The following is a 53,167-nucleotide window of genomic DNA, read 5'->3' on the forward strand; positions in this document are numbered from 1 at the left end:
ATATTAAAATTATTTTGTCATAAATTTAATCGGCAGACCCGCTTATTGAGAGCCTGAAGTTCCCTGTTTATCATGGTAAATGGAAAAAGTTACCAATAATAAAAGGTTCTCTCCGGGTGCAGGCAGATCAGTACGGAAAAAAATGTGAATAATTATTATTGATTGTGAATAAAAATTCTGATGCGGTGTATTGTTAACGTGTTGACGAAAACAGCGTTTTCATACTATAATATACCTTAATTTAGTTACTGCATAAAAGATATATTGCAGGAGAGGCGGGAGCTTATGAAGCGTATGTCGTGTGAAAACGGAGAAGCTGGTATTTACATAATTGACCAGGATTACAAGATTGTATATCTCAATGATATGGCAAAATTATATTATCCGGATTTACAGGTAGGAATGTACTGCTATCAGGGAACAGAAGATGAATCGGATCCCTGTAAGGACTGCCCGTGGATTGATGAGAACAGCGGCCATGTGATTCGTTATCATGCTGCCACTCAGACATGGATGGCGGTGTCCTCCGGAATGATTGACTGGCCGGGCAGTGAAAACTGCAGGCTTATTATGTCCAGGCCTGTGGATGAAAAAAATAAAAATATGTTCTACCATCTTACAGAGACGACGGTATATGATGGGCTGATTGAACTTAATTTTTTATCGAATACTTATAAAGTTCTTTTTCATGAAAATGATAAATTGGATTTATCCCCTGAGGAAGGACGGCTGGACCAGATTCTGACAGAAGCATTGAATTTCATGGTCCACCCGGATGAAAAGCAGAGCTTCGAGGAATTTTGGGATTTATCCACAATGGCCGGCCGCTTAAAGGAGGCCGGTAGGGTATTAAAGGGAGAGTTCCGCAGAAAGATGCCGGGTGACGGATATTGCTGGATTAACCTGATACTGGTTCTCTTCCGCTGCCGGGATGATATGGATACCATTATCATGTGTTATATCCAGGATATCGATGAGAGAAAGAAAAAGGATGAGGAAGAGGAAAAGCGGCTCAGGGTGATCAGAGAAGAGACTGATTCCATGACCGGTCTTTACCGCTACGGACCATTCTTTGAAAAGGCTGACCAGCTCTTAAAAAAACCCGGATCCACCGGATTTTTTATGGTTGCAATCGATATTGAACATTTTAAACTGTTTAATGAGTGGTATGGAGAAGAGGAAGGGGACCGGTTTTTAATAAGAATCGGGGATTACTTAAAAGAGATTGAGAAATTTTACTCCTCTGTCGCCGGTTATATGGGGGGAGATGATTTTGTTATCCTCATTCCGGAAGATTTATCCGTGCTGGAGGAACTGGAGGATGTAATTAACATATATGCCAAGCAGTATGGCGGCAATGCAGGATTTATGCCTGCTTTTGGCGTGTACCGGGTGGAGGATTTAAGCCTTCCGGTCAGCATGATGTATGACAGAGCTGCCATAGCCCTTAATTCCGTAAAGGGCAATTATACAAAGCGTGTGGGCTGGTACGATCCCGGTATGAAACGGAAGATGGAAAGCGACCAGGTTCTTCTTTCTGAGATTCAGAGAGCACTTGAGAGAAAGGAGTTCATATTCTATGCCCAGCCCCAGTGCAACATGCTGACCGGCAGGATTATAGGTCTGGAATCCTTAGTCAGATGGCAGCACCCGCAAAAAGGTATCATATCTCCCGGAGAATTCATTCCGCTGCTGGAGCAGAACGGTTTTATTACATATCTTGATGTGTATGTCTGGGAACTGGTATGCAGACAGTTAAACACCTGGATCAAAGCAGGGCGGCGTCCCATCCCTATTTCCGTCAATATGTCTCGCATGGATATTTATGCTATTGACGTGGTTGAGAAGTTTAAACAGCTGGTAAGCCGCTATGAGATTGATCCCAAGTATTTGGAAATCGAGATAACGGAAAGTGCATATGCGGAAGACTACGATCTGATCCGGAAGGTTGTGGAGGATCTTAGAAGGGCGGGTTTTCCTGTATTTATGGATGACTTCGGAAGCGGGTATTCATCCCTTAATATGTTAAAGGATGTGAACGTGGATGTAATCAAGATCGACACCAAATTCCTTGATATGAACGAGAACAGCAAGGGCAGAGGCATGGGAATCTTAGAAACCATTGTCCGCATGGCCAGAGTGATGCAGTTAAAGGTCATAGCAGAGGGTGTGGAAGAAAAAGAACAGGTAGATTTTTTGATTAATATCGGCTGCATTTACGGACAGGGCTTTTACTATCATGAACCTCTCCCTGTTGATGTGCTGGAAAAGCTGCTGGAAGAAGACAACAATTTAGATTACAGAGGAATCCAGGCACGCCAGCTAAAGCAGCTGAAACTGGAAGATCTGTTTAATGAAAATATTATCAGTGAAGCCATGCTTAATAATATGCTTGGTGCCATTGCACTCTATGAGATCTTTGAGGACAGCTGTGAGATTCTCCGGGTGAATGAGGAGTATTACCGTGTAACCGGAGACAATCCCATCGACATGGAAGAACGGAAACGGTATGTGTTAAACAAGGTTTACAGAGAGGATATGGACTGGGTTCTTAATATCTTTGAAGAGGCATACAACAACCCGCTGCAGGGCGCGGAAGGGACGTTTAGGCGTTACCGCAACAGCGGAGAACTGATGTGGGTGCATCTTCGCGTCTTCTTTTTGAGGGAACAGGATGACCACCGCCTTTACTATGGTGCGGTAAGGGATGCGACAGAACAGATGGAGCAGAGGCAGAAGCTCAAAGACTCCCAGAAGATGCTGAGAGATGTATTAAAGATTGCAGGCAGGAATATTTCGTTTAATAATATTGCAGAAGAGAATCAATGGGCAGCAAGCGCCATTTTTGCCCAGATGGCACCGGGAGGCCTGATCGGAGTCTACTGCGATAAGGGACTTCCACTGTATTTTGCCAATAATGAGATGCTTCGCATTTTAAATTATGATTCCTACGAGGAATTTACCAGAGAAGTTGACGGTCTGGCACAAAACATTCTTCATCCGGAAGATTTAAATATGATACAGGGGCATTCGCTGCGCTTTATGGCCCCTGGCATGGAATTTACCTTCCGCCACCGAATGAGAAAGAAGGATGGAACCTGGCTGTGGATGGTGGCAAAAGGCCGGGTGGTACAGGCAGAGGACGGCCGGTTTGCAATTGTAAGCGCCTGTATGGATATTACCGATACGGTACTGGCACAGAAGAGACTTCAGGAAGCCAACAGGACCCTGCGGTTTAAGAATGACGAGCTGGAGTTTTTAAGTTCCGGAATGCTGGGCGGATATTACCGCTGCAGAAAAACGGAAGATATGGAGTTTTTGTATACAAGTCCCCGTTTCCTTGAAATTCTTGGATACAGCAGCGATGAGCTGATTGAGCTGTTCCAGAATCGGCTTTTAAATATGATACACCCGGGTGATAGGGAAAAAATCAGGCTTATGACTGGACCTTAAGTCCGGATGAGAGTTTAAAGGGAGTGGAATACCGTATCCTGACACGCAACGGTTACAAATGGATTCTCTGCCACTCCAGGCTGTCTGTAAAATCAGGGCACAGTTTCCTTTATGGAGTTATGCTGGATATTGAAGAGCTGGGCGAGCTGTACAGCCAGGTGGAAGAATGCAGAACTCCCATGCTGCCGGAGGGGGTACGCTTGTTCCAGAACCGTGAGGCTGCAGTGGGAAGAATGCAGAATTATTTATCACGCCACAGATTTTTAACCTCAGGTCTGATTTTGTTTTCATTCAGCAGTGAAAATGCATCAGCCGGTATGAAATATGCCAGACAGTCATTTCTTGAACAGGCACTGTTTATGAAACGGTTTTTCAGAGAAGATGACATTATGTGTCTGGATGGTGAGTATGAAATTCTGATTTTGTGCCGGAACATCAAAGAAGAGGATATTAAAATAAAATGCAGGCGCATTTTAAAGGAACTAAGATACCAGATGATGAGCCAGGCGTCAAAAGCTCTGCTTCCTGTCCGGACAGGGATGACTGTTATAAGGGTGCAGGATGATGACTTTAATGAATGCTACGGCAGAGTGAGAGCTTCCCTGTTAAATACAGCCCTCAGTACAGATCAGGAATTGTAAATTAAGAATGGAACTCTTTTTTCATATGTGTTATAATCCACGTAAACCATTTCAGGATAAAGGAAGGAATAATGATATGATAGCAGACAAGATGAGACCCCTTGTAGAAAACAATTCCGCCATCCGCGCCATGTTTGAAGAAGGAAAAAAGATGGCTGCCGAATATGGTGCCGAAAACGTCTATGATTTCAGCCTTGGAAATCCCAATGTACCCGCACCGGAATCAGTGAAACAGGCAATCATTGATATTATGAACGAGGAAGAATCAACCATGGTTCATGGATATATGAGCAACGCAGGTTTTGATGATGTGAGGGAAGGGATTGCAGCCTCCATCAACCGGCGGTTCGGGACTCATTTTCATGGGGGCAATCTTCTTATGACGGTGGGTGCAGCCAGCGGCCTGAATGTAATTTTAAAAACCATTCTGGATCCTGGGGATGAGGTGATCGTGTTTGCACCCTATTTTATGGAATACGGTTCTTACGTGCGCAATTACGACGGTGTACTTACGGTTATTCCCCCCAATACAGAAAATTTTCAGCCTGGTCTCCTGGAATTTGAACGAAGCATAACGAAAAGGACCAAGGCTGTGATCATAAATACGCCCAATAATCCCACAGGGGTGGTATATTCTTCTGAAACCTTAAGGCAGATCGGAGCCATTCTGGAACGGAAGGAGAACGAGTATGGAACTTCCATACTCCTGATTTCAGATGAGCCCTACCGGGAACTTGCCTATGACGGGGTTCAAGTTCCTTATGTGACGCTGTTTTATAAGAATACGGTTGTCTGCTATTCTTACAGTAAATCCTTATCTCTTCCAGGAGAGAGAATCGGGTATCTGGTGATTCCGGATGAAGTGGAGGATTCAAAGGCTGTGATTGCCGCGGCTGCCATCTCAAACCGTGTACTTGGCTGTGTCAATGCACCGTCTCTGATGCAGAGAGTGATTCTGCGCTGCGTGGATGAAAAAGTAAACTTGTCTGCTTATAATAAAAACCGTGAACTTCTTTACAGCAGTTTAAAAGAATACGGCTATCAGTGTATTAAACCGGAAGGAGCATTTTATCTGTTTATAAAGACTCCGGAGGATGATAAGAAGTTCTGTGAATACTGTAAAAAGCACCGGGTTCTTTTGGTACAGGGAAGTGCTTTTGCATGTCCTGGTTATGCGCGTATCGCCTATTGTGTTTCTTATGAGCAGATTGAACGTTCGCTGCCGGCATTTAAAAGGATTGCACAGGAATATGGACTTAAAGCCGTTAAGGAGGACTTAAGATGAGAGCGTGGCAGGCCAATATCCGGACGGTGACACCTTATGTTCCAGGTGAACAGCCAAAGGGAGAGCATTTAGTGAAACTGAATACCAATGAAAACCCCTATCCGCCTTCTCCGTTTGTAAAAAATGCGATGGATGAGATGGATTATGATAAGTTCCGCAAATATCCGGATCCTGCATCCGCAGTTCTGACGAAGGCACTATGTGAATATTATCGGATGGAGGAAGATGAGATATTTGTGGGAGTCGGTTCCGATGATGTTATCGCCATGTCATTTCTGACATTTTTTAATTCTCAGAAACCAGTCTTATTTCCTGAAGTGTCTTACTCGTTTTATAAGGTATGGGCGGAGTTATTTCGCATTCCTTATGAAACACCTGCCCTTGATGAGAACTTTCTGATTCATACGGAAGATTATTACAGAGAAAATGGGGGAATCATATTTCCGAACCCCAATGCTCCCACAGGTGTATTTATGCCGCTAAGTGAAGTGGAAGACATCATTGCACATAATCAGGATTCCGTTGTGATTGTGGATGAAGCTTACATTGATTTCGGCGGTGAAAGTGCTGCCGGGCTGATTAAAAAATACGAAAATCTTCTGGTAGTGCAGACCTTCAGCAAATCCCGGTCTATGGCAGGAATGAGGATCGGCTATGCCATGGGAAACAAAGATCTGATACGGGCTTTAAATGATGTGAAATATTCCTATAATTCCTACACCATGAACATGCCCTCCCAGATACTGGGAGCGGAAGCAGTGAAGGATGACAGTTATTTTAAAGAAACCATAGAAAAAATTATAACTACAAGAGAGAAAGCGAAGAAACGTCTCAGTGAACTGGGATTTACGTTCCCGGATTCCATGGCGAATTTTATTTTTGCCAGCCACAGGGAGAAAAAAGCCGAGGATATTTATCTGGCACTGAGAGAAAAGCAGATTTTCGTTCGTTACTTTAAACAGCCAGGGCTTGATAATCATTTAAGGATCACCATTGGGACGGATGAAGAGATGGAAAAGCTTTACGATTTCCTGGAGAAATTTCTTTCATCATAGTATTTATCACTTGGGCTTTTGGGGGTATCATAAAGGCAGGAGATAAGCATGGAATATGTAAAAAAATATGGCAGAATCATTTTAAATATTATAATCCCTATCGTGTTCTTTTATTTCATCTGTGTCTGGGGACCGAGAATACTGAATTTTTTTCTTCCTTTTGTAATCGGCTGGGTGATTTCGGTAATTGCCAATCCGCTGGTGCGTCTGCTGGAGAAAAGGCTGAAGCTTGTGAGGAAGCACAGTTCCGTGCTGATTGTAGTAGCAGTACTGGGTCTGATTATTGCGGTTTTTTATTTTCTCATATCCAAACTGGTTACCGAAGCAGCGGGATTTGTGGAAGATATCCCTCTTTACTATGAAACGGCCTGGGTAGAGGTTCAAAAGATGCTCTTAACGGCAGAAAACGTCCTGCGTTTTCTCCCTGAGGGGGTTCAGGATTCCGTGAATGTATTTGTAACACATATTGGAGAATATTTAAATGTCATGGTACAGAAAATCGCATCTCCCACCTTTATGGCAGCGGGAAATGTGGTAAAGAGTATCCCTGCAGCATTGGTTTACATCGTTGTAACCATATTTTCTTCCTATATATTTATTGTGGACCGGGATAAGATTCTTACATTTGTAAAACGGTATATGCCTAAGGGGTTTGCGGGATATTATAATTATCTCAAAAAAGATGTAAAACATCTGGTGGGAGGTTATTTCCTGGCCCAGTTTAAAATTATGTTTATTATCGCCGGTGTTCTGGCAGCAGGCTTTCTGGTTTTGGGAGTGAAGTATGCACTTTTGCTTGCGGTTCTTATTGCAGTGCTCGATTTCCTTCCCATACTTGGAACCGGAACCATACTGATACCGTGGGCATTGCTGCGGATCGTTTCTGGAGAGTACGCCTTTGGAGTCGGTCTGATTGTGATCTATGTACTGACACTGGTATTAAGACAGATCATTCAGCCGAAGATCGTAGGCGACACCATGGGGCTGGACCCGTTAATGACATTATTATTTTTATATCTGGGCTTTAAAATAAGCGGGATCGCCGGTATGATACTTGCTGTTCCCGTAGGCATGCTGATCATCAATATTTATAAATTCGGTGCATTTGACCGGTTCTTATACAGCGTGAAAACCTTAATTCATGATGTGGATGCGTTCCGGAAAGAGAAAGATTAAACAGATTAAAAGCAGTAATTGGAGGATACAATGAAAAAAAACATAAGATTGAGGATTGCCGCGTGTCTGGTTGCCTGTCTTATGGCTTCTGAGGCATTTGCGACCCCATTAAATGGTTTTTCGGCAGAAGCCTGGAAACTGGAAAACGGACAATATATTGATGCGGCCGGTAATCCCATTACAGGAGTTTTGGAAAAGGGAATCACAGTAACCAAATACCAGAACAGACAGAATGAGGCAAACGGCGGTATTGACTGGAAAAAGGTAGCGCAGGACGGGGTTTCTTTTGCCATGGTGCGGATTGGCTATTTAAATGATATGGACCCGTATTTTTCCGAAAATATGAAGCATGCTTCGGAAAACGGGATCAAGACCGGCGTGTTCTTTTATACACAGGCTCTTGATACGCAGACTGCAGTGGAAGAGGCGAAGTACGTGCTTCGTCAGGTAAAGGATTACCGGATCTCCTACCCAATCGCTTATGATGTGGAATCCCAGTATCTTCTGGATAATAAACTTTCCAGACAGCAGATTACGGATAACATCAATGCATTCTGCAAAACCATTTCAGATGCAGGCTACCGTCCCATTGTATACGCAAACAACAAATGGCTGTCACTTCATATTGATATGAGCCAGGTTCCTTATGATGTATGGTATGCCAGATACGGAACCGTCAATGACTACCAGAACAGGACGATCTGGCAGTGTACGGATAAAGGAAGGGTGGATGGAATCGAAGGAGATGTTACCATTGAATTGTCCTTTGCAGATTATGGCTCTCTAATTCCGGCAGATGGATTTAAAACTATTGACGGAGAACGGTACTACATGAAAAACCATGAAAAACAGACCGGCTGGATTCAGACAGACGGAAAATGGTATTATCTTGATTCAAACGGCATTATGGTTCATGATAAAACCATGGTAATAGACAATGTCTCTTATACATTCGATTCCCATGGAGAGATAACAAATCAGACAAGATAACGGAGTTACAGGTGAAAACAGAGAACGATTTAAATTCAGATCATATAAAAGGGCTGGTATGGAGACTTGCGGTTCCCTCCATGCTGGCTCAGTTTGTCAGTGTTTTATATAGTATTGTAGACCGCATGTATATCGGAAATATCCCTAACATCGGGGAAGTCGCCCTGGCAGGAGTTGGAATCTGTGGTCCGGTTGTAACCTTGATTTCTTCTGTTGCTTTTTTAGTGGGCGCAGGCGGATCACCGCTTATGAGCATTCGTCTTGGAGAAAAAAACCAGAGAGCTGCCAGACAGATTCTCGCCAACTGCTTTTTGCTCTTACTCTTTTTTTCACTCTTCATAACGGCTGTTTCTTTTCTGCTTAAGGACCGTCTTCTGGTGTGGTTTGGTGCGGGAAAGACAGTATTTCCTTACGCAGATCAATATCTTTCCATCTATCTCACCGGGACGGTGTTCGCTTTGTTTTCAACAGGATTAAATCCCTTTATTGTATGTCAGGGGTATGCCAGGACAGCGATGAAATCCGTTGTTTTTGGTGCTGTAAGCAATATTATCCTGGACCCTGTGTTTATTTTTGTGTTTGGCATGGGGGTAAGAGGGGCCGCAATTGCAACCGTGATATCCCAGATGATATCCTGTATTTATGTTCTCCGGTTCCTTTTCGGCACCACTCCGCCCATTCAGATAACCTTTCAGGGCTATGACCTGGAGGTTGTAAAAAGAATTCTGGCATTAGGCCTTTCCCCTTTTCTTATTATTGCATTTGACAATGTACTCATCATATCCCTCAATACGGTAATTATGCATTACGGCAGGGAAGGAAACGGAGAGAAGCTTCTTACCTGTATGACCATTGTTCAGAGCTTTATGCTGATGGTAACCATGCCCCTGGGCGGAATTACAACAGGAACCCAGACTATCCTTGGTTTTAATTTAGGGGCCGGAAGGCCGGAAAGGATCAGACAGGCTGAACGGTATATCGCGTCTCTTGCAGTTGGTTTTACCACTGTGATGTTCATTCTCGCACATACGGTTCCCCAGCTCTTTGTACATATTTTCACAAGAGACCAGTCCTATGTTGATTTAACTGTCAGCGGAATAAAGGTCTATACCATGGGAATTATACCACTGGCGCTTCAGTACGTGATTGTAGACGGATTTACCGGTCTGGGAGCTGCAAAGGCGGCAATCTCTCTTTCCATGTTCAGAAAAACAATTTTCCTGATTGGAGCAGTAACGCTGCCTGCATGGTTTGGCGTCAATTATATTTTTTATACGGAGCCTATATCGGATTTCATCAGTGTAACAGTATCCATGATGGTTTTTACCACATTATTTGGACGAATTATTAATAACAGGGCAAAAGTTATTGACGTATGACCAAAATGATTCTATTATATCCTTAATAGTAAATGAAAAAACAGGAGGTCATACCATGAAGATTGCGGTTACATATGACAGAGGAAATGTATTTCAGCATTTTGGACAAACCACACAGTTTAAAATCTATGAGGTGGAAGATAAAAATGTGGTATCACAGGAGATTACAGATACCAACGGAGACGGTCATGGCGCACTGGCTGGCTTTTTAACAAGGCTTGGTGTAAAGACTCTGATCTGCGGTGGAATTGGTGCAGGAGCGAGAAATGCTTTGTCTGATGCAGGCATCCGGCTATATCCGGGAGTGGAAGGAAATGCAGATGAGGCAGTGAGTTCTCTGCTGTCAGGAAATCTTAAATTTGATCCGGATACTCTTTGCGATCATCATCATGAAGGAAGTGAAGAACACGAATGTGGTCATCATGGAGAATCCTGCGGACATTAATTTTATAATTAAAAAAGACAGATAAGGTGCATCCGCATCAGCCGTAAAAGGTCTGAACGGATGCATTTTGTATGATCAGGAACCGGTGGACTGATAGTGTTTCAGCCCGAAATTCCATAAAAGGAATGCAGGAACCAGAAAGAGGGCACAGCAAACCGGAAGCAGGCTGAACCAGGCGTTGTCTGATTTGCCTGTGAGATATAACAGGGGATAATACTGGAATAAGGCAAAGGGGACCAGGCAGGTGCAGATAAAAAGCACATTCTTCCCATAAATGCCTATGGGATATTTCCCGTATTCCCTGGCGCCGTCTGTGAATACATTCATAAATTCCAGCCCCTCCAAAGTAAAAAAGCATAAGCATGCGAAAATTAAGTAGATGGCAGCAAAGATGCAGATTCCTCCAAGAATCATGAGCCCTACAAGGAGGCAGCGAAGGGGTGACCAGGCTATGGAACTGGAGGATATTCCATAAACCAGCATGACAACAGCCTGAAGAAGACGTCCGAAGCGGGTTAAGTCGATCTTGCTGCACAGAACCAGAAACAGACTGTTTTCCGGGCGGAGGAGAATACGGTCAAATTCTCCGTTTCCAATGATGGTCTCAAAGGTATCCAGACTCCGGAATAGGGTTTCTGCCAGTGTAAAGGCCATCAGAGTAATGGAAAAGCAGAGCAGTACCTCACTGTAAGAAAAGCCCTTTACCTGATGGAAACGGGTCATCATAAAGTAAACTCCTAAAAAGATATTGAAGGAGATTAAAAACTGACCTGTTATTGTCATGAAAAATGAAACTTTGTGCTGCATCATGCTTTTTAAATGCATAAGAAAAAAATTTACGTAAAGTCTGATTAAATTCATGAAGTACTCCTTTCAGCCTCCCTGTATGATAACCCGTTTTAGTGCCCGTTTTTCCAGCAGACGTCCGATGAACACAAATGCAAACAGCCAGAAGACCTGTTTTATTATGCTGCTATACAGATCAGGTCCTGTTAAATCGCCGCCAAAGATCCGAAAAGGAACGTTCTGTGCAGAGGCGAAGGGCAGAAATTCTACGATTTTCCGTACATGTCCGGGAAGAAAGGGAATGGGTATGACAGCTCCGCTTAAAAATTCTGCTAAAGAGGTAATGACTGCTTTAATACCCTGTGAAGAAACGGTGTAAAACACGGACATATAAACAATCATGTTGAAAGCCACGATGAGAAGCAGCCCCAGTGTCATGGACAAAAGAGTGAGTACCCAGGTAGTAATATCTCCCGGCAGAGTGAGCCCGTAGGGAGATGGAAGAAAACAGGAGACAATCAGGATCGGCATGCAGCGCAACACCGCTTTTGAAAGGCGGACTGCCAGCCCCCTTACAAACCACATATTATAAAGGCGGACCGGCCTGCATAATTCATAGGCCACATCTCCGGTTGCGATGGAGTTAAAAAGCTCCGATTCCCAGAACCAGACCATATATAGTGCCAGAAATGCCTGCTGGAGCCACACATAAGTGGAAAGTGCTTCAAAGGTCATGGGGAAGCTTTCGGGAGACGCTTCATAGAAGGCCTTAAATAACAGGATTTCCATGGCTCCCCAAACAAACTGTGTCACCATGCCGGACAGAGCGGCGGTTCGGTACTGAAGTCCCCTGATAAACCGGATGCGGAAAAAAGACCAGTATTTTTTCATCTTGTCCCCTCCTAAATATGAAATTCCCGGTATAGGGATGCAACAATCTCATCTAAGGTGGCACATGGGGGTTCACAGCGGGATTTTAAATCTGAGAGAGTTCCGTCCAGAAGCAGCCGGCCTTTCCCGATCAGCAAAACCCTGTCTGCAAGGGCATCAATGTCCTGCATGTCGTGAGTGGTAAGAAGTACTGTGGTTTTGTGGATCCGGTTTAACTTTCTGATAAAATCCCGGACTGCAAGCTTGGAAACGGCATCAAGTCCGATAGTAGGTTCATCAAGAAAGAGGATCTTTGGGGTATGGAGAAGAGAGGCTGCAAGTTCGCAGCGCATGCGCTGACCGAGAGAAAGCTGTCTTGCCGGAGTCTTTATGATTTCTTCTAAAGCAAGAAGCCCGGTGAGCTCTTCCAGGGTAATTAAGTATTGGTGTTCTGGGATGCCGTAGATGTCGCGGAGCAGTTCAAAGGAATCAATAACAGGAACGTCCCACCACAGCTGGGTACGCTGTCCGAATACAACGCCGATGTCCTTTACATGTTCCTTCCGGTCCTTCCATGGAATCCGGCCGTTAATCCGGCAGGTTCCGTTATCCGGAGTCAGGATTCCGCTTAAAATTTTGATGGTGGAGCTTTTTCCGGCACCGTTTGGGCCAATATAGCCTACCATCTCTCCGTCTCCAATGCAAAAGGAGATGTCTGAAAGAGCATGGACCGTGTCGGTCTCCTTGTGAAAAAGCGCCTTTACCGCATTGGAAAATCCGGCACTTCTTCTTGCGACTTTAAAAGTCTTGTTCATGTGTTCCACTTGAATCATATAAATTCCTCCTGGCAGTAATATTTGTGAACGTATCATTCCGGCAGCGGGCAGCTCCTGCCCTGGTGGGGAAGAGATCTGTCATAACTGGTCAGAACGTCCTAATATCTTTCCAAGCGGTCAGTGCAGGCGAAATTGCCAGCACAGCTCTCCGGAATTCTTTCCGGGGACTCTACCGTGGTTTCAATATTCTCTTTTCCTGAATTTGAGATGTGAGTTTAGATATGGAAAAGGAATTATAGTCTATCACCGCAGGAAATAGCTGTCAATACTTTGGCAAAAAGTACTTGACAAAATAAATAAAAATGATAGTATAAACATATGAACAGATATTCATATAATAACATAAAGGAGGTTCCAGATGGCAGAAGAAGAAAAAAGAGTCATTCAGGACGGTGAGATAGACCAGTGTGATTTTATCTGCGTTCATGAGAATGTTGTGAATCAGGTTTTAAAAGTAATGCCGAAAGACCAGCAGCTGATGGATCTTGCAGATTTCTTTAAAATATTCGGAGACCCGACAAGAGTGAGAATTCTCTATGTACTCAGCCAGTCACAGATGTGTGTCTGTGATATAGCCAATCTGCTGCAGATGGGGCAGTCGGCTATTTCCCACCAGCTTCGTGTGTTAAAGCAGATGCGTCTGGTAAAATTCAGACGGGAAGGAAAGACGGTTTTCTATTCCCTGGCAGACGGTCATATTGAAACAATCCTGGCTCAGGGAATGGAGCATATCAGCGAATAAGATATTCGTAATAAAATATAGCAAAAAGGAGAAGATGAAACATGAAAAAGATAATTAAATTAGAGGGCCTTTGCTGTGCAAACTGTGCGGCTAAAATCGAAGAAGAGGTAAAAAAATTAAGTGGTGTTGAAAATGCCTCCTTAAGCTTTATGACTCAGAGATTAACCATGGAAGTGGAAGAAGAAAGAGTGGATGAGATCATGGAAGCAGCCAGAAAAACAGCGTATAAGATTGAGCCGGAAGCAGAATTCAAAGTACTTCGGTAAGCAAAAAGGAGCAGTTATGACTAAAAAACAGAAAATTATGGGAATCAGGCTCATAATCAGTGCCGTATTCTTTGCTCTTGCCATGGCAGCTGAGGGGAGAATTTTCTGGTACTGGATCTTATTTATTATTTCCTATCTGGCAGCAGGCTACGATATTCCGTTAAGGGCGGTCAGAAATATAAGAAACGGCCAGTTTTTTGATGAAAACTTTCTGATGTCTGTGGCAACCTTTGGTGCAATCGGAATCGGGGCCCTGGAAGAAGCTGTGGGCGTTATGCTGTTTTACCAGATCGGCGAACTGTTTAACGATTATGCAGTGAACCGGTCAAGAAAATCCATAACAGATCTTATGGACATTAATCCGGAGTATGCCAATCTTCTTCGTGACGGAACCGAAGAGAAGGTCGATCCCTATGAAGTCGCTGTTGATGACATCATTGTAGTAAAGCCGGGAGAGAAGGTTCCCCTTGACGGTATTGTGGTTAAGGGCAGCAGCAGTCTTGATACCAAAGCACTGACCGGTGAATCCATGCCTGTAGAAATAAAAGAACAGGATTCCGTTATAAGCGGTTCCATTAATTTAAACGGGGTACTGGAGGTAAGAGTTACCAGGCTTTTTGATGACTCCACCGTTGCCAAAATCCTGGAACTGGTGGAGAATGCCAGTTCCAGGAAGGCAAGGGCAGAAAATTTCATCACCAGGTTTGCAAGAATCTATACTCCGGTAGTTGTAGTGCTTGCTGTTTTGCTTGCCGTGGTTCCGCCCCTTTTTAACGGTGACTGGGGAACATGGATTTACCGCGCCTGCAGCTTTTTAGTTGTCTCCTGTCCCTGTGCACTGGTTATATCGGTTCCGTTAAGCTTTTTCGGAGGGCTTGGAGCGGCCTCCGGCCAGGGAATTCTTTTAAAGGGCAGCAACTACCTGGAAGCTATGGCAGACCTTGATACGGTGGTATTTGATAAAACAGGAACTCTCACAACCGGAAAATTTCAGGTTACCAGCGTGGATCCTCTGGAAGGAACGAAGGAAGAACTTTTGGAGCTGGCTGCGTATGGAGAATTCCATTCCAATCATCCCATTGCCTGCTCTGTAAAAGAAGCTTATGGAAAACCACTGGATCAGTCAAAGGTGGGTACAGCAAAAGAACTTGCAGGATTTGGAGTAAAAACAACCGTTTATACACAGAATAAGGAACGAGAGCTTTATATCGGTAATGCCAGACTCATGCAGAAGCAGTCAATTGCAGTTAACGCTGCAGATTCGGCGGCAGGAACAACGCTTTATATAGCAGATAAAAACACTTATCTTGGTTCTGTAACCATATCAGATACCATCAGGGAAGACGTACCAAAAGCATTAAAGGGCTTAAGGGCAGCAGGAGTGAAAAAGCTTGTGATGCTTACCGGCGATAAACCGGAGGTTGGAAAACTGGTGGGAGAAACGCTTGGACTTGATGAGGTTCACGGAGGTCTCCTTCCCGGCGATAAAGTGGGAAAAGTGGAAGAACTGCTGGCAAAGAAGCATAAGGATGCAGCTCTGGCGTTTGTGGGAGACGGAATCAATGATGCTCCCGTTCTCGCCCGCGCAGATGTGGGAATTGCCATGGGTCAGATCGGTTCCGACGCAGCCGTTGAAGCGGCTGACGTGGTAATCATGACCGACGAGCTGACAAAGCTGGTTGATACGATTCTGATTGCCAGAAAAACAGTGGCCATTGTGAAGCAGAATATTATCTTTGCCATAGGCGTAAAGGTGTTGATTTTAATCCTGTCGGCTGCAGGAATTGCCACCATGTGGGCAGCTGTTTTCGGTGATGTGGGGGTATCCGTACTGGCTATCTTAAATGCGGTCCGGGCTCTCCGGTATCAGAGCAGGAATGAAAAAACACATTGACAAAATTTTTTCCAGCTGTTATATTTTACACATATGACGGGGTGGTGCGAAGATGGTCCATTGTAGTGAGGCTGTGTTTGCCCACCCTTTTTTCTGGTATTATTTTCTATAGGAACTTCGTTCCCCATAGAGCAGAGACGCTCCGCAAGGATCGCATAAGTGGCGGAGAGTCCCGATAAATCCGGGGCTCTTTATTCAATCATGAGAAAAGGAGAGTGTTTTATGAGCAAGTATAGCAAAGAAGATATTTTCCGCATTGTGGAAGAAGAAGATGTGGAATTTATCCGTCTTCAGTTTACGGATATATTCGGCATGCTGAAAAATGTGGCAATCACAAAGAATATGCTGGGAAAAGCACTGGAAAACCGTTGTATGTTTGATGGTTCTTCCATAGAGGGCTTTGTTAGAAGTGAAGAATCTGATATGTATCTCTATCCGGATCTGGATACCTTTGAGATATTCCCATGGCGTCCCCAGCAGGGGAAAGTTGCAAGACTGATGTGCGATGTACACTGTCCGGACCAGACTCCTTTTGAAGGAGATCCCAGGTTCGTAATGAAGAAGGTACTGAAAAAAGCCAGTGACATGGGCTTTGTTTTTCATGCAGGTCCGGAATGCGAATTCTTTCTCTTCCATATGGATGAGGAGGGACGTCCTACCACGGATACCCACGAAATGGCCGGTTATTTTGATGTGGCTCCCATTGACCAGGCGGAGAATGTCCGCAGAGACATGATACTCACGCTGGAAGAGATGGGCTTTATGATTGAGGCCTCCCATCACGAGATCGCACCGGGACAGCATGAGATTGATTTTCAGTATGCAGAAGGCATGGTGACGGCTGATAACATTATGACATTTAAGATGGCAGTCAAGGCCATTGCAAAGCGCCATGGACTTCATGCCACCTTTATGCCAAAGCCGAAAGCAGGTGTCAATGGTTCCGGCATGCACATTAATATGTCTCTTTCTGATTTAACAGGTAAGAATATGTTTGAAGATAAAGGGGATGAGCTGGGGTTAAGCCAGACCGCATATCAGTTTATGGCGGGCATTCTCCATCACATGAAGGGAATGACGATTTTAACCAATCCGCTGGTTAATTCCTATAAACGTCTTGTTCCCGGTTACGATGCTCCGGTTTACGTGGCATGGTCTGCCCGTTCAAACCGCAGCTCTCTCATTAAGATTCCATGCGCAAGAGGGGAAAGTACGCGGATCGAGCTGCGCAGCCCGGATTCTGCAGTCAATCCCTATCTGGCCCTTGCAGCCTGTCTGGCAGCAGGTCTTGACGGCATAGAAAAGAAGATGACTCCGCCGGAAAGCGTGGACTGCAACGGTTATTCCATGTCTGTAGAGGAGATGGCTGCAAAGGGAATTGAGCAGCTGCCTGAGACACTGGGAGAGGCCATTGAAGCGTTCCGTAAGGATGAGTTTATGAAGGAAGTGCTGGGTGAGCACATTTACACCAAATACCTGGAAGCAAAGGAAGCCGAATGGCGTGTGTTCCGTGCGCAGGTAACGGACTGGGAAGTGGAAGAATACTTATACAAGTATTGATCGATGTAAGTTCCCTGATACTGTTATCTGGAGGTGAGAGTGTTTGACCAATGTGATTGTGGCATTTTCAAAGGCAGAGGATGCGAAAAATATAAAGAATATTCTTATGAAAAACGGCTTTACGGTCTCGGCAGTCTGCACCTCCGGTGCTCAGGCAGTGAACAGTGCTGATGAACTGGGCAGCGGAATCGTGGTATGCGGCTGCAGATTTGCAGATATGGTGTATCAGGAGATTTATGAATGTCTTCCCAAGGGGATGCTGATGCTGCTTGTGGCATCTCCCAGTCAGTGGAGCGGCAGAGCGCCGGATGATGTGGTCTGTCTTGGACTGCCCTTAAAGGTTCAGGATCTTTTAAGCACGTTAGAGATGATGATGGAATCTCTGGCAAAAAGGCGGAAGAAATTAAAGAGCCAGCCAAAGGAGAGAAGCGGAGAAGAACAGGAACTGATTAAGCAGGCCAAGGAACTTTTAATGGAACGAAACCATATGACAGAAGCAGAAGCACACCGTTACATTCAAAAGTGCAGCATGGACAGCGGAACCAATATGGTGGAGACTGCCCAGATGATCATGAGCCTTATTAATATTTAACAGTGGGGGATTAAGATGAAATTTACTAAAATGCAGGGAATCGGAAACGATTATGTATATATTAACTGCTTTGAAGAATCGGTTGAGAATCCGGCAGAGCTTTCAAAATTAGTCAGTGACCGGCATTTCGGAATCGGATCGGACGGTTTGATTTTGATCTGTCCGTCCGAGGCAGCAGACTGCCGTATGCGCATGTTTAACGCTGACGGTTCAGAGAGCCCTATGTGCGGCAATGGAATCCGATGCGTGGGAAAATATGTGTTTGATCATCATCTGGTAGAAAAGACTGAGTTTGATGTGGAAACCGGTGCGGGAATCAAGCATTTAAAAGTGACGGAGGAAAACGGAAAGGCAGTTCTTTTAACGGTAGATATGGGAATCCCGGAAGTGACCAGCCAGGTTTTGGAACCAATCTGTGTGAATGGCACGGATTATGAATTTATAGGAATTTCCATGGGAAATCCCCATGCAGTTTACTATATGGATGACATTGACAGCCTGGATTTAGAGTCTGTGGGACCTGGATTTGAGAATCATGAGCGTTTTCCAGAGCGAACCAATTCTGAATTTATTCAGGTTATGAGTCCGGAACACATCCGCATGCGGGTGTGGGAGAGAGGAAGCGGGGAGACATGGGCGTGCGGGACCGGAGCTACAGCCAGTGCTGTCGCTTCCGCGCTTTGCGGACGCACCGGCAATACCGTTATAGTATCCTTAAAAGGCGGAAACTTGACCATTCACTGGGACAGAGAGGGGAGCGGTCATGTGTTTATGACAGGTCCTGCTGTGGAAGTGTTTGAGGGAGAGTTCGACATAAATAATCTTTAAAATACAGGAGGAACCTATGGTTAAGATCAATGAAAACTATTTAAAATTACCCGGAAGCTATCTGTTTTCCACCATTGCAAAAAAGGTAAATGCTTATATAGAGGCAAATCCAGGTAAAAAGGTGATTCGCCTTGGAATCGGCGACGTAACACAGCCCATTGCTCCGGCAATTATTGAGGAACTTCACGGAGCCGTGAATGAGATGGGAGCGGCTGAAACATTTCATGGATATGCACCGGATCTTGGATACGGTTTTTTAAGAGAACTGATTGCAGGTGAAGATTACATTGCAAGAGGCTGCCAGATATCGGCAGATGAGATTTTTGTATCTGACGGAGCAAAGAGCGACTGCGGAAATATTCAGGAGATATTTGACCAGAACTGTAAAATTGCAGTTTGTGACCCTGTTTATCCGGTTTATGTAGATTCCAACGTTATGGCTGGAAGAACCGGTGAATATGATGAAAAAACAGGTAAGTGGAGCAACGTCATTTACATGCCCTGCACGGCGGAGAATCATTTTGTACCCCAGCTTCCAGAGGAGACCCCGGATCTTATTTACTTATGCGTTCCAAACAATCCCACAGGAACCACTCTCAACAGAGACCAGTTGAAGGTATGGGTGGATTATGCCAATGAAACAGGAGCAGTCATTCTTTATGACGCTGCCTATGAAGCTTATATTGCCCAGGATGATGTACCTCATACCATCTATGAGATAGAGGGAGCAAAGACCTGTGCCATTGAACTCCGCTCATTTTCAAAGAATGCCGGTTTTACCGGTGTGCGCCTTGGTTTTACCGTAATCCCCAAATCTCTGGAGCGGGGAGGGGTTATGCTTCATTCCTTATGGGCAAGACGCCACGGAACCAAGTTTAATGGCGCTCCCTATATTATTCAGAAAGCGGGAACAGCGGTTTATTCCAAAGAGGGTAAGGCTCAGTTAAAAGAGCAGGTTGCCTATTACATGAGAAATGCAAAGGTAATCTATGACGGTCTGAAAGAAGCGGGCTGTGAAGTTTACGGAGGTGTCAATGCTCCTTATATCTGGTTAAAGGTGCCGGAAGGAATGACCTCCTGGGACTTCTTTGACCGGCTTTTGGAGGAAGCCAGTGTTGTTGGAACACCTGGAAGCGGATTCGGTCCAAGCGGGGAAGGGTACTTCCGCCTTACTGCGTTCGGAACCTATGAAAATACGGTGGAAGCCATTGAACGGATGAAAAAGATGCCGTCCTTAATAAAATAAACGTTGACAAGTATTTAATAATTGGTTATGATATTGATAAGAAAAGATTAATAAGGTTTAAGCTTAATTTGTTAGAACAAAAGCGTTCAGTACTTTGGTGGTACTGGCGCTTTTTTTAATTCAAGGAGGAAGATATGGACGATATTGATAAGAAAATAGTGCAGACACTGCAGAAGAACGCCCGGGCATCTTTAAAGAACATAGCAGAAAATACCTTTTTGTCTTCGCCTGCTGTTTCCTCCAGAATTGAAAAGCTGGAGCGGGAAAAAATTATTACAGGGTATCATGCATCAGTGGATCCCATGAAGCTGGGATATCATATCATTGCGTTTGTGAATCTGGATGTGTCGCCGGTGGATAAAATTCAGTTCTATTCCTACATGGAATCCATACCCAATGTATTGGAATGCAATTGCGTGACTGGGGATTATTCCATGCTGATTAAGGTGGCATTTCAAAGCACCATGGAACTGGATATTTTCATCGGACAGCTCCAGAAGTACGGAAAGACCAGTACCCAGATTGTCTTCTCCACTCCGGTTGGACCAAGGGGCGTGGATGTTATGGCGGAATTAGGAGAAATTGATTAAATCATGGTCTGAAATATGGTACGGAGAACACTTCTTTTACATACTTTATAGAATAGAGGTATGTGAAAGGAGTTTTTCTTTTGGCTGAGAGAAAGATCGTGGTAATAGATGCCGGTCACGGCGGTGCGGACCCGGGTGCATCCTATATTGAGCGGCAGGAAAAAGATGATAACTTAAAACTTGCGCTTGCTGTCGGGAAGATCCTTGCAGACAACGGAGTTGATGTCAGGTATACAAGAACTGACGATACCTATAATACACCCCTGGAAAAAGCCATGATGGCCAATGATGCGGAAGCGGATTTATTTGTCTCCATTCACCGCAATGCCATGCCGGTTCCTGGAACGGGATCCGGAGTTGAGACCGTTGTTTTTGAAAACAAAGGCGTCCAGGGAATGCTTGCAAAGAATATCGGAGAAGCCCTTGGTGCTGTTGGATTTACTAATTTAGGAACGGTGGAACGCCCCGGGCTGGTAGTGCTGAGAAGAACAAAGCTTCCCTCTGTCTTAGTGGAGGTTGGATTTATAGATAATGAAGCAGATAATTATCTTTTTGACGATTACTTTGAGGAGATTGCCCAGGCCATTGCCAGTGGTATTTTAAATACCATACAGCAGCAGGAAGAGACCCAGATCCAGTATTATCAGGTACAGACCGGTGCTTTCCGGGTGCGTTCTCTGGCAGAAAATCAGGCTGATATATTAAAATCCCAGGGATTTCCTGCATTTGTAGTTTATGAAGACGGATTATACAAGGTTCGTGTAGGCGCATTCCGGAATATGGACAATGCGGTTAAGATGGAGCAGGCTCTCAGGCAGCTGGGGCACAGCACATTTATGGTGAAACGCCCGGCTGTATATTAAGCCTGGAAGGGCGGCCGGAAGGAGTGAAAAAGAAGCATATCTTCCGGCCGTCTCTTTTTCTTTGACTTGACAAGATGCTTCTTTTTGTCGTATGGTCTTAATCAGAATGAGCACAGAGGAGAGAATTATGATTAAGGCAGTGATCTTTGATATGGATGGCGTTATTATTGACAGCGAGGGAGTGTATCTGCAATATCAGCTGGAGTTTGCAAAAAAGAAAAATCCAAATGTAAAGCCGGAGGATTTGTATCCAATGGTAGGAGCAACGAAACAGGAATGCTGGGAGGTAGTGGAACGGGCTGTTTCCAATGGACAAACCTGGGAAGAATTAAGAACAGAATTCCGCCTGAGGGATATTTATGGTGAGATTGATTACCGCAGCATTTACCGCCCGGAGGTGACCGATACATTAAAGCAGCTAAAACATGCAGGTTTCCGTCTGGCGCTGGCATCCTCCACCCATTTGGAACTGGTGGAACGGGTACTTAAGGAAAATGGAATCCGGGAATATTTTGAGGCAGTGGTGAGCGGAGAGCAGTTTAAAAAGAGCAAACCCGATCCGGAGATCTATTTATATACCGTCTCTCAGCTTCAGTTAAAGCCTGAAGAATGTCTGGCTGTGGAGGATTCCACCATTGGAATAACAGCTGCCCACAGGGCAGGGCTTAAGATTGCGGCAGTGATTGATACAAGGTATGGATTTGACCAGAGTCTTGCGGATTATAAGCTTAATCAGGTAAAAGATGTATTAGAAGCGGTTAAAGGGGCATAGGATTGGATATACGGATTAATGCAGGAGGAATTGCTTGAAGTATATCGGTGAGCTTTTAAAAGGTGTGATTATTGGTGTGGCAAATATACTGCCGGGCATCAGCGGTGGGGTACTGGCCATCACCATGGGTGTCTATGATAAGATCATCCATGCAGTAAACCGGCTTTTTAAGGAGCCGGTGAAAAGTATAAGGCTTCTCCTTCCCTACGGAATCGGTGCGGTTGCAGGAATCATTTTTTTGTCACTGGCGTTTGAATATCTGTTCCATACATATCCCCTTCAGACGAAGCTGTCATTTCTTGGTTTAATTGGAGGAGGCCTTCCTGCTCTTTCCCGCAAAGCTTTTTCGGGAAAAAAAAATGACTTATGGAAGGGGATTATAACGGCCGGCATCACCTGTGGTGTTGTGATTTCAATAACATATTGGGCAGAGACGGTGATCGCTTCCGGCCATAGCGGAGAGGGCTTTGCCATGGCATCAGGAGCGGAATATTTATCGTCAGGGAAATACTGGGGGGTGACTCTATTTGCAGTGGGGCTTCTGGCAGCAGCTACCATGATTGTACCGGGAGTAAGCGGTTCAATGATAATGATGATGCTGGGTTTTTATGAATCTGTTTTACAGACGAACAATGCCTGCATCAGAGCGGCCTGTGCTCTGGATTTTCACAGTCTTATGAAAAATGGGATGGTATTGTTTCCATATTTTTTCGGCATGCTTACAGGTGTTCTTTTATTTGCCAGGGTGGTGGAGCGCCTTTTGACTCTTTATGAACACCAGATGTACCGGGTGATCATTGGCCTGGTGGTTTCTTCACCCTTTGTAATTTTATGGGATGTGCCATGGAATACAGTGGAGATTTATGAACTTCTGGGAGGGATTGCACTGGCGCTCTTAGGTTACGTCGCTGCAGATCTGCTGGGAGGAGAGGGGTAAGTGATTTTCTGAAATAAAAAAGAGAGGGATATTGCGTCGGATACAGTTTTTTTGTATCTGAAGCAATATCCCTTTTTATAAAGGCTAAGAATATTCGGCAATCCTTGTGATGCCAACATAAATGTGGGAGATCTTATACCAGGTTGCAAAATCAATGACTCCTGTGACCGGAAGCTTGAAGATGGACTGAAACTGGCGGACTGCCTCAGCCGTATTTTCTCCGTAGATACCATCTGCTGTAATGCGGGGAATCCTGGTATAAACTCCGGCTATGGTATCCAGCTGTTCCTGGACCTGGCGGACCTTATCACCGGAAGCGCCTATAGACAAATTATATCCCGGAAATGAGGAGGGAACACCGGAAACCTGCTCTGCAGTATTGATGTACATGTTGCTTCCATAATAGTTACGAAGGATTTCAATGGCTGTATAGCCCTGCTGTCCTAATGTGTTACTCCCCCATTGTGACATCCAGTTTGGACAGGTCACCCGGTTTCCGTCGCAGTACTGGGTTAAGATTGGCTGTTTGATTCCTGGCCGGGATAAGTAGCTGTTAAAGATTTCATCAACAATCTGGGATATACTTTCATAAATATTTCTGCCGTAGATCCATTTATGGTCAAAGGCGGTGGAGGAAGTGATGGTAAAGTTATAACCCTGATTCCGGTACCATTCCGTATAAACACGGTTCAATGTAAAACTCATAATTGCCAGAACATTGGCAATAATTGTTTCTCTTGGCCAGGTAGCATAAATTTCACTGGAAGCGACATTTTTAATATAATCGCCATAAGGGACATAATAATTAGTTGCTGTCGGATCGGTAGGTACGCCGTCGTGAACGATAATCGTCTGGGGAACGACAACCCTGCTTAGTACGATTTCGCCGGTTTCTGCAACTGGCTTTACCTCAGCCTCTGCAATCTTTGGAGGATAATCGCCGTATAGAGTATGATCGGGAATGGTAATCGGAACATCGGGAGTTGTCTCGTCTATGACAGGCGTCATCCGGACTGGCTGAATCGCCTCCGTGTCTGCCAGGATCTGTGTTCCGGAGATGGCCACGGGTTCGAAGCCCTGTGCAGTGATAAAAAGAGTATATTCCGAATACGGCTGCTGCAGTCCGGGAGATAAACTTAATACTACGGGTGGTGCTGACAAACTTACGGTTTCGGACTGTCCGGAACTATCCGTAGTAACCGTTTCTAAAATGCTGTCGGGTTCTCCTGTAAAGGAGATGGAAATTTCTGCGTTCTGGATCGGGTAATTATTTTCCGAAGATACCACATCTACCTGAAGAGAGCCGGAAGCTGCTGTTTCCTGGGCAGTGGTCATATATGGATTCATAAATAGCCCCTTATTGGAATGATTATTATTAATATATTAGCTCATCTGGGCAATGATTACAAAAGCCCCGCAGAAAACCAAATAAATCAGTTTTTGCGGGGACTTTTTTAAAAGAAAGATGTTTTGGGTTCATGGAACATGGACTCTACGTAGTTTCTCATTTCATTGCGGCTTTCAATGTCTCTTGCACCGTTGATAATACGGTTTTGTTCGTCTTTGGAGAGCCCTGCAAACCGTACCATAATGTCTGAATGCTGTGCCAGTTCCATGGTAAATCCAATGGGAAGTTCATTGTTATCTATCATGATTTATCACCTCATGAATAGTTTGTTCGAAGTTGGGAGAAAGTATACGAAAATGTATAATATTAATTGTTTTGCATAAATATACAATATAGATGATTAAAATATCTGAAAAAAGAAAAATAATGCATAAAAAGTAGATTAATAAATTATAAAAAAACAGTTGAAAAATGTCGCGGGATAATGTATAATCTATTCAATTTGGGCTGATACCAGTCAGCTGCAAATTGACCCTTGCGGGTATCCCTTTATGTCCAAAAAACATGGACTATTATTAAGAAACACCCTTGCGGGTATCCCTTTATGTCCAAAAAACATGGACTATTATTAAGAAAGGATTGGGACTTTGCGTATGAAAGCTTTTTTAATACTGGAAGACGGCACTGTTTTTACAGGCACGAGCATTGGTTCAACACGGGAAGTGATCAGTGAGATCGTATTCAATACTTCCATGACGGGTTATTTAGAAGTCCTCACCGACCCATCCTATGCGGGACAGGCAGTTGTGATGACATATCCGCTAATTGGTAATTACGGCATTTGTCAGGAAGATATGGAGTCATGCAAACCCTGGCCGGATGGCTACATTGTCAGAGAATTATCTAGAATCCCCAGCAACTTTAGAAGCGAGGATACCATTCAGCATTTCTTAGAAAGTAACGACATTCCAGGTATCAGTGGTATCGATACGAGAGCCCTAACAAAAATCTTAAGAGAAAAAGGTACAATGAACGGCATGATCACAACCGATGAAGGATTTGATCTTGACGAAGTCATTTCGCGTATGAAGGCATATTCTGTTACGGGCGTTGTGAAGGCAACCACCTGTAAGGAATCCTATGTGCTTCCCGGTGAAGGCAGGCGGGTTGCACTTCTGGATTTAGGTGCTAAAAAGAATATTGCACGGTCCTTAAATGAGAGAGGCTGTGAGGTTACTGTATATCCGGCAGATACGAAGGCAGAAGTAATTCTTTCTTCCAATCCCGATGGAATTATGCTGTCAAACGGCCCTGGAGATCCAAAGGAATGCACTGACATTATTAAGGAAATCCGCAAGCTGTATGAATCAGAAGTCCCTATTTTTGCAATCTGCCTGGGACACCAGCTGATGGCACTGGCGACTGGCGCTGATACCCATAAGCTGAAATACGGACACAGAGGCGGCAACCACCCGGTTAAGGATTTGGAAACCGGAAGGGTTTACATTTCTTCCCAGAACCACGGATATGTGGTGGATGAGGATACAGTGGATCCGGCTGTGGCAGTTCCTGCATTTGTAAATGTCAATGACGGAACAAATGAAGGTATGAAATATACCGGAAAGAACATATTTACCGTACAGTACCACCCGGAAGCATGTCCGGGACCTCAGGATTCCAGCTACTTATTTGACCGGTTTATAAACATGATGGAGGTGGGAAAGAATGCCTAAGAATCAGGATATCAAAAAAGTACTAGTCCTTGGATCCGGTCCGATTATCATCGGTCAGGCAGCAGAATTTGATTATGCCGGAACCCAGGCATGCCGTTCTTTAAAAGAAGAAGGGATTGAGGTTGTGCTTTTAAACTCCAATCCTGCAACCATCATGACGGATAAAGATATTGCTGATAAGGTTTATATCGAGCCGCTGACTGTAGAGGTAGTGGAGCAGCTGATTTTAAAAGAAAGACCGGACAGCGTTCTTCCTACACTTGGAGGCCAGGCTGGCTTAAACCTGGCCATGGAGCTTGAAGATAAGGGCTTTTTTGTAAAGAACAATATCCGCCTTATCGGAACCACTGCCCTGACTATTAAGAAGGCAGAAGACCGGGAACTGTTTAAGGAAACCATGGAGAAGATCGGCGAACCGGTAGCTCCCTCTGATATCGTGGAAAATGTGGAGGATGGCTTAAGAATTGCGGAAGAGATCGGTTATCCCATCGTTTTACGCCCGGCTTATACACTGGGAGGCTCCGGCGGCGGAATTGCTGAAAACCCGGCCCAGTGCCGGGAAATTCTTGAGAACGGACTCCGTTTGTCCCGTGTTGGCCAGGTTCTGGTGGAACGCTGCATTTCGGGCTGGAAAGAGATTGAATATGAAGTAATGCGGGATGGTGCAGGCAATGTAATAACCGTCTGCAACATGGAAAACCTTGATCCGGTAGGCGTTCACACAGGCGACAGCATCGTAGTGGCTCCTTCCCAGACTCTGGGAGACAAGGAATATCAGATGCTTCGTACCTCTGCATTAAAAATCATCAGCGAATTAGGTATTACAGGCGGCTGCAACGTTCAGTATGCTCTCCACCCGGAGAGCTTTGAATACTGTGTCATCGAGGTAAATCCCCGGGTGAGCCGTTCCTCTGCTCTGGCTTCCAAGGCGACCGGATACCCCATTGCCAAAGTTGCTGCAAAGATCGCTCTGGGCTACACCCTTGATGAGATTAAAAATGCGGTAACAAAGAAAACCTATGCAAGCTTCGAGCCTATGCTGGACTACTGTGTCGTTAAGATGCCGCGCCTTCCCTTTGACAAGTTTTTAAGCGCCAAGAGAACACTTGGCACACAGATGAAGGCGACCGGCGAGGTAATGAGTATCTGCACCAATTTCGAAGGCGGCTTAATGAAAGCGATCCGTTCTCTGGAACAGCATGTGGACAGCTTGATGTCTTATGATTATACAGGACTCACAGATGACCAGCTGACAGAAACCCTTCATCTGATCGATGACAGAAGGATCTGGGTGATCGCGGAAGCATTGCGAAGAGGCTTTACCTATGAACTCATTCATGACATCACAAAGATAGATGTCTGGTTTATTGATAAGCTGGCAATTCTGGTGGAGATGGAGGAAGCCTTAAAGAAAGGTCCTCTTACCAATGAGCTGCTAAAAGAGGCAAAGAGACTGGAATTCCCTGATACGGTAATTTCAAGACTGACCGGTATATCTATAGAAGAAATCCATCAGACAAGAAAGAATAACGGGATAACGGCTGCCTTTAAGATGGTAGATACCTGTGCGGCTGAGTTTGCAGCAGAGACACCATATTACTACTCCTGCTTTGGAAGTGAAAATGAAGCGGAGCAGACAACAGGAAGAAAAAAGGTTCTGGTATTAGGTTCCGGCCCAATCCGGATCGGCCAGGGAATTGAATTTGATTACTGTTCGGTTCACAGTACCTGGAGTTTCAGCAAAGAAGGCTATGAGACCATTATCGTTAATAACAATCCGGAAACAGTCAGTACGGATTTTGATATTGCAGATAAGCTGTATTTTGAACCTCTCACTCCGGAAGATGTGGAAAGCATAGTTGATATTGAAAAACCGGACGGAGCGGTGGTACAGTTCGGCGGCCAGACAGCAATCAAGCTGACAGAGGCACTAATGAAGATGGGAGTTCCCATTCTTGGAACAGCGGCAGAAGATGTGGATGCGGCGGAAGACAGAGAACTGTTTGATAAGATTCTGGAAGAATGCCAGATTCCAAGACCAGCAGGACAGACTGTATTTACAGCAGAAGAGGCCAAGAAAGCAGCAGCAAAGCTTGGTTATCCGGTTCTTGTGAGACCTTCCTACGTACTGGGCGGCCAGGGAATGCAGATTGCCATTTCTGATCAGGATATTGATGAATTTATTGCGATCATCAACCAGATCGCTCAGGAACACCCCATTTTAGTCGATAAATATATCGTGGGCAAAGAGATCGAGGTAGATGCAGTCTGTGATGGGGAAGATATTCTTATACCGGGAATCATGGAGCATATTGAACGCGCAGGCGTTCACTCCGGTGACAGCATCTCCGTATATCCGGCTCAAAGCTTAAAGGAAGAGATTAAAGACAAGCTTGTGGAATATACAAGAAGACTTGCAAGAGCACTTCATGTAAAAGGAATGATCAACATTCAGTTTATTGTCAGCGGAGAAGATGTCTATGTCATCGAGGTAAATCCCCGGTCTTCCCGTACGGTGCCGTATATCAGCAAGGTGACTGGAATCCCCATTGTACCCCTGGCAACCAGAGTCATCTGCGGCCATACCATTAAAGAACTTGGATATAAGCCCGGGCTTCAGCCGGAAGCAGATTACATCGCTGTAAAGATGCCGGTGTTCTCTTTTGAAAAGATCCGCGGCGCAGACATCAGTCTGGGACCTGAGATGAAATCAACAGGAGAGTGTCTGGGAATTGCAAAGACCTTTAATGAGGCACTCTACAAAGCCTTTGCAGGATCAGGAATCAAGCTTCCCAAGCATAAGAACATGATCATTACGGTAAAGGATTCTGATAAGGAAGAGATTATCGATATCGCACGCAGATTTAAAGATCAGGGCTACAAGATCTTCTCTACGGCTGGTACGGCAAAGGTGTTAAATGATAACGGAATCAAAGCCTTCCAGGTTCGCAAGCTGGAGCAGGAGTCCCCCAACCTCCTGGATCTGATTCTGGGCCATGAGATTGACCTGGTTATCGATACCCCGCCTCAGGGCGCAGACAGAAGCAAGGATGGTTTTGTGATCCGCAGAAATGCGATCGAAACCGGCGTGACCGTGCTTACGTCCTTAGATACGGCAGCAGCCCTGGTAACCAGCATGGAAAACAGAGCGAAGGAGCTTACCCTGATCGACATTGCTCTAGTTAAAAATGTATAAGGAATTATAATATCATGGTATTTTATATTAATAAACAGGCTGTAGAAATTAAAACCAGGTTTGAAAACGCGCCCTTAACTTCCCCCAATGAGGCGTGTGCGGCTATGGGAATGCTTTATAAGATCTACGGTCTGCCTGTACCGGAAAAAAAAGAGATGGTAAGTGAGATGAAGAAGGAGTTTCATGAGTCAGTTGAAAAGCTTCCGGTTCCGTCGGAATACGCAGCTAAAATCATCAGCCTTCTTGATGAGTATTATAAAGATGATCGGGTAACAGATGAAATATATGAGCTGTTGAAATACAGCTATGAAGAACAGCATTAATGATAGAAAAAAGACTGGTGCAGGATGGATTCCTGCTCCGGTCTTTTTTTCGTCGTGTGCCCGGCGGGCACACGTTCCAACGGGTGTAAGTCCCGAATCCGCCCGGTAGTGGGAAGGATATAGCCGAAGGCAAGGGTGTCCATCGCGAGGTGGAATCTGAAGGAAGCTGGATACTGGGAACATACTAACCAGTGGGCAAATCTCTGGTCTGACGAACAGAAATCACATCAGGCTATGCATGAGGGTGAGACTGCGACACAAGTTAAAGCCCAATAACTACACAGAATCATGTATGGTATATGTGGCAGATAGATGGAGAGAAGGAACGTGTGAGTACCCGGGGAGGTCTGTATGAAACGCCTTGAAAGAGGTAACTGTTATCGCAAGGTAATACTGAACATACAGAAGTCAGCAGAGGTCATATTAGCCGAGAGGTGAAGGACCGAATCAATAGGAGTCCCAAGTATGACAGAGAAAGGAGGAATGACTAATGAAGGCAGAAAATTCTGAAAATAGAGACTGTCCGCAAAGAGATAGTGCGGAACATGAAGGGTATGCAAAAGTGCGGAGGTCATTCCGTTCGATATGGAAAGAAAAGGACAGTGCACAGCCAGAACTCTTAGAGAAGATACTGTATAAAGACAATCTTAACAGAGCTTTTAAGAGGGTAAAGGCAAATAAGGGAGCACCGGGGATCGACGGTATTACAGTCGATGAAATAGGTGGTTATCTACGGGAAAATCAGCAAGCGATTACCGAGAAAATATACAAGGGGAAATATACACCCGACCCGGTAAGGCGTAAAGAAATCCCGAAAGCAGACGGTGGAATGCGAAAGCTTGGTATTCCAACAGTCAAAGACCGTATTTTTCGGCAAGCGATTGCACAACAACTAATGCCGATGTATGAAGAGCAATTCTCGAACGGAAGCTATGGCTACCGACCGGGGAGAAGTGCAAAGGATGCCATTATTAAGGTCAAAGAGTATGCCGAAGAGGGTTATCGCTATGCGGTATCACTAGACCTATCAAGATACTTTGATACCTTGAATCATGAGTTATTATTAAACATACTTCGAAGAAATGTGAAGGATGAAAGGGTAATACAATGGATTAAAAGGTATCTTAAGAGCGGTGTCATGGAAAATGGTGTAGTCATGGATACGGAGGAAGGTTCACCACAGGGCGGAAATCTGTCGCCGCTATTGGCAAATGTTTATCTGAATGAGTTTGACCAGGAATTTCAAAAGAGAGGAGTTCCGCTTGTACGTTACGCAGATGATATAGTACTGCTGGCAAAGAGCGAAAGAGCCGCAAAGAGACTATTGGAGACAAGTACAGAATATCTTGAAGGTAAGCTTAAGCTAACAGTGAACAAAGACAAAAGTCGTGTGGTTAGTGTGTTTGCAATCCGAAATTTTAAATTCCTTGGCTTTGTACTGGGAAGGAACGGAAATGGAATATATGTCAGAGTTCACCCAAAGTCATGGAAGAAGTTTAAGTCTAAACTGAAAGAACTTTCTTCCCGAAGATCTGTTCAGAGCATACGACCGGCATTGGAAAAGATAAAGGTATATGCGAGAGGCTGGCTTAACTATTACGGAATAGCAAGTATGAAGAACCTTATCGAGGATATCAACGGGTGGCTCTACCATCGGATACGTATGTGTATTTGGAAGCAGTGGAAGAAGCCAAAGACAAAAATGAGAAACCTTGTAAAACTAGGAGTGTCCAAAGACTTGGCATATGTAACAGCTAACAGCCGAAGAGGTTATTGGTTTGTGACACACACAATGGCGGTCAATATAGCTTTAACAAAAGAAAGGCTGATATGCAGTGGCTTCTATGATTTAGCCAATGCATATCAGTCAGTGCACGTCAACTATTGAAAGCGCCGTGTACCGAACGGTACGCACGGTGCTGTGAGAGGACGGCGGTTAGTCACCGCCTCCTACTCGATCCTATTGAGATAATGCAGCATATGCAATCGCATAATCAGTATCGTAGGACAATGAAATCAGTGCAGTTTTTATGCCCTTATCCACAGCCAGTTTTTTTGCTTTTCCGTGAAGGAATACCACTGGCTGTCCATTTTCGTTCTCCAGAATTTCAATTTCATTTAACCGGACTGCATCCGGGTGAACGCAGAGAGCTTTAAAAACGGCTTCCTTTCCGGCAAATCTGGTGGCAAAGCTATTAAGGGGAACCGGGCGGTTTAAGATCAGTTCCAGTTCCTTTTTAGTATAGGTTTTCTGTACAAAGGGATCATTTCGATCCTTTACGGCATTTTCAATATTATGAATATTTAAGATATCAGTACCAATGCCAATTATCATCGCAACACCTCATTGTCAGCAGGAAATTTCATCTTCTTATCAAAATCAGGGGAAGTCATTTGTTTATTGGAAAGAAAGCCAGCGCCGACGCGCATGGTATTTAGCAGGTTGATAATTTCTCTGATTGAAAGAAAATCCTCTTCTTTGCTGTCTAACCAGGTGCGGGCGGCAAGAAAATGAAGCTCAATAAAAATCTTCGTAAAATGCTCCCGTAAGCCGTCTCTTGGCATTCCGTCATAATCCATGATGTGATTGATTTGCTGGGCTAAGATCACTTTCAGTTTCTTTACAAAATAAGCATCCCCATTTTTAGAGTCTAGTAAAGAAGAAACGGCCTTTTGATGGTTTTGACAGAAATCAAACCAGACAAACAGCTCATGAGGCGGGGAATAATCGTATTTGGAATCGAATAATTCCGGAGGAAACAGACCGTTTGGACTCTTAAGAGGAAGCAGCTGATACCGGTGATTTAAATCTGTAATCAGTGTGTCTTCAATCTGTTCCATTAAATCGTATATATCATTATAATACTGATAAAAAGTTCCTCTTGTAATGCCTATAGCGGCACAAAGTTCTTTCACAGAGATCTTATCCCATTTTTTCTCATTGGTCAGTCCCAGAAAAACATCAATTATTTTTGCTTTTGTCTGTTCTGATTTGGCCAGTCTGAGTATACCATTCGTTTCGTTCACATTCTATCTCCCTTATGACAATTGTGTGAGTAAAATCGTACACATATGAAAAATGTGTTCTGTTCATGTGCAGTATTTCTAATTAAAATGAGCATATATCGGATTTCATAGAAAAAGTATACAATATAAGCTTTGTGAAATCAAGTTCCGGGATCTTTTCTAAGGAACGATACCAAACAAAATGGGAGGATATGATTGTGCCAGATCACAGAGAAAGAATAACGAAAACAGTAGAAATGTCAGGAGAGCCGGTTGAAATCTATATGACAAAAATGATGACACCCTGTACGCCGGAAGAATTTAAAGCAATGTCCGTGGAGGAAAGAGAGACAGCAAAAATCCAGCCGCCTTTAAATCAACGGACTTATAACCCTGAAGACGGAATTGTCTGTACGCAGGATATTCCTGTTAAAATGCGGGATGGAGTGATCATTTATGCAGATATATATAAACCGGAGGCGGAGGGAAAATATCCGTTAATCATATCATGGAGTTTCTATGGGAAGCGGCCGTTTGACGGACAGTCTGAATGGCAGATCATGGGAGTGCCGCCCCAGACTGTGTCGGATATGTCAAAATTTGAAAGCGCCGATCCGGGCTACTGGTGCCGCCGTGGATATGCGGTTGCCAATGTGGATCCCAGAGGTATCGGCCATTCGGAAGGGGATTTTGTCCAGTTTGGCACACAGGATGGAAAAGACGGTTTTGATTTCATTGAATGGGCGGCTGCCCAGTCCTGGTGCAGCGGCAGATGTGCCCTGTCAGGGAACAGCTGTGTGGCCATGACCCAGTGGCGTATTGCTTCCCAGCAGCCGCCCCATTTAACCTGCATTGCCCCATGGGAGTCCACCACGGATATGTACCGGGAGTCCCTTTGTGAAGGGGGAATACCGGCTCATTCCTTTGTCAGGCTGGTAATGAAGGAGGCCTGCGGTCCTAACTACATGGACAGCACCCCGGATAACCTGGAGAAATACCCGTTTATCAACTGTACTTACTGGAAAGACAAAGATCCCATCTGGGAAAATGTGACCATTCCTGTATATCAGACTGCCTGCTGGAATCATTTTCACTTAAGAGGCTCCATCAATGCCTTTCGTAAATGCAAATCCCGAAGAAAATGGCTGCGTGTCCACAGAGATTTTGAATGGCCGGATGCCTACAGCAACGAAAATCTGCAGGACCTGGAACTGTTTTTTGCCAGGTATTTAAAGCTGGAGAGAAATGGCTGGGAGCTGACTCCAAAGGTTCGGATTGAGGTACAGGATGCGGCTGAATTTCTTTTCATGAAAAACCGTCCTGAGGAGAATTTTCCGCTGAAACGGACGAAGTATGAAAAGCTTTATTTAGATGCCTCGGATAAGTCCATGAAAAAGGAGCCGGTTCAGGAAAACGCCGTGGCTGCTTATGACAGTGAAACCGGAGAGGTGTCTTTCGATTACCGCTTTGAGGAAGATACCGAGCTGACCGGATACATGAAGCTGCGGCTTTATGTTGCGGCGGAGAGCTATAACGACATGGATCTATTCATTGCTGTGCAGAAGCTTGGCACCAATGGGGATCTGCTTCCGGTCACACTTTTTGGAGAGCCGCATCCAGGTGCCTGGGGGAAAATGCGGGTATCACGAAGGAAGCTTAATGAGAAGCTTTCCACAAATTACTGTCCGGTTCAGGCTCATACATGTGATGAGAAGCTGGAGCCGGGTCAGATTGTTCCCGTTGACATTGAGATTGTTCCCACCAGCCGCTTTTTCCATAAAGGCCAGCAGATCAGGGTTTCCATTGCAGGGAGATACATACGGGGCGACTGGTTTGAGCCTCTGATGTGGAATACAGATAATCAGGGAAATCATCTGGTTTATACAGGAGGAGAGTACCAATCATTTCTCCAGATTCCTGTAATTCCGCCAAGATTTCAGGATGGAGACATCATGATCCGGTAACAGAATAAAAGGAAAGAGGAGAAATTATGAGAGAGAAAGTATTGAATAAAATAATAGAACGAGCCAGCAGCATATGGAAAACAGAGCCGTCAGCCATGAGTGAAGAAACTGTTTTTGCGGATATGAACCCAAAATCAGTCCATTATTCCCAGATGACCACATTTTTGGAAGATGTATTTGATATAGAAGTTCCTTATATGAATTTTAAACGCTGCCGTACTTTTGGGGAAGCGGCGGACTACATTGTGGAATTGTTAGAGGATTAGACTAACTTTATGGGGAGGCTGACATGAATAAATTTATCACAGAAATGGCCCGGAAAGCAAAGGAGAATCCACAGAAAATAGCTTTTCCGGAAAGCTTAAACAGCGATATTCTTCGCACTGCCAGTCAGGTTGTGAAAACAGGAATCGGATTTGTACTGTTAATAGGAAATCAGATAGAGATTGAAGACCTTTCGCGGCAGGAAGGAATTTCAACGGAAGGCTTTGAATATTTCGACTGCAAAGATGAGCAGAACCGGATATTGCTGGCGGAGGAATACCGGCGGAAGTACGATGATTTTACGGAAAAATCGATTTTGCGCAAGGCAAAGGACCCGGTGCGGTGTGCCATGTTTCTGTTGAAGCTGGGGAAAGTGAACTGTGTGGCGGCCGGAAAAGAGTATTCAACCGGAGATGTTATCTTTGAGGCAATGAGCATTGTAGGACTAAAAGAAGGCGTGGAACGTGTATCCAGCCTTGGAATCGCAGATATCCCCGGCTTTGAGGGACCGGAAGGGACCTTACTGGGACTGGCTGACTGTGCAATCACAGCTCAGCCGGATGCAGCAGATCTTGCAGGTATTGCCATTTCTTCCGCTGACACAGTCCGGACTTTATTAGGCTGGGAGCCCAGATTAGCCTTGCTGTCCTTTTCCACCTGCGGCAGCGCAGACCATGAAAGCATTGATGTGATCAGAGAGGCAGTAAAACGGGTACAAAAAATACGTCCGGAACTAAGCATTGACGGGGAATTTCAGCTGGATTCGGCCATAATCCCGTCAGTTGCAGCAAAAAAAGTAAAATGGGAAAGTAAAGTTGCAGGAAAAGCCAATGTCCTGATCTTCCCAAATCTCCATGCCGGTAATATTGGCGTGAAGATGATTCAAATTTTCGGCAAAGCCAATGCCTACGGCCCGGTGCTTCAGGGCTTTGCAAAACCAGTCTGTGATTTCTCCAGAAGCGCCCCAGTGGAAGAAATGTTTGGGAACGTGGCAATGCTTGTGATTCGTGCAGGAGGAGAGAATGGATGAGTAACTATAAGATATTTACCATTAATCCTGGTTCAACCTCTACCAAAATAGCCCTCTTTGAGGGAGAAAGAGAGATCTTTTCCAGGAATGTCAGCCATGATGCAAAAACGCTTGCTGCATTTCCGGCGATATCCGGTCAGTTTTCTTACCGCCGGGATATGATTGTAAAACTTCTGGAGGAGAATGGAATTTCTTTAAGCGGAGTGGATGCGGTTGTAGGCAGGGGTGGCGGTCTTCTGTCAATGGAAGGCGGAACCTATGAAATAGATGATCTGGTGCTGAAACACTCCCAAACAGGAGCAAACGGTGTACAGCATCCTGCCATGCTTGGCCCCCGGCTTGCACGGGAATTCGCCGATTTATATCACGCGAAAGCCTATGTCGTTAATCCTCCGGATGTGGATGAATTGCAGGATCTTGCAAGAATGACAGGAATCAAGGGAGTTTACCGGGTGATACATCTCCATGCCTTAAATTTAAAGGAGGTTGCAATCAGACACTCCGCACTTCTTGGCAAAACCTATGAAGACTGCCGTTTTATTGTCTGCCACATAGGCGGCGGAATTTCCGTATCTGCCCACCGTGCGGGAAGGATGATAGACGGTTTTGATATTGTGGGAGGAGAAGGCCCCATGGCTCCCACCAGATGCGGAAGTATTGCAGTTGCCGACTTATTAAGGCATTGTGAGGGGAAAACATTACAAGAGGTGAAGCTTCTTTGTACAGAAAAAGGCGGCTTTGTAAGCCATACAGGAAGTTCTGACGCGCTGGAACTGAGCCAGAAAGCGCAAGATGGAGATCCCTACGCAAAACTCCTCTGGGATACCATGATTTATCAGATTGCCAAAGCCATTGGCTCCATGGCAGCTGTGCTTCATGGAAAAATTGATGGGATCTTACTGGGCGGGGGCATGGTACATAATAAAAATCTGGTAAATCAGATCACAGAAGCCTGCGGATGGATTGCCGCCATTACGCCGTACCCGGGAGAATTTGAGATGGAGGCTATGGCAGCTGGAGCAGTCCGGGTTTTGAACCAGACAGAGGCTGTAAAGCGATATCAGGGAGTTTGCAGATTCCAGGGGTTCGATTTTGACAAAGAAAGGAATCAGTTCCATTGAACCAGACAAAAAAAATAAATATTATTATATCAATCACTGCCATTTCCTTTATTCAGGGACTGCAGTTTAGCATTTCCCCGGTTCTGGGGCAGATAAAGGAACATTATCCACAGGTATCAGTCAGTCTGATCCAGATGCTGGTTACAACACCTTCATTGTTTTCCGTGGTGGTTGCCCTTGCTTCCGGTTTGCTGGTGACGAAAATCAGCAAAAAAAAGCTTCTCCTTTTTGCCTGTTTTATTGCCGGAATTACCGGATTTATCCCGTTTCTTTCTGATAGCTTTCCTCTTTTGTTTCTCTCAAGGACCTGTTATGGAATTGCACTTGGGCTTGCGTGTACATTAAATACGGCGGTGGTGGCAGAATTTTTTGAAGGAGATGAGCGGGTTACTGTGATGGGGATTCAGGCAGCCAGTATTGGCGCCGGCATGGTTATCATAACTACATTAGCCGGTATGCTGGGGGTTCTCGGTTTTAAAGCATCTTATTTTATCCATGTGATTGCGTTTGTTTGCTTTGCAGCAATTGCATTGTGGCTCCCGGATACGGGAAGAACCGGTACGTCTGAAGGCGAAGCTGTCAGGCTGAATGGGAATGTATTAAAAATATCTCTGCTTGGTATGGTGGTATTTATATTTTTAATAACCTATACTACTAATATTTCCATGCATCTGGAAGGTAAAATAGCAGGCGATCCCACTGTGGCAGGGCTTTTGACCGGTGTTTTTTCCAGCGCCCAGATTGTTATGGGCCTGATTCTTGGCAATGTTGTTAAAAAAACAGGAACATACACACTTCCTGCCGCCATGTTTCTCTTTTGTACAGGAGGTGTTCTGTTAATTCTATTTCCAGGAAATGTAGGAATGCTTATGGTGGGTGGGGCTTTATGCGGATTTTCCCAGGGGATGTTTGTTCCCCGGGCAATGTGTGAAGTATCAGATGCGGTTGCTCCTGCAGCTGCTGCCATGGCAGCTGCCTGCTTCACCTCCTTTATGTGCTTCGGACAGACGATTTCACCATTTGTGCTGAATGCTGTGGCAAAGCTGGTATTTCAGTCTGTCACCACCGGCCATGTTTATCTTATAGCAGTAACCGGTATGGTTGTGGCAGCGTCAGCCGTTATTATTTCAAAAAGTATGTGATTTGTGCAATGGGCTTTCGTCATCCATATGAAGCGATTTTATAAAAGTACATTTGATGCAGAGTAGGATATAATTATCTTACTCTGTATTTGCCTGAATACCATTTACACAATCATGGAATAATGTTAGAATTTTGTCTGACAGACAGACCTATTAGGAGAGGATGGGGAAACAAATGCGTGAGATAATGGAGTTCAGCTTTGCGCTGAACAGTGACAGAGAAACCCATGTACATCAGGATGTTGAGATCTTATATCTACTGAGGGGAACGGCACAGATTCTGATCAATGAGGAATCTTATATGTTGAAAAAGGGTGATTATATCCTGGTGAATGCAAATAAGCGCCATTCCATAAAAAATTTAGAAGTAACAACGCTGTTTGCCAGATTTGTTATTGATTACTCCATGATGACGGAATACTTAGGCACAAACCAGCTTTTATTCTGGTGCAATACAGTTTCGGATAAGGATGAAGCATATAAATCTCTTCGGGTGATCTTTGACCGCATTCTCACTCTTTTTTTTGAAGGAGAGCAGGAGGAACAGTTCCGGCTTCGCAGCCTATTCTATGAGGCGATCTATCTTTTGGTCAGTCATTTTATGGTAAAGACAGATGATATCCGGGTCCAGCGGCTTGGCTTTACCAATGATACCAGAGTATTTGAGATACAAAATTACGTTCAGGCAAATTACCAGAAGCAGTTGAGTTTAAATGAACTGGCCCAAAAACTGTATTTAACGCCGGCATACTTATCCAAATATATCAGGAAGCAGTTTGGTCTAAGCTTCCTGGATTATTTAAATAACGTCCGTTTGTTCCACGCGCTTGATGAACTTCTCTATACGGATAAAAAAGTAACAAGAATTGCGGTTGATAACGGATTTCCTGCAACTGCGTCCTTTAATAAAGCGTTTAAAGACTGCTTTGAGATTACCCCTTCCGAGTACCGCCGTAAATATTCCGGAAAAAGCGCACCGAAGGAAGGCAGAACTGGCAGTTTAAATGAATTGGAGATTGAGGATATAAAGAAATTTCTGGAAAAAACCAGGGAAACGCCGGAGGTATCCCATGGAAAACAGACGGAACTGTTTACCGTACAGGGTGATAAATGGGAACCCTTAAAAAAACCATGGTCTCATATCATTAATATTGGCGAGGCGGCGCTTTTACTACGTTCTGATGTTCAGGAACACATTAAGATGTTAAAGGATGAACTGGGGTTTTCCCAGGTGCGGATCTGGAATATATTTTCTTTGATCATCTATCAGAATGCCCAGGGTTTTTTAAATTATAATAAACTGGACCGTATTCTTGATTTTCTGACAGAGAATGGGCTCAGTCCTTTTATTGAACTGGGATTTAAACCGAAAATTGTGATTAAGGCAGCCGATGATTTCCTGATCAATCAGGAAAGTGAGATTTTATTTCACAGTCTGATGGAATATGAACATGTTCTTAATGAGCTTGCAGCCCATATGGTGAACCGGTATGGGCTGGAAACAGTAGAAACATGGTATTTTGAACTCTGGCATGACAATCGGCTGAAAATTGAGTCAGAAGATGGCTGGTATTTCCCAGTCTTTGATGCCGGGTATTCCGTGTTGAAACGAATATCAAAAAAGATTAAGATCGGCGGTGCAGGTATTGTGCTGGGGTATGAAAGCCATCTGTATGAAGCGGTATTCTCTGCCTGGAAAAAGCGGGCTATCTGGCCGGATTTCCTTTCTGTTTACAGCTATGGCTATGTTATGATCCCTCAGGAAGGTATTCTTTATGGAAAAAAATCGTTAGACAGTCAGTACACCTTAAATCAGCTGGATGTGTTAAAACAGACCTTAAGCCAGCTGGGATTTGATGACAGGCCGATTTTTGTCAGTGAGTGGAATTTTACCATATCAAACCGAAATATGCTCAATGACAGCTGTTGGAAAGCAGCCTATCTGGTGAAGAACTGCATTGATGCAGAAGGGAAGATTGATTTGCTGGCGTGCTGGCATGGCACCGATCTGATTTCTGAACATTACGATACAGAGGCGGTCCTGAACGGAGACAGCGGACTTCTTACAAAAGAAGGAATCTGTAAGCCTGCATTTTATGCATTTCGTTTTTTGAGCCGGATGCAGCCCCGCCTTCTTGGCAGGAATTCCCATGCCATGATAACCGCTAACGGCAGAGGAAATTATGGAATCGTATGCCATAACTATAAAAAGTTAACCTATCAGTATGCAACGAAAGAGGAGGATAAACTGGATCTTGAACAGATGGAGAGTTATTATGAGGACAATTTATCCATGCGTCTTCAGTTTCGGATTGATGGGGCAGAGGATGGGGAATATCTGGTCAAATCCCACTACATGAACCAAAGCAACGGAAGTGTACAGGATCTTTGGAAGGAAATGGGGTATCAGAAAAACCTTTCCGGAGAAGAAATGATGTATATGAAGCAGATGGGGAATGCCCACATGGAAATGCAGAGGGTTACAGTAAAAGACGGTGTCCTGGAACTTGAGACAGTTTTAATGCCTCACGAAATCAGGCTGCTGGAAATTAAATATCAGTATTAGTATGAAAAAAGAGAGGACAAAAATCATGGTGGAATTTTTGTCCTCTCTTTTTTACTGCTTTGGAAAAAAGAATGATTGGGTCGAAAAGAGGTTAATTGCGATGATGTTAAAAATAAGTCAAAAACTTATAATGATAACAGTAAATGAAGGGAACGGAGGAGGTATCTATGAAACTAGGATTTGTCAGTGCCATACTGGAAGCGTATTCCTATGAGGAAATGATGGATTTTGCTGCGAAACACGGATTTGAGTGTGTGGAAGCTGCCTGCTGGCCGTCGGGGAAGGCGGAACGAAGGTATGCGGGAGTCAGCCATATCGATGCAAAACGTGTTCTTTTGGAACCGGCGTATAAGGAACACATCCTGGAATACAGTAAAAACAGTAAGGTGGAGATCTCATCTCTGGCATATTATCCAAATACTCTGGATGAAGATTTAAAAAAGCGGGAAGATGTAATGGAACATTTGAAAACTGTGATTCAGGCCAGCAGCGCTCTTGGGATCGGAATGGTGACAACCTTTATCGGGAGAGATCAGAAAAAGACGGTGGAGGAGAATTTAATCATGGCGAAGGAGGTGTGGACTCCCCTCCTTAAATTGGCAGAACAGCAAAATGTGAAGGTAGCCATTGAAAACTGCCCCATGCTGTTTTCGAAAGACCAGTGGCCCGGCGGACAGAATTTAATGACAACGCCGGATATCTGGAGACGTGTATTTGAAATTCTTCCAAGCAGGAATCTGGGAATTAATTATGATCCGTCTCATTTTGTCTGGCAGATGATGGACTACATCAGGCCGATTTATGAGTTTCAGGATAAAATTTTCCATGTTCATTATAAAGATATTAAATTGTATCGGGACCGTTTAAACCAGTGCGGTATTATGGCGTACCCTCTTGCGTTTATGTCGCCAAAGCTTCCGGGACTGGGAGATGTGGACTGGGGGGCCTATGTATCGGCGCTTACCGATATCCGGTACGACGGCTGTTCCTGTATTGAAATAGAGGATAAGGCCTTTGAAGCTTCAAAAGAAAGAATCGAAGCGTCGCTGATCTTAAGCCAGCGCTATTTAAAACAGTTTGTCATTTGAAACGAGAAGGAGAAAAGAAAAATGGGTGAAAAAGTAAGAGTTGCGATTGTCGGGTGCGGAGGAATTGCCAATCAGAAGCATATGCCATCTTTAAAAGCAAATTCCCATAGGGCAGAAATGGTGGCATTTTGCGACATTATTGAGGAACGGGCTGTAAAGGCAGCAAATGAATACGGTACACCGGATGCAAAGGTATATACGGATTATCAGAAGATGTTAGATGAGCTGGCAGAAGGGATTGATGCAGTCCATGTCTGTACGCCAAATGTGGCGCACTGTCCCATTGCTGTAGCCAGCTTTGAAGCAGGAAAGCATGTAATGTGTGAAAAACCAATGGCTCATACCACGGCTGATGCCCAGAAAATGGTGGATGCATGGAAACGTTCCGGAAAGAAATTTACCATTGGCTATCAGAACCGTTTCCGTGATGACACGACTGCCCTGAAAGCCTCCTGTCAGAACGGGGAGCTGGGTGAGATTTATTTTGCCAAGGCACATGCGCTTAGAAGAAGAGCTGTTCCTACCTGGGGTGTATTTCCCGATAAATCCCTTCAGGGCGGCGGACCGCTAATTGATATCGGAACCCATGCACTGGACATTACCCTTTGGATGATGGAGAATTACAAGCCAGTTTCAGTCTCTGGCCAGGTATTTTATAAGCTGGGACGGCAGCAGGACGGACCGGCAGGCAATGTATTTGGACCATGGGACCCGGAGACCTTTGAGGTGGAGGATTCTGCCTTTGGTCTGGTGAAGATGGAAAATGGGGCTGTCATTTATCTGGAAGCCTCCTGGGCGTTAAATGTCTTAAAATCCATGGAAGCCTCCACGACTTTATGCGGTACAAAGGCAGGAGCTGAAATTCACCACGGAGGAAGTTATCCGAAGGATGAACTGATCTATAACATGGTTGAGCACAATCAGCTGATGGAAAAGACGATTTCACCGGCAGGAGTTGTAGATTTCTTTTCAGGTGGAGCTTCTGCAGAAGGCGTCCGTGAGCAGGCTCAGTGGATGACTGCTATTCTGGAAGATAAGGAACCATTAGTCAGGCCGGAGCAGGCATTTGCAGTGACCCGGATTCTGGAGGCAATTTATCAGTCGGCTGAAACCGGAAAAGAAATAATCTTATAAAATACAGAAAGGAGCTTTCCAATGTATCCAAGACATATGTTTCACCCGGACCGTTTTACCAATGTCCGGTCAGGCGATACAGTAACAGGCTTTCAGTTTGACTGCCGGATTCAGTACTACAGGGGTGTGACCCTATCCATTATCCGTGACATCGCAGTCAATGTAGATGGGATAGATTATGACAGAAAGGATATCCGTTTTACTCTGGAAGGGGATACCTTCACGTTGGATGAAATGGAGACCGTGATCACATACCGCTGGAAATTCGGTCAGTTTGCAACGGTAACCGTATTAAAAGAGGGAGGGCTGGCTCCGGGAAAACACCATATTTGTTCCACGCAGACCATTGCGCCGTCGTATATGCCCATGATTCTGGTTCATTCCGGCGAATACGATTTTGAGATCAGGGAGGGAAAAGATGAACTTTGATATAAAACGGAGCGTTTCCCTATACAGCTACCAGGAAGAATTTTACTTAGGGAAAATGAATCTGGAGGACTGCATCAGAGAAGTATCCAGAACAGGGGCAACAGGTATTGAACTGCTGCCGGAGCAGATGATAGATGAATTTCCGGTGGTCACTCCCGAATTTAAAGAAAAGTGGTTCGGCTGGATGGAAAAGTATCAGGTAGAACCTACCTGCTATGACGCGTTTTTAGAAAACCACATTTATAAGAACCGCCGCTGTACCTTAAAAGAGCAGATCCAGATGATGGAGAGGGATATCAAACTGGCTCATGAACTGGGCTTTAAAACCTTAAGAACCCTGGTATCAACACCAATGGAGGTGATTGAGGGAAGCCTGGCCTGTGCCAGTGACCAGAATATCAAAATCTGTCTGGAGGTACATTCTCCCTTTTCCTTAAATTCCGGATGGGCAGATGGCTATATGGAGATGATTTTAAGAACTGGTACGGAAAACTTTGGCTTCATGCCGGACTTTGGAATCTTCTGTAAAGCGGTTCCTGATGTTCTTCGGGATCAGGCCCGCAGAAGAGGAGTCAGTGAGGAGGTAATAAAAGCGGTAGATGAAGCGTTTGCTCAAAGAGTGGAAAAGGGCTTCGTAAAGATCAAGTATGATTTAAACCTTGGAAAAGCCAATAAAGAATACCGGATTGCAAACGGGGAACCGCAGCTGTTGGAAAAGGTGAAGAAGCTTGGAGGTGGTGAAGCAGCGCTAAGGTATGCAGCCTCCACATTTGCCTATACCTGGTGTGATCCTCAGGATATCATTGATAATATCAGGTATATCTACCATACCCATGCCAAGTTTTACAACACCGATGAGAATTACAAAGAGACATCAATTCCCATTGGAGAGGTAGTAAAGGCCTATAAAAAGGCTGGCTATCACGGATATCTAAGCTCTGAATATGAGGGTAACACAGCCCTCAATGATACCTTTGATGTGGATAGCGTGGAACAGGTCCGCCGCCACCAGGAGGCATTAAGGAGCGCAATTGAAGAGCAGGTAGAATTATGAAAAAGATAAAAGCCGGAATTGTTGGATATGGATTTATGGGTCACTGCCACGGGGAAATGCTTGGAACTTTTGATGAGGTCGTGTTTGCGGCAGCAGCCGATACGAATCCGGAGCAGTTAAAGGATGTTCCGCAAGGGGTGCACGCATACGGAACGATTGATGAAATACTTAAGACTGAAGAACTGGATTTCATTATTATTGCAACGCCCAACCCCAGTCATCTGGAGATGGTGGAAAAGAGCGCGAAAGCCGGTATACATATTATCTGTGAAAAGCCGGCGGCCATGTCGATTGAAGAATTTGATAAAATGACTGCTGCGGCAAAGGAGAATCAGGTGATATTTACCGTCCATCAGCAGAGGCGTTGGGATAAGGATTTCAGAATCATGAAAGAAGTGTATGACAGGCGGCTGGTGGGTGATATGTATGTCATCAAATCACAGCTTTATGGAATCAACGGAAATATGCATGACTGGCATATCTATCCTGAGATGGGCGGAGGAATGCTGTATGACTGGGGCGTTCATTTAATTGACCAGATCCTGTTTATGGTGGATTCTGAGATTGATTCCGTTTTTGCAGATGTGCGCAATGTCATTAACCGGGATGTAGATGATTATTTCCACATACTGATTAAATTTAAAAATAAGATCACAGCCGATATGGAACTGGGAACCTATTATCTCACACCAAAACGCGCATGGTTTATTGGCGGAACAGGCGGAAGTGCCATGATTGACGGATTTGGTGGGGAAGGAAAGATTGTGAGAACCACTCATCTGCTGGAAAATGTTCCTGGAACGATCACCATGACTGCAGCCGGACCAACAAGAAGTTTTGGCCCACCTGCACCGGGGCTGCTGATTGAAGAAGATCTTCCGATAACAAATGCAGAACACCGGCAATATATGGTACACTTTTTAAAAGCGCTTCACGGAGAAGAAGAACTGGCAGTGAAGCCGGAGGAAGTGCGGGTTGTTTTAGATGTAATGGAGGCAGTCCGTGAATCAGCCAGAACGGGAGAGGCAGTCCGCTTTAAAAATAATAATCAGAGGTGATAAGGTGAAAAAATACGAGACACAGATCGTTGTGATAGCAGCCGGACCGTCAGGGCTTTCTGCGGCAGTCCAGGCAGCAGAAAACGGAGCAGAAGTCATCGTGCTGGAAAAAACATCCACAGTGGGCGGAGCTGCAAACATGGGTATGGGACCCCTTGGAATCGGAACAAAATACCAGAGACAGCAGATGATTGACATTACCGTGGAAAAAGCATTTAACATGTTTATGGAATATACCCACTATAATGTCGATGCCAGACTGGTGAAACGGTATTTTGAACAGTCTGCGGAAACCATTGAATGGCTGGAAGATATGGGAGTGGAGTTTGAGGGAGCATTTCGCTATTTCCCTAAATCAGAGGCAACCTGGCATATTGTGAAGACAGACCATGGAATCGGACCAAGGGCAGCTTCTTTTATGAATAAGGCTTTATATGAGCGGGCGAAGGAGCTTGGAGTTACGTTCCTTCTGGAAACGCCTGCGAGGGAAATAATAAAAGAAAACGGTGCCGTTGCCGGAGTGATGGCTGCCGGTCCTGACGGGGAGGAAATCGAGATCCGCTGTAAGGCGGCGATTATCTGTACCGGGGGAGCAGGAGCCAATAAAGAGATGATCAAGGCAGAAACCGGGCTGGATCATGGAAAAAATCTGTATAGCTTTGCAATACCAGGCCTTACCGGTGACGGCATGAAAATGGCATGGGCGGCAGGTGCAGGAAAGACCCAGGTGCGTATTGAGATGGCAGCCAGCATTGAGGGCATGGATGATTTGACCCAGGGGGTATCCAACGTCTTTGGCCAGCCTAATCTTCTGGTGAACAGACAGGGAAAGCGGGTTATGAATGAGGAACAGATGCAAAATTCCACCTTCCTTTCCAATGTAGTGTCTCATCAAAAAGACAAATTGTGTTTCAGTATTGTGGATTCCTCTATTGTAAAGCATTATATCCGCAACGGAGTAGATCATGTAAGTCTTGTGAGAACCAACCCGGATGTGTCTGATTTCTACGATGGAATTAAGATGGCAGAAGAAAACGGGAATGTAGATTTATTCGTGGCTGATACAATTGAAGAATTAGCTGAGAAAGCCGGTATTCATGCAGAAAATCTGGTGAACACAGTGGAAGACTATAATGATTACTGTGACAGTACAGATGCAGAGTTTTTTAAAGACAGAAGATATATGCGCCCTGTTTATAAGGCACCTTTTTACTGCGCTAAAGTAAGGATGGGCGGATACGGCACCGTCGGAGGAATTAAAATCAACGAAAACTGCCAGGCTGTTGACGAAGCATTTGAACCGGTGCCCGGATTATATGCAGCTGGTGCGGATTCCTGTAACATTTACAATGACAGTTATATGTTTCTGCTTCCTGGCAATTCCATGGGTTACGCGGTAAATACCGGAAGGATTGCCGGAATGAGCGCGGCTGAGTACGTGGAAGAATCATAAGAGCAAATCGGGAGGAAATAAATGAAAGTATTGGGAATATCATTCGGACGAAAGATGAAATGCGGAGACATCATGGTAAAGGAAGCTCTTTTTCAGGCAAAAGCAGCCGGAGCTGAAGTGGAATTTATCAACACCATTAATATGGAAATCGGGCACTGCAAAGCCTGCGGAGCCTGCAGCACGAAACGGGACCGGGGGGGCCAGGTAGCGTGTATTTTAAAGGATGACTATGAGAAACTGGAAGAAGCAGTGCTGAACGCAGACGGAATTATCATTGCTGCTCCCGTATATGCGGTAGGAATTGTGGGTCAGTTTAAGAACTTTGTTGACCGGTTCTGTCCTGCCCATGACAGGGCGGCTCTTTTGGAAGAACAGAAAAAGAGGGTGGAAGCCGGGAAAACCGGAGAGGAACTTTTGGATGCCAGATATTTTAAAGACCGTTATATCGGATATATTTCAGTAGGCGGAGCGTCTACCCAAAACTGGGTATCCATGGGACTTCCCATGCTCAATCTGTTCGGTTTTTCCTGCCATATGAAGGTGGTAGGACAGATTGATGCCTATGATCAGGGAAGAAGGGCCAATCCCGTGTTTGACAGCCATCTGATGGAGCAGTGCCAGAACCTGGGCAGAGCCATTGCCCAGTCAGTGGGAAAACCCTATGATGAAGTGGAATGGCTTGGGGAAGAGGGAATCTGTCCGGTCTGCCACTGCAATCAGCTGAGCATTTCTCCCTCCCGCTCTGCAATTGTGGAATGTCCTGTTTGCGGAATCAGCGGAAATCTGGAGCTAAAGGACAATAAAATAGAAGTAAAATTCAGTGAAGAGCAGATAAATCGTGCCAGATGGACCATTAACGGACTGTATGAGCATTATCATGAGATACAGGGAATGATTAAGATCTGTGTTCCAAAGCTTCAGGAACATAAGGATACATTGCCAAAGATGCTGGAGAAGTATGAGAAATTTGATGAATTCATCAATCAGTGACGGAATAGGAGAGGGAGAAGATGGGGACAAACAAAAATGAAATAAGACCGGTTCAAATAGGGGTTTACGGTCTTGGTAATTTTGCATCACAGTTATCCTGGACAATGGTCAGTTCATATCTGATTTTGTTTTATACGGATGTGTTTGGGCTGGCAACCGGGGCAGTTGCAATTCTCATGCTGGTGGCCAAGATCTGGGATGGAATGAATGATCCCATGATGGGGGCAATCATGGAGCGAACAAGTACCAGGTGGGGAAGGTTTCGTCCGTATATTTTTATAGGAGCCCCTCTGCTGGTGGTTTTTACAATTCTCACGTTTACAGTACCTGGGTTTGGTGAGAAAGGAAAGCTGATTTATGCCTATATTACTTACATTGGTCTTGGCATGAGCTATACAGTATTAAATGTTCCTTATACAGCATTGCCGGCTGTTATGACCAATGAACCGAAAAGTATCAACCGGCTTTATGCCGCACAGATGGTGGGAATGACAACGGGTATGATTATTCTCAATCTCTGTACACTGCCTCTTGTGAAATTTTTAGGCGGCGGCTTACAGGCAGCCGGATATCAGAAAACGGCAACCTTATATGCGCTCATCTCCCTTCCGATTTTCTGGTTTGTGGCATATTTCTGCAAAGAAAATATTACTGTCCGCAAGGAAGATCAGGTGCCGGTAAAAGAGACCGTAAAGGCGATTCTGAAAAACAGAAATTTAATGCTTACCATTGCCTATACGATCATTTCCATGGCCGGACTATTCGGTCGCATTGGTGTAGCTGTATATTTTTACATTTACTGTGTTCAGGATTACCGCTTCATTACTCTGTTTATGATGATGCAGATGATCGTTGGTACAATCATCATGCCGATTTCTCCAAAAGTAATGGAAAAGATCGGAAAGCGCAATACATGTATTTTGGCTATGCTGCTCCAGTCCGTATCAATGGCTCTTATGTTTTTCGGCCCATATAAGAACATTCCTTACTTATTCCTGTGCCATATTATCTACGGATTAGGCTACGTTGCTGGACCTTGCGGAAGTGCAATGATCATTGACTCCATAGACGAATATGACATTAGAAATCAGGTCAGAAGTGACGGAACGGCATTTGCCATGAACGGCCTTGGAACCAAGGTGGCAGCAGCAATCGGAAGTGCACTGGGGATCGCTATTATCGGCTGGTTTGGTTATGCGGCCGGGCAGGATCCCACCCCCGGAGTTCAAAATGGAATTAACATAGCTGCCAATCTGGTGCCGATGCTGTTCTTCCTCCTGTCAATCATACCGCTTGCAATGTACAATCTCTCCGATGATAAGATGGAGGGGATCAGGAAAGCAATCTATGAACGGAATATGGCAAAACAGAAAGCAGATTAATAAGGAGTTTTAGTATTGATAAAGACAAAAGGGAAACAGGGAGGAATGATTCATGGCAGTCATAACCATAGACGGTAAAAGAATGGAAGTACCAGATGGCAGGAATGTGCTTGACTGCGCTCTTGATGCGGGAATTTATATTCCTCATCTATGTCATCATCCGGATTTAAAGCCCTTAGGCTCCTGCCGGATGTGCCTGGTTGAAGTAGATGGGGGGGAGACACCGGTCACCTCCTGCAATTTAATAGCAAAGACTGGAATGAACATCCGGACTGACAGTGAGGAGATTGCAAGGCTACGTATGCTTTCTCTGGAACTGATCTTAACCGGTCATCCAGAGGATTGTTCCACTTGTCCCAAGTACGGCAGCTGTGAGCTTCAGACTCTGATCCAGTATATCGGTCCGAAGACAGGCAGGCTGAAAATGAGGATTAAGGGATTCCGGACAGAAGAGGAAAATCCCCTTCTGGTCCATGATATGAACCGCTGCGTTCTCTGCGGCCGCTGTGTCAGAGCATGTCAGGAGCTGAGGGGAGTTCACGTACTGGATTATCGGCAGAAAGGGCTGGAAACGTATGTGGGCACAGTTCACGAAAAGCTTCTGGCTGATGCAGACTGCCGTTTCTGCGGAGCCTGTGCTGAGGTCTGTCCAACCGGAGCAATCCGTGACAAATGGAAAGAGGGACAGGAGCGCAGATCAAAACAGGACAGAATTGTCCCCTGCCGCTACGGCTGCCCTGCCCACATTGATATTCCAAGATATGTCAGGCTTGCAGGGGAAGCACGGTATGATGAGGCGGCAGCCGTAGTCCGGGAAAAAGCTCCCTTTCCAGAGATCCTGGGGCATATTTGCAGCCATGCCTGTGAGCTGGAATGCAAAAGAGGGGAGATTAATAAATCTGTTTCCATCAGAAATATCAAACGGTATGCTGCGGAGCATGATACGGGAAGCTGTTGGAGAGGAAAAGGAAAGCAGCTTAAAGACAGTGGAAAAAAGGTATGCATTGTGGGTGCCGGACCTGCAGGTCTGACAGCAGCCTACTATCTTCGCAAGCAGGGGCATGAGGTTACGGTTAAGGAGTCACTTCCGCAGGTTGGGGGTATGATGAGCTATGGAATTCCTTCATACCGCCTCCCAAGAGAAGTAATAACAAAAGAGACAGCCCTGATTACAGAAGCCGGTGTAAGGATTGAAACATCTGTAAAAGTAGAAAATCCGTCATTGTTGCTAAAGGAATATGATGCTGTGCTGATGGCAGTGGGAAGCCACAAGGGAATCCGTCTAACGATGGAAGGAGATCATCTGCCTGGTGTGGTTTTAAATACCGATTTCCTCAGGCAGGTAAATCTTGGGGAACCGGTGGATTTAGGAAGCAGGGTGGTTGTTCTGGGCGGCGGAAATGTAGCGTTTGACTGTGCCAGGACAGCGAAACGCCTGGGGGCAGAACGAGTTTTACTTGCCTGTCTGGAAGCCAGAGAGGCCATGACAGCCGATGAAGAGGAGATTCTTCAGGCTGAGGAGGAAGGAATTGGGATCTATCCTGCACATACTTTTGAACGGATTACCGGAACAAAAAAGGTCACAGGAGTAGATTTTATGAAGGTAAAATCCTTTACTTTTGATGTTCAGAGAAAGGCTGTTATTGAAAAACAGGAAGGAACTGAGCTGCATCTGGAAGCTGACACGGTGATATTTGCTGTGGGGCAGAGGCCGGATCTTGATGAGACGTCAGGTCTTTTGCTGGGAAGAGGAAACTGCATACAGGTAAAAGAACATTCCCTTAAAACATCCTGTGATGGCGTTTTTGCTGCCGGTGATGCAGTATATGGAACAAAATCAGTAATTGCAGCAATTGCATCCGGAAGAGAGGCGGCTTCAGAAATAGACCGTTATCTTGGAGGTGATGGAGATATATCAGAGAAACTGGCTCCGGATGAGTCTGTATCACCCCATATCGGATCTTGTCCGGGTTTTGCTTACAGGGAGCGGCAGGAGTCCCAATTGCTGCCTGCAGAACAACGGGTTGCTAATTTTAATATAGCTGACACGGGGATCGGGGAATGCGTATCATTGGAAACCGGACGCTGCCTGCAGTGCGATCTGCGTCTAAATATTGCCCAGCCCAGACTGTGGGGAGATTATTCCGGACAGGAGGGAACGGATGTATGAGTGACCGCCGTGATGATGTGATGAGAGTACTATCGGCTTATCAATTAAAGGATTATGGTATAAAAGGACCTTCCCTTGCAGAAAGCTTTGCCAGGCGTCAGGCCAGCTGCCTTGTGGTCGGTCTGCGAAACAGCGATAAATCCGGGGTTCTGCTTCAGCTTTTGGATACACAAGAAGGTGTGAATCAGCTGATAACCGGAATGGAATCTGCGGCCCTGCTACTGGGAGCCGGAAAGAAAATATTTTATATCCCAGAATATGCAATACATGTAAAGGAACGGATTGAAACGTTTGTGAGCGCAGCCGGCATTGAAGTAAGGATTGGATTAATTGATGTAAGAGAGCATGAGGATTCTGTTATCTGCCATCTGGTGACCATGCTTGAGATTGCTGATTGTTTAGAAGGTACATATGAGGAAAGTATTTATGTTTCTGTAAATGGAGGCAGTCTGAAGCGAGTGTCTCCTGATACCTCTGTTGGAGATCTGACCGGCACAAAAAAGGGAAAAGGAGTCCTGATTGGTAACCGTATCTATGATAATCATGCATTGGAGATGAATCTGGATGAGTCAGAGTTGGACAATGGAATGGTGCAGATACTTGGCGAAAATGACTGCATGATCCGTCTGGTGGAAAAAGATCTTTTGGAAAACAGGGAAAGAAGCTGCGGAAAATGCGTGTTCTGCAGGGAAGGACTCTTACAACTGCACGCCATGTATAAAGATACTGCCGAAGGGAAAGGGAAAAACGATTATCCGGAACTGATCCGGGAAATAGGACTTGCAATGAAGCATGGATGCCTTTGTTCTCTGGGGCAGAACGGTGCACAGCCGGCATTGGGAGTTCTGGAACATTTTTCTAATGAATATATGGCACATAATAAGAGAAAAAAATGTCCTGCAGGTGTTTGCTTTTTGAAATCAGTAATCTATATAGATCCTGTTCTCTGTACCGGCTGTATGGAATGCCTGGATCGGTGCCGGGCAGGCTGTATAGAAGGAAAGTCAGGGTATATTCACATGATAGACAGTACGGAATGCACCGGATGCAGAGCATGTATGGAGATATGCAAAGCAGATGCAATTGTTGAAACGGAAGGAAAGCTGCCTAAACTTCCTGAAAGACTGGTAAAGTGCGGTAAATTTAAAAAAAGATAGGCGTAATTTATTGCATTAAGTAGAAAATGCAGGCAGAGCCTTGTTTGATATTTTGCAAAGTGATAAAATAAATGCGAAGTATATAATAAGGAAGTGTTTAAGATGAAACGTTTAATAAAAATTTACTGGCTTGGCTGGGTAAAGTGTGCAGAAATCATGAAGCAGGGTGTCTTTTCCATGAACCATTGTGCTTATGTTCCGGATGTAAAATCAAAATAAGGAAACTGATCCTCTGACTCTGTTATACGAAAATCACCTTTCGTTTCCAATAGAAATTTTCTATTTTACGAAAGGTGATTTTTTTTTGTACACCTTAAATTTTTTTCTTAACAAAATGTTTTTACAATTTCGGT

General features: G+C 44.8%; 46 protein-coding genes. 39 read left to right on the forward strand and 7 right to left on the reverse strand.

Going from position 1 to position 53,167, the window contains the following annotated elements; all coding sequences use genetic code 11:
* The first annotated feature begins 285 nt into the window (after positions 1–285).
* The 8 genes from DS742_RS08270 to DS742_RS08305 all read left to right on the forward strand — a co-directional run bounded on the left by DS742_RS08270 (position 286) and on the right by DS742_RS08305 (position 10,424).
* A complete protein-coding gene (locus tag DS742_RS08270) occupies positions 286–3,453 on the forward strand; it encodes an EAL domain-containing protein (protein ID WP_117416521.1) in 3,168 nt (1,055 codons plus the stop codon).
* Positions 3,454–3,476: 23 nt separating this feature from the next.
* Positions 3,477–4,094: a hypothetical protein gene (locus tag DS742_RS08275; protein WP_117416522.1), complete on the forward strand. Its 618-nt coding sequence runs from the start codon at positions 3,477–3,479 to the stop codon at positions 4,092–4,094.
* A gap of 76 nt (positions 4,095–4,170) precedes the next feature.
* On the forward strand, positions 4,171–5,379 hold the full coding sequence (locus tag DS742_RS08280) for a pyridoxal phosphate-dependent aminotransferase (RefSeq protein WP_117416523.1): 1,209 nt from the start codon (positions 4,171–4,173) through the stop codon (positions 5,377–5,379).
* On the forward strand, positions 5,376–6,434 hold the full coding sequence (gene hisC, locus DS742_RS08285) for a histidinol-phosphate transaminase (RefSeq protein ID WP_117416524.1): 1,059 nt from the start codon (positions 5,376–5,378) through the stop codon (positions 6,432–6,434). The genes DS742_RS08280 and hisC overlap by 4 nt, the downstream gene beginning before the upstream one ends.
* A gap of 48 nt (positions 6,435–6,482) precedes the next feature.
* Positions 6,483–7,610 (forward strand): sporulation integral membrane protein YtvI, encoded by a 1,128-nt coding sequence (gene ytvI, locus DS742_RS08290; protein ID WP_117416525.1) that lies wholly within the window; start codon positions 6,483–6,485, stop codon positions 7,608–7,610.
* Between the two features lie 30 nt (positions 7,611–7,640).
* Positions 7,641–8,600, forward strand: coding sequence for a glycoside hydrolase family 25 protein (locus tag DS742_RS08295; RefSeq protein ID WP_117416526.1), 960 nt, complete (start codon positions 7,641–7,643; stop codon positions 8,598–8,600).
* Positions 8,601–8,611: 11 nt separating this feature from the next.
* Positions 8,612–9,979 carry an MATE family efflux transporter gene (locus tag DS742_RS08300; RefSeq protein ID WP_117416527.1) on the forward strand — a complete coding sequence of 456 codons (1,368 nt, stop codon included), beginning with the start codon at positions 8,612–8,614 and terminating at the stop codon, positions 9,977–9,979.
* A gap of 55 nt (positions 9,980–10,034) precedes the next feature.
* Positions 10,035–10,424, forward strand: a complete 390-nt coding sequence (locus tag DS742_RS08305; RefSeq protein ID WP_117416528.1) for a NifB/NifX family molybdenum-iron cluster-binding protein — start codon at positions 10,035–10,037, stop codon at positions 10,422–10,424.
* Positions 10,425–10,499: 75 nt separating this feature from the next.
* Here DS742_RS08305 and DS742_RS08310 read toward each other — a convergent pair whose 3' ends face one another.
* From DS742_RS08310 to DS742_RS08320, 3 genes are read right to left on the reverse strand one after another with little or no spacing between them, the layout of a single operon-like run.
* On the reverse strand, positions 10,500–11,285 hold the full coding sequence (locus tag DS742_RS08310; RefSeq protein ID WP_117416529.1) for an ABC transporter permease: 786 nt from the start codon (positions 11,283–11,285) through the stop codon (positions 10,500–10,502).
* Between the two features lie 12 nt (positions 11,286–11,297).
* Positions 11,298–12,101 carry an ABC transporter permease gene (locus DS742_RS08315; RefSeq protein ID WP_117416530.1) on the reverse strand — a complete coding sequence of 268 codons (804 nt, stop codon included), beginning with the start codon at positions 12,099–12,101 and terminating at the stop codon, positions 11,298–11,300.
* Between the two features lie 11 nt (positions 12,102–12,112).
* Complete coding sequence (locus tag DS742_RS08320) at positions 12,113–12,913, reverse strand: ABC transporter ATP-binding protein (RefSeq protein WP_117416531.1); 801 nt, start codon at positions 12,911–12,913, stop codon at positions 12,113–12,115.
* 361 nt (positions 12,914–13,274) lie between these two features.
* Between DS742_RS08320 and DS742_RS08325 the strand changes: the two genes are divergently transcribed.
* The 11 genes from DS742_RS08325 (at position 13,275) to DS742_RS08375 (ending at position 23,206) form a co-directional block, all read left to right on the forward strand.
* A complete protein-coding gene (locus DS742_RS08325) occupies positions 13,275–13,658 on the forward strand; it encodes an ArsR/SmtB family transcription factor (protein ID WP_117416532.1) in 384 nt (127 codons plus the stop codon).
* 41 nt (positions 13,659–13,699) lie between these two features.
* Positions 13,700–13,924: a cation transporter gene (locus DS742_RS08330; protein ID WP_117416533.1), complete on the forward strand. Its 225-nt coding sequence runs from the start codon at positions 13,700–13,702 to the stop codon at positions 13,922–13,924.
* Positions 13,925–13,940: 16 nt separating this feature from the next.
* Positions 13,941–15,818: a heavy metal translocating P-type ATPase gene (locus DS742_RS08335; protein ID WP_117416534.1), complete on the forward strand. Its 1,878-nt coding sequence runs from the start codon at positions 13,941–13,943 to the stop codon at positions 15,816–15,818.
* Between the two features lie 222 nt (positions 15,819–16,040).
* Complete coding sequence (gene glnA / locus DS742_RS08340; protein WP_117416535.1) at positions 16,041–17,378, forward strand: type I glutamate--ammonia ligase; 1,338 nt, start codon at positions 16,041–16,043, stop codon at positions 17,376–17,378.
* A gap of 43 nt (positions 17,379–17,421) precedes the next feature.
* A complete protein-coding gene (locus DS742_RS08345; protein ID WP_117416536.1) occupies positions 17,422–17,970 on the forward strand; it encodes an ANTAR domain-containing response regulator in 549 nt (182 codons plus the stop codon).
* A gap of 15 nt (positions 17,971–17,985) precedes the next feature.
* On the forward strand, positions 17,986–18,798 hold the full coding sequence (gene dapF / locus DS742_RS08350; RefSeq protein ID WP_117416537.1) for a diaminopimelate epimerase: 813 nt from the start codon (positions 17,986–17,988) through the stop codon (positions 18,796–18,798).
* Between the two features lie 16 nt (positions 18,799–18,814).
* Positions 18,815–20,044 (forward strand): LL-diaminopimelate aminotransferase, encoded by a 1,230-nt coding sequence (locus tag DS742_RS08355; protein WP_117416538.1) that lies wholly within the window; start codon positions 18,815–18,817, stop codon positions 20,042–20,044.
* 134 nt (positions 20,045–20,178) lie between these two features.
* Positions 20,179–20,634, forward strand: a complete 456-nt coding sequence (locus tag DS742_RS08360) for an Lrp/AsnC family transcriptional regulator (RefSeq protein WP_117416539.1) — start codon at positions 20,179–20,181, stop codon at positions 20,632–20,634.
* An 80-nt stretch (positions 20,635–20,714) separates the two neighbouring features.
* Positions 20,715–21,497, forward strand: coding sequence for an N-acetylmuramoyl-L-alanine amidase (locus DS742_RS08365; protein ID WP_117416540.1), 783 nt, complete (start codon positions 20,715–20,717; stop codon positions 21,495–21,497).
* Between the two features lie 127 nt (positions 21,498–21,624).
* The gene (locus DS742_RS08370; RefSeq protein WP_117416541.1) at positions 21,625–22,269 is read left to right on the forward strand and encodes an HAD family hydrolase; all 645 of its coding nucleotides are present in this window, start codon (positions 21,625–21,627) and stop codon (positions 22,267–22,269) included.
* Between the two features lie 34 nt (positions 22,270–22,303).
* The gene (locus DS742_RS08375) at positions 22,304–23,206 is read left to right on the forward strand and encodes a DUF368 domain-containing protein (RefSeq protein ID WP_117416542.1); all 903 of its coding nucleotides are present in this window, start codon (positions 22,304–22,306) and stop codon (positions 23,204–23,206) included.
* Positions 23,207–23,290: 84 nt separating this feature from the next.
* Here the strand turns inward: DS742_RS08375 and DS742_RS08380 are convergent, their stop codons facing one another.
* Both DS742_RS08380 and DS742_RS08385 read right to left on the reverse strand, forming a co-directional pair.
* A complete protein-coding gene (locus DS742_RS08380; RefSeq protein ID WP_117416543.1) occupies positions 23,291–24,553 on the reverse strand; it encodes a peptidoglycan-binding protein in 1,263 nt (420 codons plus the stop codon).
* 107 nt (positions 24,554–24,660) lie between these two features.
* Complete coding sequence (locus DS742_RS08385) at positions 24,661–24,858, reverse strand: hypothetical protein (RefSeq protein ID WP_117416544.1); 198 nt, start codon at positions 24,856–24,858, stop codon at positions 24,661–24,663.
* Between the two features lie 349 nt (positions 24,859–25,207).
* Here DS742_RS08385 and DS742_RS08390 point away from each other — a divergent pair, with 349 nt between their 5' ends.
* The 4 genes from DS742_RS08390 (at position 25,208) to ltrA (ending at position 31,694) form a co-directional block, all read left to right on the forward strand.
* Complete coding sequence (locus DS742_RS08390; protein ID WP_117416545.1) at positions 25,208–26,287, forward strand: carbamoyl phosphate synthase small subunit; 1,080 nt, start codon at positions 25,208–25,210, stop codon at positions 26,285–26,287.
* Complete coding sequence (gene carB, locus DS742_RS08395) at positions 26,280–29,483, forward strand: carbamoyl-phosphate synthase large subunit (RefSeq protein ID WP_117416546.1); 3,204 nt, start codon at positions 26,280–26,282, stop codon at positions 29,481–29,483. Before DS742_RS08390 ends, carB begins: the two co-directional genes overlap by 8 nt.
* 14 nt (positions 29,484–29,497) lie before the next feature.
* Positions 29,498–29,806: a DUF3837 family protein gene (locus tag DS742_RS08400; RefSeq protein ID WP_117416547.1), complete on the forward strand. Its 309-nt coding sequence runs from the start codon at positions 29,498–29,500 to the stop codon at positions 29,804–29,806.
* Between the two features lie 490 nt (positions 29,807–30,296).
* On the forward strand, positions 30,297–31,694 hold the full coding sequence (ltrA, locus tag DS742_RS08410; protein ID WP_117416548.1) for a group II intron reverse transcriptase/maturase: 1,398 nt from the start codon (positions 30,297–30,299) through the stop codon (positions 31,692–31,694).
* A 72-nt stretch (positions 31,695–31,766) separates the two neighbouring features.
* On the opposite strand, the gene acpS is transcribed toward ltrA, so the two are convergent.
* The gene (acpS, locus tag DS742_RS08415; protein WP_117416549.1) at positions 31,767–32,141 is read right to left on the reverse strand and encodes a holo-ACP synthase; all 375 of its coding nucleotides are present in this window, start codon (positions 32,139–32,141) and stop codon (positions 31,767–31,769) included.
* Positions 32,138–32,833, reverse strand: a complete 696-nt coding sequence (locus DS742_RS08420) for a TetR/AcrR family transcriptional regulator (protein WP_117416550.1) — start codon at positions 32,831–32,833, stop codon at positions 32,138–32,140. Before DS742_RS08420 ends, acpS begins: the two co-directional genes overlap by 4 nt.
* 197 nt (positions 32,834–33,030) lie before the next feature.
* Here DS742_RS08420 and DS742_RS08425 point away from each other — a divergent pair, with 197 nt between their 5' ends.
* The 16 genes from DS742_RS08425 (at position 33,031) to DS742_RS08500 (ending at position 52,814) form a co-directional block, all read left to right on the forward strand.
* Positions 33,031–34,776, forward strand: coding sequence for a CocE/NonD family hydrolase (locus DS742_RS08425; protein ID WP_242996429.1), 1,746 nt, complete (start codon positions 33,031–33,033; stop codon positions 34,774–34,776).
* 26 nt (positions 34,777–34,802) lie between these two features.
* Positions 34,803–35,042: an acyl carrier protein gene (locus tag DS742_RS08430; RefSeq protein WP_117416552.1), complete on the forward strand. Its 240-nt coding sequence runs from the start codon at positions 34,803–34,805 to the stop codon at positions 35,040–35,042.
* Between the two features lie 23 nt (positions 35,043–35,065).
* Entirely contained in the window at positions 35,066–36,070 is a 1,005-nt protein-coding gene (locus DS742_RS08435) for a phosphate acyltransferase (RefSeq protein WP_117416553.1), read from the forward strand.
* The gene (gene buk / locus DS742_RS08440; protein WP_117416554.1) at positions 36,067–37,191 is read left to right on the forward strand and encodes a butyrate kinase; all 1,125 of its coding nucleotides are present in this window, start codon (positions 36,067–36,069) and stop codon (positions 37,189–37,191) included. Before DS742_RS08435 ends, buk begins: the two co-directional genes overlap by 4 nt.
* Entirely contained in the window at positions 37,188–38,333 is a 1,146-nt protein-coding gene (locus tag DS742_RS08445) for an MFS transporter (protein ID WP_117416555.1), read from the forward strand. The genes buk and DS742_RS08445 overlap by 4 nt, the downstream gene beginning before the upstream one ends.
* Before the next feature lie 175 nt (positions 38,334–38,508).
* On the forward strand, positions 38,509–40,899 hold the full coding sequence (locus DS742_RS08450; RefSeq protein ID WP_117416556.1) for a GH39 family glycosyl hydrolase: 2,391 nt from the start codon (positions 38,509–38,511) through the stop codon (positions 40,897–40,899).
* A 167-nt stretch (positions 40,900–41,066) separates the two neighbouring features.
* Positions 41,067–41,987 carry a sugar phosphate isomerase/epimerase family protein gene (locus DS742_RS08455; RefSeq protein WP_117416557.1) on the forward strand — a complete coding sequence of 307 codons (921 nt, stop codon included), beginning with the start codon at positions 41,067–41,069 and terminating at the stop codon, positions 41,985–41,987.
* 21 nt (positions 41,988–42,008) lie between these two features.
* Positions 42,009–43,121, forward strand: coding sequence for a Gfo/Idh/MocA family protein (locus DS742_RS08460; RefSeq protein WP_117416558.1), 1,113 nt, complete (start codon positions 42,009–42,011; stop codon positions 43,119–43,121).
* Positions 43,122–43,142: 21 nt separating this feature from the next.
* Positions 43,143–43,550 carry a C-glycoside deglycosidase beta subunit domain-containing protein gene (locus DS742_RS08465; protein WP_117416559.1) on the forward strand — a complete coding sequence of 136 codons (408 nt, stop codon included), beginning with the start codon at positions 43,143–43,145 and terminating at the stop codon, positions 43,548–43,550.
* Positions 43,540–44,604, forward strand: a complete 1,065-nt coding sequence (locus DS742_RS08470; protein ID WP_117416560.1) for a sugar phosphate isomerase/epimerase family protein — start codon at positions 43,540–43,542, stop codon at positions 44,602–44,604. Before DS742_RS08465 ends, DS742_RS08470 begins: the two co-directional genes overlap by 11 nt.
* Positions 44,601–45,662: a Gfo/Idh/MocA family protein gene (locus DS742_RS08475; protein ID WP_170313396.1), complete on the forward strand. Its 1,062-nt coding sequence runs from the start codon at positions 44,601–44,603 to the stop codon at positions 45,660–45,662. Before DS742_RS08470 ends, DS742_RS08475 begins: the two co-directional genes overlap by 4 nt.
* Positions 45,607–47,115, forward strand: coding sequence for an FAD-dependent oxidoreductase (locus DS742_RS08480; RefSeq protein ID WP_341457621.1), 1,509 nt, complete (start codon positions 45,607–45,609; stop codon positions 47,113–47,115). The genes DS742_RS08475 and DS742_RS08480 overlap by 56 nt, the downstream gene beginning before the upstream one ends.
* A 21-nt stretch (positions 47,116–47,136) precedes the next feature.
* The gene (locus tag DS742_RS08485) at positions 47,137–48,105 is read left to right on the forward strand and encodes a flavodoxin family protein (RefSeq protein ID WP_117416562.1); all 969 of its coding nucleotides are present in this window, start codon (positions 47,137–47,139) and stop codon (positions 48,103–48,105) included.
* Between the two features lie 20 nt (positions 48,106–48,125).
* Positions 48,126–49,487, forward strand: coding sequence for an MFS transporter (locus DS742_RS08490; RefSeq protein ID WP_117416563.1), 1,362 nt, complete (start codon positions 48,126–48,128; stop codon positions 49,485–49,487).
* 52 nt (positions 49,488–49,539) lie between these two features.
* Positions 49,540–51,657: an FAD-dependent oxidoreductase gene (locus DS742_RS08495; RefSeq protein WP_117416564.1), complete on the forward strand. Its 2,118-nt coding sequence runs from the start codon at positions 49,540–49,542 to the stop codon at positions 51,655–51,657.
* Positions 51,654–52,814 (forward strand): NADH-ubiquinone oxidoreductase-F iron-sulfur binding region domain-containing protein, encoded by a 1,161-nt coding sequence (locus DS742_RS08500; RefSeq protein WP_170313397.1) that lies wholly within the window; start codon positions 51,654–51,656, stop codon positions 52,812–52,814. Before DS742_RS08495 ends, DS742_RS08500 begins: the two co-directional genes overlap by 4 nt.
* The last annotated feature ends 353 nt before the right edge of the window (positions 52,815–53,167 follow it).

It is taken from the genome of Lacrimispora amygdalina, assembly GCF_003432035.1.
Lineage (GTDB): Bacteria > Bacillota > Clostridia > Lachnospirales > Lachnospiraceae > Lacrimispora > Lacrimispora amygdalina.

Coding starts and splice junctions, on each gene's coding strand:
- DS742_RS08295 (WP_117416526.1), top strand. CDS start 7,641: ATGAAAAAAAACATAAGATTGAGGATTGCCGCGTGTCTGGTTGCCTGT.
- DS742_RS08305 (WP_117416528.1), top strand. CDS start 10,035: ATGAAGATTGCGGTTACATATGACAGAGGAAATGTATTTCAGCATTTT.
- DS742_RS08460 (WP_117416558.1), top strand. CDS start 42,009: ATGGGTGAAAAAGTAAGAGTTGCGATTGTCGGGTGCGGAGGAATTGCC.
- DS742_RS08400 (WP_117416547.1), top strand. CDS start 29,498: ATGGTATTTTATATTAATAAACAGGCTGTAGAAATTAAAACCAGGTTT.
- DS742_RS08500 (WP_170313397.1), top strand. CDS start 51,654: ATGAGTGACCGCCGTGATGATGTGATGAGAGTACTATCGGCTTATCAA.
- DS742_RS08475 (WP_170313396.1), top strand. CDS start 44,601: ATGAAAAAGATAAAAGCCGGAATTGTTGGATATGGATTTATGGGTCAC.
- DS742_RS08270 (WP_117416521.1), top strand. CDS start 286: ATGAAGCGTATGTCGTGTGAAAACGGAGAAGCTGGTATTTACATAATT.
- DS742_RS08355 (WP_117416538.1), top strand. CDS start 18,815: ATGGTTAAGATCAATGAAAACTATTTAAAATTACCCGGAAGCTATCTG.
- DS742_RS08430 (WP_117416552.1), top strand. CDS start 34,803: ATGAGAGAGAAAGTATTGAATAAAATAATAGAACGAGCCAGCAGCATA.
- DS742_RS08470 (WP_117416560.1), top strand. CDS start 43,540: ATGAACTTTGATATAAAACGGAGCGTTTCCCTATACAGCTACCAGGAA.
- DS742_RS08335 (WP_117416534.1), top strand. CDS start 13,941: ATGACTAAAAAACAGAAAATTATGGGAATCAGGCTCATAATCAGTGCC.
- DS742_RS08315 (WP_117416530.1), bottom strand. CDS start 12,101: ATGAAAAAATACTGGTCTTTTTTCCGCATCCGGTTTATCAGGGGACTT.
- dapF (WP_117416537.1), top strand. CDS start 17,986: ATGAAATTTACTAAAATGCAGGGAATCGGAAACGATTATGTATATATT.
- DS742_RS08320 (WP_117416531.1), bottom strand. CDS start 12,913: ATGATTCAAGTGGAACACATGAACAAGACTTTTAAAGTCGCAAGAAGA.
- ltrA (WP_117416548.1), top strand. CDS start 30,297: ATGAAGGCAGAAAATTCTGAAAATAGAGACTGTCCGCAAAGAGATAGT.
- DS742_RS08490 (WP_117416563.1), top strand. CDS start 48,126: ATGGGGACAAACAAAAATGAAATAAGACCGGTTCAAATAGGGGTTTAC.
- DS742_RS08485 (WP_117416562.1), top strand. CDS start 47,137: ATGAAAGTATTGGGAATATCATTCGGACGAAAGATGAAATGCGGAGAC.
- DS742_RS08390 (WP_117416545.1), top strand. CDS start 25,208: ATGAAAGCTTTTTTAATACTGGAAGACGGCACTGTTTTTACAGGCACG.
- DS742_RS08310 (WP_117416529.1), bottom strand. CDS start 11,285: ATGAATTTAATCAGACTTTACGTAAATTTTTTTCTTATGCATTTAAAA.
- ytvI (WP_117416525.1), top strand. CDS start 6,483: ATGGAATATGTAAAAAAATATGGCAGAATCATTTTAAATATTATAATC.
- hisC (WP_117416524.1), top strand. CDS start 5,376: ATGAGAGCGTGGCAGGCCAATATCCGGACGGTGACACCTTATGTTCCA.
- DS742_RS08330 (WP_117416533.1), top strand. CDS start 13,700: ATGAAAAAGATAATTAAATTAGAGGGCCTTTGCTGTGCAAACTGTGCG.
- DS742_RS08465 (WP_117416559.1), top strand. CDS start 43,143: ATGTATCCAAGACATATGTTTCACCCGGACCGTTTTACCAATGTCCGG.
- acpS (WP_117416549.1), bottom strand. CDS start 32,141: ATGATAATTGGCATTGGTACTGATATCTTAAATATTCATAATATTGAA.
- DS742_RS08450 (WP_117416556.1), top strand. CDS start 38,509: ATGCGTGAGATAATGGAGTTCAGCTTTGCGCTGAACAGTGACAGAGAA.
- DS742_RS08280 (WP_117416523.1), top strand. CDS start 4,171: ATGATAGCAGACAAGATGAGACCCCTTGTAGAAAACAATTCCGCCATC.
- glnA (WP_117416535.1), top strand. CDS start 16,041: ATGAGCAAGTATAGCAAAGAAGATATTTTCCGCATTGTGGAAGAAGAA.
- DS742_RS08495 (WP_117416564.1), top strand. CDS start 49,540: ATGGCAGTCATAACCATAGACGGTAAAAGAATGGAAGTACCAGATGGC.
- DS742_RS08435 (WP_117416553.1), top strand. CDS start 35,066: ATGAATAAATTTATCACAGAAATGGCCCGGAAAGCAAAGGAGAATCCA.
- DS742_RS08325 (WP_117416532.1), top strand. CDS start 13,275: ATGGCAGAAGAAGAAAAAAGAGTCATTCAGGACGGTGAGATAGACCAG.
- buk (WP_117416554.1), top strand. CDS start 36,067: ATGAGTAACTATAAGATATTTACCATTAATCCTGGTTCAACCTCTACC.
- DS742_RS08380 (WP_117416543.1), bottom strand. CDS start 24,553: ATGAATCCATATATGACCACTGCCCAGGAAACAGCAGCTTCCGGCTCT.
- DS742_RS08385 (WP_117416544.1), bottom strand. CDS start 24,858: ATGATAGATAACAATGAACTTCCCATTGGATTTACCATGGAACTGGCA.
- DS742_RS08455 (WP_117416557.1), top strand. CDS start 41,067: ATGAAACTAGGATTTGTCAGTGCCATACTGGAAGCGTATTCCTATGAG.
- DS742_RS08370 (WP_117416541.1), top strand. CDS start 21,625: ATGATTAAGGCAGTGATCTTTGATATGGATGGCGTTATTATTGACAGC.
- carB (WP_117416546.1), top strand. CDS start 26,280: ATGCCTAAGAATCAGGATATCAAAAAAGTACTAGTCCTTGGATCCGGT.
- DS742_RS08360 (WP_117416539.1), top strand. CDS start 20,179: ATGGACGATATTGATAAGAAAATAGTGCAGACACTGCAGAAGAACGCC.